Source organism: Marinagarivorans sp., assembly GCF_982758155.1.
On the sequence record NZ_CEXWTU010000015.1, the window covers coordinates 1 to 41,920 of the forward strand.

The 41,920-nt window shown below is 45.3% G+C and carries 32 protein-coding genes; 18 read left to right on the forward strand and 14 right to left on the reverse strand.

Annotated elements, in window-relative coordinates; all coding sequences use genetic code 11:
* Nucleotides 1–625: 625 nt before the first annotated feature.
* Both pbpC and AC3A8L_RS03395 read right to left on the reverse strand, forming a co-directional pair.
* Complete coding sequence (pbpC, locus tag AC3A8L_RS03390) at nucleotides 626–2,998, reverse strand: penicillin-binding protein 1C (protein ID WP_487960820.1); 2,373 nt, start codon at nucleotides 2,996–2,998, stop codon at nucleotides 626–628.
* 9 nt (nucleotides 2,999–3,007) lie between these two features.
* A complete protein-coding gene (locus AC3A8L_RS03395; RefSeq protein WP_487960821.1) occupies nucleotides 3,008–7,972 on the reverse strand; it encodes an alpha-2-macroglobulin family protein in 4,965 nt (1,654 codons plus the stop codon).
* A gap of 260 nt (nucleotides 7,973–8,232) precedes the next feature.
* Between AC3A8L_RS03395 and AC3A8L_RS03400 the strand changes: the two genes are divergently transcribed.
* From AC3A8L_RS03400 to AC3A8L_RS03440, 9 genes are all read left to right on the forward strand, one after another.
* Nucleotides 8,233–9,735, forward strand: coding sequence for a S41 family peptidase (locus AC3A8L_RS03400; RefSeq protein WP_487960822.1), 1,503 nt, complete (start codon nucleotides 8,233–8,235; stop codon nucleotides 9,733–9,735).
* A 353-nt stretch (nucleotides 9,736–10,088) separates the two neighbouring features.
* Nucleotides 10,089–10,985, forward strand: a complete 897-nt coding sequence (locus AC3A8L_RS03405; RefSeq protein ID WP_487960823.1) for a DMT family transporter — start codon at nucleotides 10,089–10,091, stop codon at nucleotides 10,983–10,985.
* A gap of 52 nt (nucleotides 10,986–11,037) precedes the next feature.
* Nucleotides 11,038–11,259 carry a penicillin-binding protein gene (locus AC3A8L_RS03410; protein WP_487960824.1) on the forward strand — a complete coding sequence of 74 codons (222 nt, stop codon included), beginning with the start codon at nucleotides 11,038–11,040 and terminating at the stop codon, nucleotides 11,257–11,259.
* A 158-nt stretch (nucleotides 11,260–11,417) separates the two neighbouring features.
* Nucleotides 11,418–12,263, forward strand: coding sequence for a MipA/OmpV family protein (locus tag AC3A8L_RS03415; protein ID WP_487960825.1), 846 nt, complete (start codon nucleotides 11,418–11,420; stop codon nucleotides 12,261–12,263).
* A gap of 13 nt (nucleotides 12,264–12,276) precedes the next feature.
* The gene (locus tag AC3A8L_RS03420) at nucleotides 12,277–12,657 is read left to right on the forward strand and encodes a DUF3019 domain-containing protein (protein WP_487960826.1); all 381 of its coding nucleotides are present in this window, start codon (nucleotides 12,277–12,279) and stop codon (nucleotides 12,655–12,657) included.
* 9 nt (nucleotides 12,658–12,666) lie between these two features.
* Complete coding sequence (locus AC3A8L_RS03425; RefSeq protein ID WP_487960827.1) at nucleotides 12,667–13,353, forward strand: response regulator transcription factor; 687 nt, start codon at nucleotides 12,667–12,669, stop codon at nucleotides 13,351–13,353.
* Nucleotides 13,353–14,651, forward strand: a complete 1,299-nt coding sequence (locus tag AC3A8L_RS03430) for an ATP-binding protein (protein ID WP_487960828.1) — start codon at nucleotides 13,353–13,355, stop codon at nucleotides 14,649–14,651. Before AC3A8L_RS03425 ends, AC3A8L_RS03430 begins: the two co-directional genes overlap by 1 nt.
* 77 nt (nucleotides 14,652–14,728) lie before the next feature.
* Nucleotides 14,729–16,582: a DUF885 domain-containing protein gene (locus AC3A8L_RS03435; RefSeq protein ID WP_487960829.1), complete on the forward strand. Its 1,854-nt coding sequence runs from the start codon at nucleotides 14,729–14,731 to the stop codon at nucleotides 16,580–16,582.
* 8 nt (nucleotides 16,583–16,590) lie between these two features.
* Nucleotides 16,591–17,127 carry a hypothetical protein gene (locus AC3A8L_RS03440; protein ID WP_487960830.1) on the forward strand — a complete coding sequence of 179 codons (537 nt, stop codon included), beginning with the start codon at nucleotides 16,591–16,593 and terminating at the stop codon, nucleotides 17,125–17,127.
* Nucleotides 17,128–17,245: 118 nt separating this feature from the next.
* Here AC3A8L_RS03440 and AC3A8L_RS03445 read toward each other — a convergent pair whose 3' ends face one another.
* From AC3A8L_RS03445 to AC3A8L_RS03490, 10 genes are all read right to left on the reverse strand, one after another.
* Nucleotides 17,246–17,440: a hypothetical protein gene (locus AC3A8L_RS03445; protein WP_487960831.1), complete on the reverse strand. Its 195-nt coding sequence runs from the start codon at nucleotides 17,438–17,440 to the stop codon at nucleotides 17,246–17,248.
* 194 nt (nucleotides 17,441–17,634) lie between these two features.
* A complete protein-coding gene (locus AC3A8L_RS03450) occupies nucleotides 17,635–18,084 on the reverse strand; it encodes an N-acetyltransferase family protein (RefSeq protein ID WP_487960832.1) in 450 nt (149 codons plus the stop codon).
* A 774-nt stretch (nucleotides 18,085–18,858) separates the two neighbouring features.
* Nucleotides 18,859–19,281, reverse strand: a complete 423-nt coding sequence (locus tag AC3A8L_RS03455; RefSeq protein ID WP_487960833.1) for a cold-shock protein — start codon at nucleotides 19,279–19,281, stop codon at nucleotides 18,859–18,861.
* Between the two features lie 928 nt (nucleotides 19,282–20,209).
* A complete protein-coding gene (locus AC3A8L_RS03460; protein WP_487960834.1) occupies nucleotides 20,210–21,688 on the reverse strand; it encodes a tryptophan halogenase family protein in 1,479 nt (492 codons plus the stop codon).
* Nucleotides 21,689–21,691: 3 nt separating this feature from the next.
* On the reverse strand, nucleotides 21,692–22,738 hold the full coding sequence (locus AC3A8L_RS03465) for a cupin-like domain-containing protein (protein WP_487960835.1): 1,047 nt from the start codon (nucleotides 22,736–22,738) through the stop codon (nucleotides 21,692–21,694).
* Nucleotides 22,739–22,740: 2 nt separating this feature from the next.
* On the reverse strand, nucleotides 22,741–23,472 hold the full coding sequence (locus AC3A8L_RS03470; RefSeq protein ID WP_487960836.1) for a SapC family protein: 732 nt from the start codon (nucleotides 23,470–23,472) through the stop codon (nucleotides 22,741–22,743).
* 144 nt (nucleotides 23,473–23,616) lie between these two features.
* Complete coding sequence (locus AC3A8L_RS03475) at nucleotides 23,617–26,685, reverse strand: TonB-dependent receptor (RefSeq protein ID WP_487960837.1); 3,069 nt, start codon at nucleotides 26,683–26,685, stop codon at nucleotides 23,617–23,619.
* 57 nt (nucleotides 26,686–26,742) lie between these two features.
* Nucleotides 26,743–27,747 (reverse strand): aldose epimerase family protein, encoded by a 1,005-nt coding sequence (locus tag AC3A8L_RS03480; protein ID WP_487960838.1) that lies wholly within the window; start codon nucleotides 27,745–27,747, stop codon nucleotides 26,743–26,745.
* 268 nt (nucleotides 27,748–28,015) lie between these two features.
* On the reverse strand, nucleotides 28,016–29,062 hold the full coding sequence (locus tag AC3A8L_RS03485; RefSeq protein WP_487960839.1) for a glycoside hydrolase family 43 protein: 1,047 nt from the start codon (nucleotides 29,060–29,062) through the stop codon (nucleotides 28,016–28,018).
* A gap of 44 nt (nucleotides 29,063–29,106) precedes the next feature.
* Nucleotides 29,107–30,582 (reverse strand): MFS transporter, encoded by a 1,476-nt coding sequence (locus AC3A8L_RS03490; protein WP_487960840.1) that lies wholly within the window; start codon nucleotides 30,580–30,582, stop codon nucleotides 29,107–29,109.
* Nucleotides 30,583–31,196: 614 nt separating this feature from the next.
* Between AC3A8L_RS03490 and AC3A8L_RS03495 the strand changes: the two genes are divergently transcribed.
* The 7 genes from AC3A8L_RS03495 (at nucleotide 31,197) to AC3A8L_RS03525 (ending at nucleotide 37,303) form a co-directional block, all read left to right on the forward strand.
* The gene (locus AC3A8L_RS03495) at nucleotides 31,197–32,882 is read left to right on the forward strand and encodes a sialate O-acetylesterase (RefSeq protein ID WP_487960841.1); all 1,686 of its coding nucleotides are present in this window, start codon (nucleotides 31,197–31,199) and stop codon (nucleotides 32,880–32,882) included.
* A gap of 155 nt (nucleotides 32,883–33,037) precedes the next feature.
* Nucleotides 33,038–33,418 (forward strand): polysaccharide deacetylase family protein, encoded by a 381-nt coding sequence (locus AC3A8L_RS03500; protein ID WP_487960842.1) that lies wholly within the window; start codon nucleotides 33,038–33,040, stop codon nucleotides 33,416–33,418.
* A gap of 161 nt (nucleotides 33,419–33,579) precedes the next feature.
* The gene (locus tag AC3A8L_RS03505) at nucleotides 33,580–34,116 is read left to right on the forward strand and encodes a polysaccharide deacetylase family protein (RefSeq protein WP_487960843.1); all 537 of its coding nucleotides are present in this window, start codon (nucleotides 33,580–33,582) and stop codon (nucleotides 34,114–34,116) included.
* A gap of 495 nt (nucleotides 34,117–34,611) precedes the next feature.
* Nucleotides 34,612–35,565 (forward strand): ABC transporter ATP-binding protein, encoded by a 954-nt coding sequence (locus AC3A8L_RS03510; RefSeq protein ID WP_487960844.1) that lies wholly within the window; start codon nucleotides 34,612–34,614, stop codon nucleotides 35,563–35,565.
* Nucleotides 35,562–36,311 carry an ABC transporter permease gene (locus AC3A8L_RS03515; RefSeq protein WP_487960845.1) on the forward strand — a complete coding sequence of 250 codons (750 nt, stop codon included), beginning with the start codon at nucleotides 35,562–35,564 and terminating at the stop codon, nucleotides 36,309–36,311. The genes AC3A8L_RS03510 and AC3A8L_RS03515 overlap by 4 nt, the downstream gene beginning before the upstream one ends.
* 107 nt (nucleotides 36,312–36,418) lie before the next feature.
* Nucleotides 36,419–36,769 carry a VOC family protein gene (locus AC3A8L_RS03520; RefSeq protein WP_487960846.1) on the forward strand — a complete coding sequence of 117 codons (351 nt, stop codon included), beginning with the start codon at nucleotides 36,419–36,421 and terminating at the stop codon, nucleotides 36,767–36,769.
* A 234-nt stretch (nucleotides 36,770–37,003) separates the two neighbouring features.
* Nucleotides 37,004–37,303 (forward strand): putative quinol monooxygenase, encoded by a 300-nt coding sequence (locus AC3A8L_RS03525; RefSeq protein ID WP_487960847.1) that lies wholly within the window; start codon nucleotides 37,004–37,006, stop codon nucleotides 37,301–37,303.
* 74 nt (nucleotides 37,304–37,377) lie between these two features.
* Here the strand turns inward: AC3A8L_RS03525 and AC3A8L_RS03530 are convergent, their stop codons facing one another.
* Nucleotides 37,378–39,237 carry an endo-1,4-beta-xylanase gene (locus AC3A8L_RS03530; RefSeq protein ID WP_487960848.1) on the reverse strand — a complete coding sequence of 620 codons (1,860 nt, stop codon included), beginning with the start codon at nucleotides 39,235–39,237 and terminating at the stop codon, nucleotides 37,378–37,380.
* Nucleotides 39,238–39,843: 606 nt separating this feature from the next.
* On the opposite strand from AC3A8L_RS03530, the gene rarD reads away from it, so the two are divergent.
* Complete coding sequence (rarD, locus tag AC3A8L_RS03535) at nucleotides 39,844–40,743, forward strand: EamA family transporter RarD (RefSeq protein WP_487960849.1); 900 nt, start codon at nucleotides 39,844–39,846, stop codon at nucleotides 40,741–40,743.
* On the opposite strand, the gene AC3A8L_RS03540 is transcribed toward rarD, so the two are convergent.
* Nucleotides 40,724–41,596 (reverse strand): TolB family protein, encoded by an 873-nt coding sequence (locus AC3A8L_RS03540; RefSeq protein WP_487960850.1) that lies wholly within the window; start codon nucleotides 41,594–41,596, stop codon nucleotides 40,724–40,726. The two genes, rarD and AC3A8L_RS03540, sit on opposite strands and share 20 nt — an antisense overlap.
* 77 nt (nucleotides 41,597–41,673) lie before the next feature.
* Between AC3A8L_RS03540 and AC3A8L_RS03545 the strand changes: the two genes are divergently transcribed.
* Nucleotides 41,674–41,883, forward strand: a complete 210-nt coding sequence (locus AC3A8L_RS03545) for a hypothetical protein (protein WP_487960851.1) — start codon at nucleotides 41,674–41,676, stop codon at nucleotides 41,881–41,883.
* Nucleotides 41,884–41,920 lie beyond the last annotated feature (37 nt).

Sequence of the window (41,920 nt, forward strand, 5' to 3'; positions counted from 1 at the left end):
TCCCTATATGCCTGCGTTACACTTATCATTGGGCCAAAACTGTCCGAAGTGTTGTGATAAATAGTTGCCTTAAAATGGTTAGGTCATCTTTTTTCGGGGTAATAAATCATCTTAGGTATTATCTCATTATTCAGCCCTGGGGGTTAATGCTGTGATTGTTGATTGTGTCAAATGCGCTAACAAAATTACAGTTCCTTTAATTTTAGGCCCCTCAGACTTGAGTATGAAATGTGAGCATTGTTCTTCGGCGCAATACTTTGTGGGTTGTGGTGGTATCAACTTAGCGCGGTGGTTGATTCAATTTATATTGATACTGACACCCATTTTGCTCACGCGATATTTCACTTTTTCGGATGCAGTGCTTCTTATCGGCTTATTCGTCTTTATGTGCATGGTCGTTTTTGTTAATTATTATGCATATTCGTATGCTTACAAGCATAAAGAGTTTAGATTGAAACGAAGTAGTCGGGGGCATCCATAATAATGCAGGACAGGCACTCTCAAAAAATAAAGGCACCCACAATTCAGTAAAAACACTAGCAGAGGTTTATACCGGGACCGACACAGATCAAAGTGCTGTGTGTTCTGATCAACTAAAACCCAACAAAAAACACCCCCCACCCCATCACTTCTCTACCCTAAAAACAACCTCATCCATTTGCCCTGCGCTATCAATCACACTCAACCGGTGCCGTCCTGCCTTTAAAGCCGTTAAAACAAATACCTGCCCTTCGCTTTGCCATTGGCCATTTAAAAACCAGTGCAACTTTCCATTAAAACCGGTTGCCGTGGTTGTAATTTCTGGCAGGGTAGCGCCGCCATAACTTGGGGTTAGTGTGCTGTTGGGGTTAATGCCGTTGATTTTTAATTTTTGCAATGCAACAGTTTTATGGCAAGGTTTAGCCCAGGGCGGTAATAGGTTGGCCCTGCGCCATTTTTGGGGTAGCCATAATTCTAACGAACTTGGCCATACAGCAAATGTTTTTTGATGATCAACCCTTTGGGAGCATTGGCCATTGGTTTGTTCGCCGTTAATATCTAATTGGGTTTTTATTAGGCTGCCCGTCCAATAGTTATCTAATGGGTCGGCTAGTGTATTGGCTGGGGCTTGCTGGTCGATTAACCATGCATTTTTTTCTCGCATACACCAATGGGGTTCTTGTAAAACTTTTAAAGTGCCCAGCGGCCAGCAGATGGTTTGCCGGCTTACGTTCGCGGGTTTTTTATTAAGCGTTAGTTGCTGCAGTGGTAATTGCCCTAATACGCGCCGTAATAAAGGCACGGCATTTTGGCGGCCGGCGTTATCGGTTAGTGGTGTTCCATCTGGGCGGCCTACCCAAACGCCCAGGGTTAAATCTTTACTGGCGGCTAAAACCCATGCGTCTCTATAACCGTAGCTGGTGCCGGTTTTAAAAGGGATTTTTAGCGTACTGTTAGCAATACTGTGGTTGGTAGCAAAACGGTCTAGCGAGGCACCCGCCATTATATTGGCCGTAATCCATGTGGCTTCTGGCGATAAAAGACGGCGCTCTTGCCATTGCTGTTGAAGCGTTTTATTTTTAGGGTTTAGTTTATCGGGTTGTAAAAACGTGATTGGCCGCGTTAAACCTTCGCGGCCAAAGGCGGCGAAGGTACGCGTTAGGCTTTCTAAATTAGTACCGGCACCCCCTAAAATCAGTGATAAATTCGCGGCGTTATTGTTGGGTGTGTATAACGGCATACCTGACGAGCGTAAATGCGCATAAAAAGTATTAGGCCCCACGGCATCCAATAATTGTACCGCTGGCACATTTAACGAACCCTGCAACGCACGGCGCACAGATACCGGCCCGCTAAAACCCTGATTAAAATTTTGAGGCTTGTATTGAGCAAACTCACTGGGTACATCCAACAATAAAGATTGTTCGTGTATTAAACCTTGGTCCATCGCTAAGCCGTACAAAATTGGTTTTAAGGTTGAACCCGGCGAGCGAATGGCGGTGACCATATCCACATGACCAAAACGCTGGTTGTTATCAAAATCTGCACTGCCCACATAACTTAAAACGCTTAAGTCTTGGTTATTTAAAATAAGTACGGCTGCTGATGTCCCTTGGGGAAATGTTTGAATATAGTTTTTGACCGTGCGTTCCATATTGCGCTGCATATTTCCATCGAGCGTGGTGGGTATATGCTGCAACGTGGGGTAACGATTAATTAACCGCCGCGCTAACAAAGGCGCGATTTTGGGGTACGAGTTATAGCGCGCAACAACCGGCTCGGCTAGGGCCTCTTGCACGGTACTTTGGGGCCACACATTAAATGTTGCCAAGCGATGTAACACTTTATTACGCGCCGCTAGCGCTTTGCCTGGCTGGCGGTCTGGCCGCAAGCGGGTTGGCGATTGGGGTAATACCGCCAGTAGTGCTGCCTCGGCATGGGTTAGGCTTAAAGCCGGTTTACCGAAATAGGTAAAACTTGCGGCTTGCACCCCCTCTATCGGCCCACCAAAAGGCGCGTAATTTAAATAAAGGCCCAATATTTGTTGTTTATCGAACTGCCACTCTAACTGTAAAGCACGGAACATTTGCCAGATTTTACCGTGTAACGTGCGCGAGTGCGGCTCTAATAAGCGCGCGACCTGCATGGTTAAAGTAGAGCCACCCGATACCGCTTTGCCCAAATACAGCCACTGCCCAAACGCCCGCAGTAAGGCCAACGGGTTTACACCGGGGTGAGAATAAAACCAACGGTCTTCGTAATTGATAAGTGCTTGCAGATAAAGCGGTGATACTTCATCTATTTCTACAGGATACCGCCACACGCCGTTGGCATCGGCAAATACGCGCAAGGGCTCGGCGTTTTTATCGGTCACTAGCCGTGCAAAATCGCCCTGCGTGTTGGGCAGCGGCAGGGGAAATAACAGATTCAAAATCCAAAAAATTAAAAATGCAGCGGGTAGTGGCGCTATTAACACCACCGCGCGCTGCAATTTTTTATGCTTTGCGAATAAAAACATGGGCGTGAATTATTTAGCCCGCACTTCGACTTGGCCTTCGCTTTTACCCACGGCGCGCAGCCAAGGGCGGTACATATCTTCGATAAGTGTTGGCGGTACGGTATAGCGGCCTGGCGTTACCGCACGTACAAGATAAAACACTTGGCTAACCTTGCGATCGAGCTGAATAGCGGCCACATAGCGATCGTCGCGGTATTCCTCGTGCACAATGTTCGAATGACTCAACCATTGCGCCACTGTTTTACCTTGAACTTGAATGTCCTGCATCTTTACGGCCGATGCTAAATTTTGATTTTCGAGTTCAAAACCCGCCGGTAATAAATCCACCACCAGAGCATCGGGTATGCGCAGCTTTTGAGTGCTGATATCGAGGCGCACTAAAATTAAGTCCCCACTGGTGATGTTATCCAGCGTTATCGGCTCGCCTTTGATGTTGTAGAAAATACGGTTCACGTTAATGCCTTCGCTTACGGGCTTGGGCGCTTCGGTGGGGTAACCAGAATATTGCAGCGTCGCAAAAAGCGGCTGGCTGTTGGGGTTATTCACCGTTAAAGCGCTGGGCACTTGCTCGCCTTGCCACATCGTACTAAAACCACTGCTGTGATTTTCTGGCGCCAAGGTCTCGCCATTCACCCCGAGTGCTAACTGCCATTGCGGCAGGGCATTGGCTTCTAATGTATGGCCTAAGCGAAATAGCGCCCAACGATCTTGCGTGGATAACCAACGATAACCGTCCAACTCATCGCGCAACTTTATTAACCGCTGCAGGGGGTTTTCGACTAGCTTACTTTGCTGCGCCAAGGTACTAATCCAGGCTAAGTCCCTTACCGGCGTGCCGTAATCGCCGGCGTAACCTTGCGGGCGAGGGGTATCGGCTAGCGCGGTAAGCCACGCTTCTTTTGCGCGGCGTACATCACCGGTTAGCTCTAAGGCTAGGGCTAACTGCGCGATGGGCAGCGGGGTGTTCGCCATTTTGGCGTAGCCGTCGTATAGCGTGCGTAGTTCGCCAAGGGTAATTTGTTGTTTGCGCGCCAACACCAACGCCGCGTAGGCCCGGTAGGCAATATGGTAATGATCTGGCCAACTGCTGTAATGCTGCGCTTCGCTCCACAATTTGCCTTGTGTTGTTACGTAGGTTTTTAAGCGCTGTAGGGCGCGGGCGAGTAAGGCGTCGTCCACGGCGTAGCCCTGCTCTTTGGCCGTTAATAAGGCATCGGTGGCGTAAGCGGTTAACCAGTGCTCTTCGTTAGATTGGTTGTTCCATAAACCAAAGCTGCCATCACCGCGCTCCATACCACTAATACGGCTAACCGCCGCGTTAATCACATCGGCCCGTTTGTTGATCAAATCACTTTTGTGCGGGTTATCCACAGCCCCTAAATAGCGCACCATCTCGGCTTGGGTACTCACTAATAAAGGCCATAACCGGCTGGTGGTTTGCTCTAAACAACCGTACGGGTATTGCATGAGTTGCGCTAAATGCTCAGACAAATTCAACGGCGGCTGCGGCGATACGGTTAAACGCATTTGTTGCTGGGGTATTTCGAACGGGGGGTTGTTATAGGTGGGCGCACTAAAGCGGCCGTTTGCGGGAATCACCTCGTCCGTTTGAATGGCAATGGCGGGGTAAGCTGGGCGCAAGCCAATGCGCCAGCTGCGGTTAAGTTCTAATGAAGACTGGCCTGCTGTTTTATCAGCATCGGCTTGTGTCACCACGATGCTTACCTTGCCCGCGCCACTGCTTTGCGCCGCTTGAATCGGCAGCTGTAGGGTGTGCTTTTGCTGTGGCTGTAAGGTAATGTTTGCAAGCACTTGCTTACTGCCAAATTCCTCACTGGCTTGTGTTTCTATGGCAAGGGTTTGCGCAATATCCGTTAAGTTTTGTACATCGAAGGTGGCGTTGGCGTTATCGTTCAAGGCTAAAAAACGAGGCGTGCTGACTTCGGCAATTAAGGGCGCGGCAACTTTCATGGTGGCCTCTAGCTGGCCAAAACGATTATTGGACCACGCTACCGCCATCAAGCGCAGCTCGCCATTAAAGTAAGGCAGGTCTAGTGGAATATCCGCATTGCCGTTGGCATCGACCATCACTTTGCCAGAATACAATTGCACCACTTGCACATCGGTTTGCGGCGCTTCGCCGCCACGGGCTAACTGATCATCGGCATCGCCACCAAAGCGTTGGCGGGCGCGCACATCACTAAGTTGTTCAATAAAAGAGGCCCAAGTATCGCGTAGCTCGGTATCGTATGCGCGTGGTTCGAAAAACCAATCAAAGGGTTTGGGGGTTTTAAAGTTACTTAGGCTGAGCACCCCGCTATCCACAGCCGATAACGTGAGGTGAATTGCCCCTTCATCGGCGTTTTGGATGGGGGCATTTTTTATCTGAATAACGGCGTGCGCTTGGGTTTCTGGCAACGCTTTTTTAGGGGCTTGCAGGCTAAGTTGTAACTGCTGCGCACTGCGATCCAGCGGTAGGTGAATTAACCCTAGCGCCCGTTTGGGCATCGCTTTTTGCTGATTATTGGCTTCTGAGCGCCGCAGTAAATTCACGGTGGCGTACATATCGTGGCGGTTCCAACTTGCGCCAACCGGAAGGGTTACCGTGTTTGCGCCGGCCTTCGCTTCAACCGTGGTATGCCACAGCAGTTGGTCTGCCTCGACCGTGACCCACGCCGTGCCGGGGTATGGCGCCTCGAAGTTTAGCTGCGCTTGCGCACCGGCAAGGTAAGCCTTGGCACCCCAAGCCAATTCGATTTTATCGGGCCGGCCGGTTTCCCCTTTAGCGGGCTTATCCCAGCTCCAACCGGCATAAAAGCGGTAGCTGGCCAATAGCTCTTGGTTTTTGTTGCGCACCTCCATGCGGTAATGGCCGTACTCCAGTGGTAGCGCGATGGGTGTGCGCTCGTTGGCAGGTAAGTCCACTACACGGTTAAAAACCGGGGTCGCTTCGGTATTTTGGTTGCCGTGCCAGCCGTTGTTCCACTCCCAATAATATTGGCTATCTTCGCGTAAAACTAAAACATCTAGCTGCTGGGCGGCGGTTTGCGCACCACTTTTATTCACTTGAATAAGCTCTAATACGGCTTGTGCGTTGGGGCTGGCATAGTCGCGCGCCCAGGTTGGGCGAATGCCAATGAGGTTCTCTCTTGGCCAAACATATTGCGTAATAGCACGGCTTACGGGGCGGCCACCGGTTTCAAATAGGCTTACCCGTGTCACTAATTTTAAAGGCTGAGTGGCAGCCTTCCATTCGTTGGGTAGCGCCAAAATCGCGTGGCCATTGGCGTCGAGCTGGGTGGTGGGCAGCTCGGTTGTACCGTTAAAACCGCGATAATCTTCGGCGCCAAAAATAAAGCCATCCCATTGCTCAAACAAGCTACGTGCCGCACTGGCTTGCACGTTTGCCTCTACACGGTTACCGGCTGCAGGTGCGCCGTAAAGGTAGTCGCCTTGAATCGCGATGGTAATGTCGCTTTGATGAGCAATATGTTCACCCGCCGGCGCTTGTAATTGCAGCTTCATGCGCTCGGGTAAAAAGTCTTCCACATTAAAGGGGTATTTAAAACGATCACCATTGCCCAACACGGCTTCCAATTGCCATTCACCACGCACGGCATCGTTGGGTATCTGCAAGCTATGGCTGTAAAACGCCTGCGCATCGCCCGTCCATTGAATAGTTTGGTAAACGCGCCCCTCTGGCGTGGTGATGCTGGCATTAATCGGCGGGTTGCCAACTAGGCGGGCATCGTTATCCCGGAGCAAACCATTGATTAGCACGGTTTCGCCGGGGCGGTAAAGGTTACGCGGCGAGTATAAAAACAATTCCAACGGCTTTTGCGCCCGCAAAGGCAAACGGAATTCAGACAAGTCCATCGCCGGGTTTTGCAATTTTAAAACACTAAAATGGTCACCACTTTGGGCAATGGCAAAATAAGGCGCCTTGTTAGCATTGCGCTGGATGCCGTTAAATTGCGCAAAACCGTCGGCATCTGTTTTGCTTGTAGCTAGCGCTTTAGCGTGATCATCAAACAGGGTAATAGTGACATCGCTGGCGGGTTGGGTGGTAATAGCATGGTGGGTAAAAGCAACCAGTTGCTGCTTGAACTCGCGCACCTGCAAGCCAATATCACCTAAGGTGAACCACGTGGTTTGGTATTCGTAATCGTACTTGCCGGCTTCACGCATTACGGCAAAGTATACGCCGGGTTCTTGTAAGGGCTTTAAGCCGGTAATGGGTAAAACACTTTTTAAGCGTTTGTTTTTGGCAAAGTCTAAATCAAAGCGGGCGCTATAAGCGAGGTCGCCATAGTCTTTTAGGCTTTGTAGTTCATAAACACCATTGCCTATCGTACGGGCAAAAAAGTTGCTCAATTGCGCCGGCCTAATTTTAAAGAAATCGACATCCACCGCCTCAACATTAACCGCTTCAACGGTTAAGCCTTCGGCAAGGCTAGGCGAAAGCTGCGTGCCATAACTCACAAATTTAACGCTTTGTTGTTTGTTGCGGGTGGCCAAGGTTTTATTAAACGGCGCCTGCAATGCCCGCCCAACCAAGCTAGCAATACCCGTTTTTACCGCCACGGTGTATTGGGTTTGCGCCTCCACAAACGGGAAGTAAACCGTGGTGAAGGTATCCCCCAGTATCCAATCACCCGGCGGCGAATTTTTACTTGGCTGGGTAATCGTCAAGTAATCACGCCATGATGAGGTGGGATCAATAGGCGAGGAAAACGTCACCGCAATGGCCGGCGCATTATCAAAGCTTAGCTCCGCGATGCTTAACACCTTAAACGGCGTAACGGCATAGTCCTGTTTTAGCTGCGCGCGCTGTTCGGTATTGAGTGTAGGCGCATTGCCGAGGGGGGTTCGCTCAGGCTGCGGGCTATCCTTTTCTGGCTGGCAACCCAGCAGGCCAAAACATAACAACCCAATCGCACAAAAAGTGCTCAAACACTGCTTCCAAACCTTCATATTCGCTCCATTTCAACAGGCGGCTTAAAAGGGGCTAAGGTTAACGCGAAATTTAAGGGCTAGGGTGATCAATTGTGGCGAATTAGGGATGGGGCTAACCGAATACGCCAGCAAGTAGTCTGACGGCGGATTTTTCTATACGCGAAAAAGTAAATGTATCCAGTTAGATACATTCCGATACATCTAGCAACAGCTACAGCAGCTGTTGCACCGTAATATTTACAGACTCAATTGAACTGTTAACATTCAAGGACTATGTAATGAAGCTCTATTTGACAACCGCAGTACTACTCACCCATGTCATATTAAGTGGCTGTAGTGATTCACACGCTAAAAAATCAACAACCCGTCCCGTAGTCAACTCGAGTGCTTCGTCTCAATCAAGCGCTGAGCCTTACCAGGGGGTTTGGCAAGCCGATGCTTACGGTAGAACATTTGAGGTTAAATGGAATGGCAGTGCTTACGATATCAGCACTTATTTATTTACACAGGACTACTGCTTAATTTCGGAGAAAATGAGTAATGTCACAACAGCGGAGGTTGCAGCAATAGCCCATCTTAACGAAGATGGCTCATATTTAGAAATTCGTACATCCGAGCTGATACCCGGACCCATTTTTACGCAGAAAACCGCAATACCCAGCGTGTGCCAAACTGGGCTATCAACAACCTATGGTAACGAAGGCTATCAATTTAACCCCGAGGCCGATTTTCAATTCTTCTGGCAATATTTTAATGAACACTATTTTGATTTTGAATTAAGCGGTACCAATTGGGCAATGCTTTACGAACAATTTTACCCTCAAGCCATAGCGGCAGAAAGTGAAGCCGAGCTATTCGAGATATTCGCTGAAATAATCGAACCACTAGAAGATTCGCACGTTTACGTAAGTTTAAATACCCGAGGCGAAGGCTTTGAAAACGCCGATGCCGTACATAATATTAGTGCTAAACCCACTATTTCCGATCAACTCACTAAAGAATTTTTAACGGAAGAAGCCTTAACACTACCGTTATCCGCAGAGCAAGAGGCAGTATTCGCCGCATATTACGAGCAGCGCATAGACGGTATGATTGCGACTCTTATGCTACCTGCTGAAGACGATACGATCGAGTCGGCTTTAGATAATTTTTTATGGTACATCACCGAAGATAATATAGGTTATTTACTCATTACGAGTATGTCTGAATTTAGCGAAGAAGGGCTAGATGAGCAGACCGACTTTGTACTAGCGACGCAATTGATGCAAACCATCATGGCCGATCTTATTCAAGCGGATGGTCTAGTCATTGATATACGTTTAAATAACGGGGGCTTTGACTTGGTTAGCCATGCAATTGCCAAACATTTTTTCACCGATGAAACGCTCGTATACCGTAAACAAGCCCGCTTAAATAATGCCCGTACACCGCTGCGTGATGTGTACATAAAACCGGCAGATACACTTAATTTTACAGGGCCAATCGCCTTGCTCACTAGCCATAATACCGTGAGTGCCGCCGAAATTTTTACCCTAATCATGCGTGAGCGCCCAAACACTACACTTATTGGTGAATCCACCGCAGGTGCACTCTCTGATATATTAGAAAGCCGCGTCACAAGCCCCATTCATTTTGGTTTATCCAATGAGTGGTATTTCACGCCCGATGGCACTTGGTTTGAAAGACAAGGTATTCCCGCTGATATACATGTGCCCTTCCCTTCAATAGAGGGACACGATGAAGCCTTAACAAGGGCGCTAGAGTACTTAATGCAACAGTAAATACCCAAATGCTTCAAGTTATACGGCTACAACCAGGAGCTTGGAGCATTTCGAAAGATATAATCTATAAATTAATACCATAGCGGGCTGGAGGTTCTAACCCGCCTTTGCACAAACCTTCACATTCACTCCATTTCAACAGGCAGAATAAATTAAAGCAGGTAAGGTGCACGCGACACTTAAGAGCTAGGGTAATCAATTGTGGCGAATTAGGGATGAATGTACCGATTACCCCCCGTTGTTTGAATAGCCGGTTTATAATCACGGTGACTATCCGCTGCGTAACCTTCATGTGCAACTCAACTGCACTCTACTTCGGTTAAGCTGTGCACTAAACAACAAGCAAGTTAAATATGCCCACTCACCCCATTAAGTTATTCACCCTAATTTGCCTTGCACTTGCAGCCTTTGCCGGTAATTCGGTGCTTTGCCGATTAGCCTTGGGGCAGGGGTTAATCGATGCATCCAGCTTTACGTCTATTCGCTTAATGGCTGGCATAATCACATTGACAGCCATTTGCTTGGTGCCAATTCAAGGCCATAGTATTAATGTTCTAAAAACACTTAAACAACACAACACCTTTAAAGCATGGCTTGCCAGTACGATGCTATTTATCTATGCCGCTACCTTTTCATATGCATATATATCGCTCGACACAGGAACGGGCGCGTTAATTTTATTTGGCATCGTACAGCTGAGCATGATAGGAATCGGCGTTTTTTATGGGAACAGGTTGCACTACACGGAATGGCTTGGAATAGGCATTGCCTTTGCGGGTGTGGTCTACTTAGTGAAAGACGATCTCACAACCCCCTCGTTATTCGGCTTTGTATTAATGGCGTTATCTGGGGTTGCATGGGCTATTTATACCTTATTAGGCCGGGGCTCCAAGCAACCCATCGTCGATACTACCGCCAATTTTCTACGTACTTTTCCATTCGTTATAATACTCTTCCTTTTTACCCTTCAAGATATTAGCCTAACTCGCCAAGGCGTTATTTATGCGGCGCTGTCAGGTAGTGCGGCATCTGCAGTGGGTTATTCTATTTGGTATTTGATTCTAAAAGACATCTCAGTAACACAAGCAGCGGTAATTCAATTACTGGTGCCCATATTAGCGGCCGCAGGAGGGATATTCCTTGTTAATGAACTAGTCTCTAGCCGATTAATTATTGCTTCATTATTGGTGTTAGGAGGCATTACCATTGTTATAGTTGGCCGCCGATATTGGATAGCCAAGTCCCTCTAGAAAACCTAGAAAACGATACATTACTGTAATTCAAAACTAAGGTGAAATTACCATGAGTGACAAAATAGACGGTCAGGCATTAAGAGCACTAAAAATAGCGTTTACGTATATGCCGCGCGCCATTGAAGTGACTAAATATGAATATGGTGATCGGCATCAAACCGTGCTCGATCACATTGAAGCAGTAAGGGAAGTTTTACTGTTAAACGATATAGACCCCGATGAGGTTTACGGTGAAATAAATTCAGATATAACACCTAATTCGACTTACTAACGGTAACGAATAATTTCGAAGGAGCCGTGCCCCATACTGGCCCTCCTGACCCAAGAAATAACAATGGATACACCTTGTTACAGACTGACATAGCATTGTTACGTTTTAATACCCCTGAACCTGCTGTAATGATTACATCAGTTCACAGGAGACATCATATGAATAAAATTATCAGCGCTACATTGTCCGGATTTCTATTAATCACCAGCCCATTCAGTTTAGCGGGCGATATCACCAGGGAAGTAAGCGGTGATGGAGGCGATAATTTTTTCGAAATATCGGTAGGGCTTAATACCTGGAAAAACAATCGCATTCAAACGGAAGAAGAAAAAAAAGAAGATAACAGTGGAATCGACCTAGGGTTAGGCTGGGAATATCGCTGGAAAGGTTTTTTTGTTGAGGCCATTCAGAATTCCTATAGCGGCCTAAACTTAGGTTACGAACTATGGCAAGACGGTAATTGGCGGTTAGATATTATTGGCATGAATGTTACTGGTGCCGCAAGTGACAGCGATACAATAACACCAGGAATGAGTGAAGAAGAACGTGATATTCGTTTATTGAAACGCGATACTATTTCCCTAAATGGCGGTATGCGTGCAACCTATTACTGGAAAGATAATATTTTTCAATTACGATTAGGGTCGGATTACAGTCAAAAAAATGCTGGAGCGCAAGGCTCATTCCTTGTAGGCCGAGCATGGCAAATTCGGAATTGGAATATTCATGGCTTAACTGGCGCGCAATGGTATTCACGAAAAAATAGCGAATATTTATGGGGTATTTCATCAGTAGAGGCGACTGAAAGGTTTCCCGAGTATCAAGCCTCCTCTACGGTTAACTATTCTTTTGAAATCGGCGCAACGTATCCTATTAGTGAGCACTTGGTGTCGCGCTCCAAAATTGTAGCTCTTGTTATAGATGATAGCGTGTCAGAAAGCCCGTTGACTAACAGTGATAGTGTGGGTGGCGTAATTAGCACCTCGATAGTTTATGTTTTTTAGGCGGCGACGTAAAATGGAAAGTATTTTCAAAATCATCATCGCCTTTACTTTACTTGCCTACACGTATGGTGATTCGATAGCGGATGTAGTCTTCGACGTAAAACCCTTAAAGTGCGTAGCGTTACATAAAGGCCAAGTATGCTATCAAAAGCTAAATTTTAAATGGCATTCAGAAAATAAAAAGTTGTGCTTATACGCCCTCGAAAATAAGGAGCCATTACACTGCACTGCACAAAATACACCCGTTGCATTTCGTTACAATTTTGCATCTGACCAAAACCAAGCCTTTGAACTTCGTGATGAGGCAGGCAATAGTCTAGCAACCGTTAAAATAGAGGTCGCATCTGTATACAAGGGAAAGCGGCGTGCCACAACAGGCTGGAGAATATTTTAGTGATCACTTATGAGTAAATCTTATCATTTATTAGTTGTTGAGGATGACCCATCACTCGCAGAGTGGGTTAAAGACTACTTAGAAAGTCATCATTACCAGGTCACCCTTTTACTCTCTGGCACAGACGCGATTGATACTATTAGGGATATAAAGCCAGACCTCGTTATTCTCGATATTATGCTGCCGGGAAAAAATGGATTTGAAATTTGCAAGGAAGCTCGTCAGTTCTATCATTGCCCAATTTTAATGATGACAGCATGCAGTGATGAAGTTGACGAAGTGCTTTGCTTGGAGTTGGGCGCCGACGATTACTTAACAAAACCAGTACGCCCGCGCGCAATGCTAGCTAGAATACAGGCTTTACTTCGGCGCTCTAAACCCCCAACAACTGTAAATACTTTGAACTACGGTTTGTTAACCCTGGATAGAACACATAAGTCAGTTTCGATGAAAGGCACAAAACTCGCTATTTCAAATAATGAATTTGATGTGCTTTGGTTGCTGATTATTCACGCCGAAGAAGTTGTTAGCCGTGCCGATTTGGTCAGTGAGCTGAGAGGCTTTGATTATGATGGCTTCGATCGATCTATCGACATCCGTGTTTCACGTTTACGAAAAAAACTAGGGCAGGCTCACGCCGAAATTTCAATTACAACAATTTGGGGCAAAGGGTACTTGCTAACAACGGCACAATAATGCGAATCCTGACACTCACACTTGTTACAACAGTGATCACCACCACCATTGGCCTGGGATTTCTCATCAGCTGGATTTACAGCGAGCGTTACCCAAAATCTGAATTTTCAGAAGAACATAAAGCCTACCAAAATATTAGCCAGCAACTGTCCAGAATTATTCAACACAATTCAGCGAATAAAGCATCACTTGAATTATGGAATGAATCTGGAAATATTAATGCCCAGCTCGAGGATCGCGACAGCCTGATTTTACCTGAAAATCTTGAAGGCCGCTTTGAGCAAGGGGAAACCATTGCTCTAGAATTTGAGGCGGGTGTAAAGTTCTACAGCCTTATTCTCGAAAGTGATGAGATATTAGTTATAACACCGCCAGTAGCTATACCAGAAGAACTGTCTTACGACAAAATAGCCTTAACTTTTATATTTTACATTGGAGTTATTCTTGCCATTGCGATGTGGTTACTTCCACTATTTATACGCCTAAGGTTACTCGATAAAACGGCAAACGATTTTGGACGCGGAGATTTAACTGTACGCCTGCCTGATAGCAAAATGTCATACATCAAAAATATTGAGGCTGCGTTCAATACTATGGCATGGCGAATACAAGCATTGGTTAAAGATAATAAATTACTGAGTCGTGCTGTTTCACACGATTTGAAAACACCCTTAGCTCGCTTACGTTTTGGCCTAGATACCCTAATGGAGGAACCTAACCAAGAAAGGCGGGCTATTTATCATGACCGCATCAATGACGATCTCGATAAAATGGAATCGTTAATTTCCACATTACTCAACTACGCCAAGCTAGACGATGCAAAAATTACGCTAGATAAAAAATCAATCAATTTAGTAGATTTAGTCAGCAGTGAAATAGAGCAGTTAAAGCACACCTCTAACAACGGTATTAGTATTGCCTTATCCATTCCAGATGAAGGTGTAGTGTGTGTATTCGCTGATGATCACTACCTACGTATGATCATTCACAATCTTGCTATTAACGCACTTAATTACACTAAAACATCAATTGAAATCTCTGTTTATAAAAATGAGGATTATGCTTATTTTTTGGTTGAAGATGATGGCCCCGGTGTTAACGATAATGATAGAGCGCGTATTTTTAAACCCTTTCAGCGGGGTATACAGCCGGAGTCGCGCACCGGCGCAACTAAGGGGCACGGAATGGGGCTAGCTATTTGCGAGCGTGCTGCGCAATGGTTTAACGCCGAAATAATATTGGAGTGCTCTACCGTACTCGGCGGTGCACGTTTTATATTGAAGCTACCTCTGCATTAAACCCAATAAATGATAGACTCCACCTGAAACGTGATACCAAAATTACAACTCAGGAAATTATTCGATAGGAGCCTACAATGTATAACTCTCGGTGCAGAGCCCTCGCCACATTGATAATCACAACAAGCCTTGCCACAGCATGCGGCACGCACAATACGGTAGCGCCCCCTACTCCTGCGGTAAGCGAAGTCAACACCCCAAGCCAAAGCCAACACGATGCGAATGCGCTAATATTATTTGAAAGTATTTACGAGGAACGTGTAGCCCTTAGCCCCATATCGCAAACGTACCTTGGCCGCAAAACGAATCAAGATAAATGGAATGACCTTTCGCCCGAGCAGGATGAGCGTTATTTAGCCCTGAATAAGGGCCACTTAAAACAACTGAACGCGATAGACCGGCAGCAGTTAAGCCCGCAAGTGGCGCTGAGTTATACGCTACAAAAAACAGGTATTCAGCAGTGGCTAGATGATTATAAATGGCGTTACCACGGCTACCCGATTAACCAGATGTTTGGCACCCACAGCCATGTGCCTTCACTATTGATTAATCAACACCGTATTACAAACCTACAAGATGCAGAGAACTATATTGCACGCTTGCAAGGTGTGCCTAAATTGTTTGAGCAACTTATTGCTGATTTAAAAATGCGCGCCGACCTTGGCGTAGTACCACCTCAATTTGTGTTTGAGCATGTAATACGCGATTGCAATAACTTGCTAGTTGGGCAACCCTTTACTGACTCGACTGAAAAAAGCACACTACTCACTGACTTCACTCAAAAAATTGATAATACCGATTTAAGCGAAACGCAAAAAAATAAACTGCTAAAGCGCGCCAACAACGCTTTGACTAAAAGTGTAAAGCCGGCCTACCAACACTTAATTGCCTATCTTGAAACATTAGAACAACAAGCGCCAATAGAAAGCGGTGCATGGAAAATGCCAGATGGCGAAGCCTTCTATAATCTTCTATTACAACGCACGACCACAACAGAGCTTACTGCCGAGAAAATACATACTATTGGCTTAACCGAGGTTGAGCGTATTCATCAAGAAATGACTGAGATTAAAAACACCGTTAACTTTAAGGGGGATTTACAGGAATTTTTTACCTTTATGCGTACCAGCCCACAATTTACCTATGAAGAAAGCGAGGCCGGAAAGAACCAATATTTACAAGAAACACAATCACACATCGCAGCCATGAAAGACGCTTTACCCAGCGCATTTAATACACTTCCCAAAGCCGAATTAAAAGTAAAAGCGGTAGAGCCATTTAGAGAGAAGTCCGCTGGTAAAGCCTTTTATCAATCACCAGCACCGGATGGCTCACGCCCAGGAATTTACTACGTTAACCTGTACAGCTTAAAAAACATGCCATGGTACCAAATGGAAGCCTTGGCCTATCACGAAGCGGTACCCGGCCACCATATGCAAATTGCAATCGCGCAAGAGCTAGAAGACATACCTAAATTCCGAAAATTTGGTGGCTACACGGCGTATAGCGAAGGCTGGGGTTTATATGCTGAATATCTAGCGAAAGAAATGGGAGGCTATCAAAACCCCTACTCCGATTTTGGGCGATTAAGCTGGGAATTATGGCGCGCTTGCCGCTTAGTGGTAGATACCGGTTTGCATGCTAAACGCTGGACTCGCCAGCAAAGCATCGACTACTTACAACACAATACGCCTAATCCACTTAACGATATAGAACGAGCGGTAGAACGTTACCTCGTCATGCCTTCACAAGCTACAGCCTATAAAATAGGAATGCTTAAAATACTGGAGCTGCGTGAAAATGCAAAAGTGCAAATGGGTGATAAGTTTGATATTCGCGAATTCCACGATGCGGTGCTGAAAGATGGAGCTTTACCGTTGGATGTACTGGAACAACAGATTGAATTATGGATAACGACAAAGATACAATAAGGTAAGCCATGAGAAATTTTATCTTGATAGCACTAACAGCACTCATATTTTTAGCGATAGGTTCCATTTTAGGATTTAAGCTTGGCACTGAAAAAATGTGGGCGAATGCTAGCATCTATTATGCTTCGCCTGCCATATATGCTCTCGAGAAAAAGCGCTACGGTTATCCTTTAGAGCTGACACTGGAAAGCTGCAAGGAACAATACAGCCAACAAATATCAACCTCCGTTAGATCTTATGCGCGCTACTTGAATCGCTGGGAGAGCAAGTTAACTTTGGGGACAGTGTGGGACCGTTCGACCGAGAGCATGGGGAAAAAATTAATGACTCATTACATCAAAAGCGCTGAGGTTAGCTATTCTGAAATTAGTGAAGATGAGTATTGGACTCACCTCCAAAACAAAAATATTTCATTATATCAAGAGGTGAAAGCTTCTGATCCTGAGCTATATGCGCAATTTGAGCTAGAAGCTTTAGTCGAACTTAGAAATCTTAAAAATGCTCTCGAGCACCACCAGATAATCAGCGAGTCACTTCAATACTAAACAGTGACTCACTGATATGTATCGCCACCACAAAGGTGTTAGCCATTTACAAAAACAGCGAATCCTAAATGAAAAAATCTAATACAGTGGCTTTTAGCGGTTATTTGTTGTCCTTTAGTCACGGCTTTAACTCTCGCACCTCTTGGCGCAACAACTTAAATTCCTCGTGAAGTTCATTGTTGATTACACTTGCGGCATCCATTGCCGCTTGGCGCTCTTGCTCCCTGACGGTTTGCATTGCACTTACAATAATAGGAAGAAAACAAGGCCCGATATATGAAAAGGTTTCCACAATAGGTAAAGCAGTTAACATAAGGGCCGGCCTAAGGCACCGACAACACGGCGCATAGAGCGCACCAGCGCAAGCAACCGAAGAACCCACAAGGTATTGATTTTATCGATGGTGAGCAAGGTGATATTTGGCGCCAGCTTAATTCGCAGTCCAATTATCGCGATAACTTTAGGAGCGATGTAATATTAAAGTATCATAAATATACGGTCGATGGCTCAATCTTCTTTGGCCTGAATATGCTTTGCATAGAAACCCATTTGATCACTGTGATTAAAACCATTCTTTTGATAAAAATCCGAAGCAGGAATGGCTCTATCCGTTATTAAATAAACGTCCTGTACGTCTTGAGCCAATAGCTCACGCTCTAATGCGGCGAGAACTTTATAACCCACCCCAGCTTTCGGCATATTTGTATTTCTACACATTTCACGTAGATAAAATATTGAGCCTGAATAAAAGGGCTCAATATTGCCCAAAGCAAAACTAATAACACCTTCTTGCTCAGCTAATACGCCACAAAAACCTTTGGAGTAATAAAAGTGTAAAAGCCTTTCACGTGCCGCTCCTTCGCTCCACTTCTCATCCCAGGGCTCGGATGAAAAGACTTGGGCATATAAAGCGGCGCACGCCTCGATATCTTTTTCTTGAATACTACGCAGTATCATTGCCGATTACTCTTAACATTTTGCAGCCCGATCATCGCTATACAGTATCTAGGGGAGGCGCATTATTATTGATGCTCAGCAATCTACCCCCCAGCCTTAAGGTCGTCAAGGCTTCAGGACTATAGCTGTTTTTAGAGTGGGGCTTAAAAGTATGGCGATACCGATCAGCCATGTATGCGAATTTTATAGCTTTAATAGAGAATCGTATTGACTGGTGCATCGACAAATTGCAGTGGCGCAGAAATTGCCAAAAAACTCAGGCGCCATTCAGAAAAATAGTTACGCGCTGGCATCGTGCTTACAGGAGTGACTTAGGCAGTAATGACTTAGATTGCGAGAGCTTCGGCGGACTCTGTGCTTTGACCACCACAACAACCACGCACGCAATTCACGCGCAGTCGCCTGAAGAGTGAGGTCATTCTGCTGCTATCGAGATGGAACGAGGCTCTGATACCGGCCGATAGTCTAGAATGCCACGCAGCGAAGAGCCTACAACGTTTGACTCCCTTCGAGTAAACGAGGGTAAATCTACGTCTAGAAAGTACTAGCACCCCAGACTCTCGCCTAGGGTGATCCCCCTTTTTTGGAGGGGGATTAATAGTTTGCCCAAATTAGACGCAGGGTCTTTTTTCTCAGCAAGGCGCTCGAAGAGGCGCATGCCGGGGCATGTAACGTTTTGGGCAACGCAGTTGAGGACGCAGGAGGCAAGTATTATTGGATAAAGTATTTTTTCCTCGGCCCTAAAGTATTACTGCCTCGCCCCTAAGGCAGAACTTAAAGTACGAACTGCACAACAGCCAGTACGATAACAGCTGCCAAAGCCACAAAGCTCACAACCTTCAAAGTACCTACAGCATTTTCTAGAGACGCTAAGCGATCCTCAATTGAAGCAGGCTTAACAACCGGCTTAGCCGCAGGTGTTGGTTTAGCTGTAGGCTTAGTCGTTGCCTTAGCTGCTGGCTTGGAACTTTTCTCCGCTGCCGGTTTTGCGCTGCAACCATCTAACGGAACAACGGTTTCAGCCTGAGGGCCTTTATCGGACTCTTTATCAGCGAAAGTAACAGCTATACCCTGACGAATAGGCCCATCGCCTTGCCATTCACTCTTGTGAAAAAAGAAGGCTTCGCCGCTGTTATCATCGGTAATAAAGCCAAAGCCTTTGCGAAAGTCGTAACGTTTAATAATGCCTTGGGCCATCTGTGTATCCTAGTAATGTGTTATGAGTAGTGCTGACGAATGTGGATTTTGATGCGATCTATAGGTAATTGTCAATTATACCGCCTGAATCGAAGGAGCGAGGACAAATATTGAAATAGGGAAAGCGGCGTAGGCCAAACTCTAGAACACTTCACCTTGCATCACAACGATAGCCAACAAATAAACAATAGCAGAATAACCGGCATACCTTCGTTTATACACCTAAAATCCCACTCAGCCCTCAAACCACACTGTATTATTTGATATATTGGGCGAGGCAATAATAGTTTATCCAAATTAGACGCAGGGTCCTGATTTCTCAGCAAGGCGCTCGAAGAGGCGCATGCCGGGGCCTATACGGATATAGGTTATTAGGGTAACGCATGGAGCAGTTACCGAGGCATGTAACTCTTCGAGCAACGCAGCTGAGGAAGCAGGAAACCAGTATTATTGGATAAAGTATTACTGCCTCGTCCCTATAACGATTCAGATGAAACGGAAGCTAACCTTCAAATTGTCACTACGTATGCAGTATTTACTTAAGGGACGAGGCAACAATAACTCGTAAGGCCCCCATATGGGCAACAACACCCGGTGAAGCCCAAGCCTTACAATCCCTCCCCCACTCCTGCCCGGCACACACGGTATAATCAAGGGCTGATCATCAATCTCACGCTTTAAAGTCGCTACCGCAACCTCCGGGCAACACGCTTCATCGAAATGCAGGAGCACGCCCTAACCGTCATGATCTATCTCAACTTTAAACACCGGAAAAGCATTACCAATTGTGTTATCACCACGAGATCAACAATTATTAAGAATGTTGATGAGAGCGAGGTGGTATTGGCGTAATCTAAGCAATAATCGATAAGTGATAGAGAAAGGCCGGTGAAAAGTACTGTAGTACTTTTTAGGTATTACACTCACATTATTGTAAGTAACTTTTAAGAAAACTATCATGCGAAGGCATCGTTGACGCTTTATTTTTCATTGTATTTCTAATGCCAGACAATAAATTACGCAGCTCTTTATTGGATAGACTTTTGGCTAAGGGGTGACACTGCATTGGGGTAACGCCCTGCCCCAGCAATACCTGCAGCCAAGACTCAACTCGAAAGAGCTCATCTTTGTGTTGAAAGGCATGACCCGTTTCCTTAAACATGTCAATGCGATGGCTTAGAGAGTCAGGTATGTCCATTTGCTTACAGTAGCGCCAGAAATTACTGTCACTGCGTTGGGTTTGGTTATAATGTAGTATAAGAAAATCTCGTATCCGTATTATCTCCTGCTCTGTACGTTGATTATACTCCTCGATGACTTTCGGACTAATTTCGCCAGAAGGTATTAATTGCATCAAACGAGTAATGCCCGCGATAAATAGATGAATGCTCGTTGATTCCAACGGCTCTAAAAAACCACTAGACAAGCCCAAAGCAACGCAATTTTTCTTCCAAAACTGGCGACGCTTTCCGGCTTTATAGTGAATAACCTTAATATCATTAATTGGCTTACCACTCAAACCGGCTAATAACGTACTTGAAGCTTCATCGACAGAGATTTCTGAATCACTAAAGACAATGCCGTTACCGCACCGGTGCTGCAATGGGATTTTCCATTGCCACCCCGCGGTATGCGCTATTGCTCGAGTTAAAGGTATTGTAGGCTCATTATTTTCAGATTGAACAGCAATTGCTCGATTACAGGGAAACCAGTGACTCCAATCATCAAACCCTGCGCGTAACGTTTTTTCAATTAATAATCCTTCAAAGCCAGTACAGTCAATAAATAGATCGCCTTGAATCGATTGTTCATTATCTAATTTAAGTGACAATATATCCCCCGTTGTATGATCTTGAATCACCTCTTTAACGGTTGCAGATATATGACTAACACCTTGTTTTAATGAACGCTTTCGCAAGAAATTGATATAACATCCTGCATCTAAATGGTAGGCATAGTTTAATTCCGTGTGCTGTCCACCGCTAAACTTCCCCTCTAATGCTGCAAAATATTCTAATTGATATTCATTAATGGAGTGGTCAATGCCAATTGATTTTCCTTGCAGCCAAAAGTGGTGAAACTCCGCGAGCCAAGTAGGCTGCCCAATTCGTCCAAAGCCATGAAGATATTTATCATTACCATTCAACCAATTTTCAAATTGAATACCTAGCTTAAAAGTAGCTTGCGTTTCCCGCATAAACTCTCGCTCATCAATATGGAGTAATTGATGGAATCGCTTGAGCGTTGGAATCGTCGCCTCTCCAACGCCAATGGTACTTACCGTTGGGGATTCAACAATACTGATATCCAATACTTTTCCGAGCTGATGACTCAGTGCTGTAGCGGCAATCCAGCCCGCAGTACCTCCTCCGACAATAACAATACGCTGGACGTTTTTAATATTCATAACTTACCTATTTAAAAATCGTAATAACTTAGCGCGTAAGCGCCTTGCGTCCACTTCCGTTAATGCGCCTAATATCCCGCGAGATTTTTTTGGTAAGTGTTCCTCAGCGGTCGCATTATCGGAGAAAACATAATGATTAAATAACACTTCCCAAGCCTTTTTTTGTTCCTTGGGTAGGTGTCGTATCGACATTATCGCATGCTCTAAGGCAGGCTTTCCTTGACCGAGATAACGCGGGCTAGTATTCCACCAATAATTGATCATAGCGTTAAGAGGCGATAATGCCTCTACTTGATGCCACCACATACTGGGTATGAATAATGTATCGCCAGCATTTAACTCTGCTATTTGAATATGTTCCTGAGCATTTTTAAAGTTAGGGTGCTGAGAAAAATCAGGCTGATCAAAATTGACCATACTGATAACCTGCCCTCCAGGGTTAAAGTCGTAAGGTCCAGGGTATATATTTGACACTTGGGATGGAGGCAATAAGGTGAATCGGCGCTCACCCAAAACGCAGCAAGCCAAATTATTAGGGACGTCAAAATGGCAAGCAGAACGGCTTTTATTGCCGAGCCATAAATTCACTAAAGGGTTGCCGTTTATTGAAAATCCACTTGAAAAGTCTGAGCTAAAAGACAATGAATTGTCTTTTAATAAGCCTGGAAAATATTCATCAATAGGGCAGGAGGCTATGTAATATGGAGTAGGGTTAGTCTTTTCGTACTGCAATATCAGATTTTCAAGTACGTCTTTAATCGACAAGCTTAAAGTATCAAAGTTAAATTCAGTTGCGCTATTCCCGTAAAAATAATTACCTCCGTCAGCCACCTTCCCTTGAAAAACACTCGTAGGCTTATCATTATAAAATTCGTTAAAGTAGCTCGCCAAGTCCAATGGTGAATTTTCACCAGCTATAACAATAGGCCATCGCGACACTAAGTTCCGCAATATAATCGGTGTTGTTGCGTCATATACAAAACTAGGTATTACGCCAGACTGGCAGTCATAGCTTCTAGTGCGGAGTAAGGGTATTCTTGAAGGCGTCATGATCAAATCAAGCTGTTCTTTCGCGAGATTAACGCTTTAATATTTCGCATTGATGTCACGATCTGAAAAGCCGCCGCAAGAAACCCTTTATTATTCAATTCAAAAAGAGACTCACTCGTTAATGATGCTAACTTTTCAGCATCTAAGGTAAAATACCCATTAATGATATGTTGCTCGTTATTATTAAATACAATATCCAGATTCAGGGGTTGTATTAATTCTAACTTATCAAAATATTTAACCATAGCTTCTGTAACTTTAAAACCATCATTAATAATCTTTAAACTATTGGTGATTTTATTTAGGTAAGTCGAGTGGCCTCCAAGCTCTAAAAACAGGGGCTCACCACGGTCCTTTTGTATACGAGGGCTTGTGGCGTTGATGTGAATTACAGGCTCGTGATCGCCTCCGCCTTCTGCTCGCTGATCTTGATAGCCGATAAGAAAGGGGCCCCTTTGTAGTAGCGCGGGAATATAGTTACCTGCCCAGCCGCAAGGTTTTTCCGTGTCAAGAAACAAGTTTTCATTATTTTTGAAGCCCAGCATGGCACACATTGAAAAGGCGCCAGTGTTGGAGTCTTTTTGAAAAAGCACAGGATATTCTGCTTGAATATCTGAGAGCTCTGTAAGGTAAATACAAATACTCGCGACATTATCCCCATAGTCATCAGATAATGTTGAGTCCACCTTTAGTGATTGGTGAGTGATATTATCAAGTACAGCATGGCTAGTCATATATAAATACCCGTCTCTTAAGGTTATTAACTTCAGATGTTAATCCAAGGCCCTAAAACGTAAAAAGGCCGCATATTAATGCAGCCGCGTGGAATGCAAATGGCCCATAATGCTTTTGCATTATAGGCCATAAAGGCATCGCTTTTAGAAAGTATAGCGAGCGCCTAACTGATAACGAGCACCGAGGTCGAATAGATCCCACATCTGGGCTTTGCTTCGGCCATGGCTTCGTGAATTCTCACCTGTAACATTTATACCTTCAAATGACATTGAGATATTATCGGTAATACTATAGGAAATATTCATGTCTAATTGGTAATAAGCCTCAACATAGCGTGGGTTATTAGATGACCCACGGTTTGCGTCATCTAAATACTCATCGCGCCAGTTGTAAGCTACACGTGCCTGCACGTCATAATTTTCATACATTAAAACGAGGTTAGCAGAGTCACTAAGACCCAATACGGCAAATTGTGATTCACCTGGTGCGGCACCATTGTCAAAAGCAACATCACTATTAACGGTTGTGTAGTTAGCCATCACGCCAAAGCCTGTATCAGCAAAGAAATGCTGAACAGCTAATTCGAAACCGTTAATGTGTGCATCATCATTATTGATGGGGGTTCGCGTTGCAAAGCTATAAAGCGGATCCGTTTCGTTAGGGACGATGTCATAGGCGCCGCCGACTGTATCCCAAAAAGCTTGGTTATTCTGGAAAGAGTCTGCCGGATTGTAGTCAGCTGGAGCATCATCTGGAGTAAAGTCGGCTGGGTTATCCAAAATAGCCGTCATTACAAATAATTGAGTTTCACCTGCTTGATAACCACGGTCGATTAGGGCCGTTCGTGCATCCAAGATACGCTGTCCGTTTGTCGCATCACGTAGCCCAAATTGCGGCTCATCAAAATTCTCGTAACCAATAAAGTTTTTAACACGCTTATCGTAATAACCTACAGAGACATAACTTGTGTCATCAAAATACCATTCTACGGATAGATCCGAGTTTGTGGACTCCAGCGGAAGAAGCTCGGGGTTTGAAGCTGTTGCCGTTGCATCAATGCCCGTTAACGTTGGCCCGTTAGGATTTGAAATGGAGACTGATGAGCGAATGTCGCTGTACTGAGGCCGTGAAATTGTTTGACCAAAGGAGTAGCGGGCCTTCAAACCTTCACGCAAAGTAATATCAAAGTCAAAGTTTGGAAGCAAATGGCTATAGCTATTGTTTTCACTTAGCGCGAGGGTGGCACTTTGATCACGAATAATATTAAAATCGTTGTTGTCTAACCAGTGAATACTGGACGGAGGAACAACAATCGAGGTCGATGTTAAATCTGTACTTTCGTAGCGCATACCTGCAAGCATATTGGCTTCCATGCCGCCAATTTCACCATTCATTTCCACTTGAAAATACAGCGCACGCGTATCTTCTTTGACGATATGATTTTCGCTGAAGTTAGGATCATAATTATAAGCGGCACCGCTACCATACTCACTAACAGCCCACTCGGCCATGGTTCTGGCATCGCCTTTAAAGCCTACCTGGTCAATATTGGAAGTATTGTAATCTTCGAACTCTCCAACAATATTGAAGGGTTCAACTAGGCCAGCAGGAATGTTGTTTGCTTGATTTAAGCCCCAATCACCTAAGCTTGAATAATTTTCAGAGAAATTTTGAGTCATCTCTAAAGAACTTGTCTCTATCCCAAAATCGATTTTTCCGTTCTCGAGTTCCAAGACACCGTCGAACTTGAATTGATCGATCTCTGTTTCTTGCCCGCTATACCAAACGCGCATAGGCTGAGAGCCTAGGTCGCCAGCATCATGTATATTGTTATTGTTACCTTTTACACTGTCATCAAATTCAATTTGAAGCTCTGGAAGGTCGCCAGAAAAATTATAGGTTTGAGCAAGGCCTACACCTGTAGCCATACTAACATTAAGGCGACTACCAAAATCTTCACCAGGCAAGCTTTTCATTGAAGACGAGTGCGCATCAAAATCAAACGTTAGTAAATCATTAACGGCCCACTCAATATTTAAGCCGGCAGATCGCAAAGTATTATCTTGAGCCATATAAGACTGCTCAAAACCAAAATCTTTTGTACCGCCTAGACGCTCACTAATTACCATCGGTGTCGCTACAGTGGCTCCAGTATCAAATACTACATAATCAGCAGAGCGATTCATCCATGCCGTTTTATCACCAAAGTGTTCTTGTAATTGGTTGTTTGCATAGGTGAAATCCGCTGTAGCAGTCACGCTTTCAACGGGACGATATTGGAATGTCAGCTGAGCATTTGTGCGCTCGCGGTGAATATCTGAAAAGTGATATCGCACATCGTTTGGTAGACCGTAGAGCTGACCAGGCTGAGGGGCGTTAGTGATACGGCTATCGTAATACTCTTTGTCGTTTTCGCCATTGACACCGTTGGCAATATTCATTGCACCGTTAGCGGCTTGCTCATCACTTTGTGGAACCCACTCGCTAATGCGCCAGTCATTTACGGTAGCAGAAGAAGAGCCGCTATCACGCTCTTGAAAACTACCGGATAAGCCAATACCAAAGACTTCGCTATCATCTGTCCAGCTGAAAATACCAGAGAGTTCCGGTGTAACATCGCTGCCAGTGCGATTCGTTGTATCCATCACCGCTTTCGCGCCCACACTTATTTTTAAGCCAGGATTATCTAGGGGGCGCGCTGTTTTAATGTTAACCGTTGCGCCTACACCGCCAGTTGCGATATTCGCCTTGCTTGTTTTATAGACTTCCACAGCACTGACGCTTTCGGAGGCTAAGTTAGCAAAATCAAATGCACGTGAGTTACCTTGATCGGAACCGTAAGCGCTGGCGCCGGGCATAGTTCTACCGTTTAAGGTTACCATGTTGTACTCAGCACCAAATCCGCGAACAGTAATTTCTGAACCTTCGCCATTGGTTCGGCTAATAGAAACACCAGTAATACGCTGTAAAGACTCAGCTAAGTTAGTGTCTGGAAACTTACCAATATCTTCAGCGGAAATGGCATCGACAACACCTGACGAATCACGCTTGATATCCATTGCATTTTGAAGCGCTGCCCGAATTCCCGTCACCAATACCTCTTCAACAGGTGCCGCATCTTGAGCTAACAATGATTGACTAGAGAGTGCGAGCACCGATGCTGCGATAGCAACACTGAGTGGCTTGCACTTGAAACGATTTGAATTTTGCATACTTTCCCCGAAAAAATGATATTTTTAGATTTTATTGAATGGTTGTGAATGTTGTTATTAATTTGGCTTACTGGTTATTAGTCGAACCCCGCATTTTTGCGTAAAAACTTTATTGGGCTCTAGATGGGTTAAGCCTTCCCCACTATTAAAAGCATTAATGTTTGCGCTAACCGGCTCGATTGCTATGGCATCTCGAGCTGGAGGAATACAAACCTGGAGGTAATTGAATGCATGACTCCCGACTTGCTGCCAAACATCTAAACCGTATTGGTATTCTTCTGACCAAAGATAGCTTGAACATGTCGCCGCTGGCATTTCATTATTGGGGTCAATTTGAAAGCAATGGTCCAGCTGAACGTCATCAATGGCACTTAGCTTTTTAAAGTGGCCATATTCGTATTTATGTCCAGTAGGTAACAAGCGTTTGTCGACTGAAATATGTCGAACAGTAGGCAATTGCATACGCCAATTGGCCATATCGCCACGTAAATTAAAATACGGATGCCAGCCGACAGCTAGAGGCACAGGTGATGAGTGACGATTAATGATATTAAAGGTTACGGTTAAGCCCTCAATATCGTGCAAACGATACTCAATAGTAATTTCCATTGGGAATGGATAGGCTGGGATTTCGCCTAAGTAGGAGAACTGAACAGTAATACGTGCTTCGTTTTGAGCCGGGTGAGCCGCACTGACAGATGCTTGAGAGTTAAATAAAAACCCATGCAAGCTATTATTAAGGCCTGCTTCATTCACTTCGAATTGGTAGCTTTTCCCGGCATAAGTATATTTCCCATCCTCTAAACGATTGACGAAGGGGAACAATAGAACCCCCTTATAAGCGGGATTTCCAGCGGCGTATTCTTCTTGTGTTATCGAGCTTACGATACTCTCGGGTGTATTGACCCCTGTAGACTTGCTCGTATTTTGAAACTGTAAGCGATTAATAGCCCCGCCAAGAGATGGGATAACTTCAATGAGGCTTTTACCAGTGCCGGTAGTAAACAATAATGTCTGATAGCCATCCTGTACCACAGGATGGCTTAGTGCGTCACGATCCATCTATTAAAGCCTCTAAAACTATTGATTTTGAAGGCGCTTTACTTACCGTATAAATACATTGCAGGAAAATAGACTTGAATGGATAACAGAAGTAAAACATTAACTCTAGTGTTTACCGACTTGAATTAAACAACACTCATGCCGGCAATTGATAACCTAGATTCATAGCCTAGACTATCAATCTAGGCTATGAACTGTCTTAACTTACTGTAACAAGATAGTAGTACTTATTTAACAACTAGAAAAAGTCATCGAGTATTAAAATAATTTAAACGTTATAAGGCTTGATGGTAATGATTTTTCCATCGGCGTCATATGAGATAGGCGTCGCTTTTATGGACCTTAAATGCGTAACACCTTCGGATAATGTGCTGTCGTGATAAAAAAGGTAAGACTGCCCATTCATCTCACAAATAGAATGATGAGTCGTCCAGCCAAGGACAGGCTCTAAAATGCAGCCGCCATAGGTAAAAGGGCCGTAAGGGGAATCGCTGGTTGCGTAGCAAATCGTGTGGTGATTACCCGTTGAGTACGAGAAATAATAAATTCCATTGTGCCTGTGCATCCAGGCGGCTTCAAAAAAGCGCCCTTCATCATCCGCTTTAAAGGCCTCACCATTACTATCAAGAATGAGTAGCTCTTTGGGCTCTTCGGCAAAACTTTTCATGTCATCGGAAAGTTTTGCCATTATCGGATTGAGTGCAGTCTCTCCAGCTGCAGGCTCACTGTAGCTTTCATCGAATTTATTGTTTCTATATTCTTGCAGCTGCCCACCCCAAAGGCCTCCGAAGTAGATGTAGTAGTCGTCACCGTCTTGAAAAACAGCGGGGTCGATGGAGTAGGAATTTTCAATGGGTAGTGGCTCGGCAGTAAAAGGGCCGTGCGGTGTTGCGGCTGTAGCAACGCCTATTTGAAATTTTCCTTCATAGTTTCTCGCTGGAAAATAAAAATAATAGGTGCCGTCTTTATGGGCAGCATCAGGTGCCCACATTTGGCGTTCAGCCCAGGGGACGTCATCAACATGCAGCGCCATGCCGTGATCAACAACAGCGCTTTGAACGTCCGTGCTGGATAGCTGATTTAAAGCGGCTTCATCCATGGAAAAAACATGGTAATCACACATCGCAAAGTGATCGCCGTTATCATTGAACGGAATACCCGCATCAATATCGTGTGATGGGTAAATATATACCCGCCCCTCAAAAACATGCGCAGAAGGATCAGCACTGTACTGGTGCTTAACCAGTGGTTGAGAAACAGGATCAGCATTTTCGGGCAGAACCTGCCAGCATTCTTGTTCAGTAGAGTGACTCATAAATATCTTGTAACCCGCTAGTATCGATAAAATATCAGTAAAAATTAGGCCGCTGCTGTCAAGCGACGCTCGGCAAGTGATTTTTCGATGTCGTCTTCCATCTTTTTATTAATGCAGTAAAACAACATCAAACCACTGGCGATAAAGAACGGGATACCCGCAAAGAAGCTCATGGCGAGCTTTATACCTTCTTGTGTTGCCACGGTTTGCACAACTAAGCTGACATCGTAGTTGAAGTTGTCAAGCATAAGTCCGACCAGTGAACCGCCTATACTTAAACCCACTTTCAAACCAAAAATCATTGCGGCAAAAGTAATAGCCGTGGCCCGGCGATGCGTTTTCCATTCTGAAAAATCAGCAACATCGGCAATCATTGTCCAGAGTAAAGGTATCGTGATGCCGTAAAGGAAGCCGTGTAATATCTGGGTGATATACACAGGAGCAATACTGTTATTTGGAATGAAGAAAAAGAAACACTGCGCGGCCGTGGCCAAGAAAAGTGCGACACCAAAGACGTTACGCTTACCAAACTTATCGGCAAAGAATTTAGAAAAGGTGATGCCGACAATCATGAGGATAATACCGCATGCATTAAAGACGCTAAAGCCTGATGTGGCTACGTCTTTGGGCCATGCGAACTCGGTCAGCCCCATGGATGCCAGCCCACGGTTCAGTGCCGCCATCGAACCGTTAAAACCAGAACTGTCTAAAAATCCAGCAAGAGCTTCTAAATCTAAATAGTTTTCAAAGTAGTAAATATACAAGCCGCCTTTCAAAGCAAGCCCCACAAAAACGGCCGTTGTAACGCATAAAATGATTAGCCAAGGCACGTTGGTAACAAGATCTTTAATGTCATCCGCAATTTTAGATTGCTGAGCTGCGACTGTTGTGATGCGCTCTTTTGTTGTTATAAATGTAATTAAGAAGAAAACGACGCCAACGATAGAGAACATGGTCATTGCGCGACTGAAGCCAACAGCTTTATCGCCATCTCCCATAATCAATACAATCGGTAAAAGTAGCGCCTGAATAATAAACTGCGCAACCATAACCGCCACAAAGCGGTAAGACGATACGCTATTGCGCTCTTGCATATTACCGGTAAGTACACCACTCAGTGCGGCATAGGGTAGATTGTTAGCTGAGTAAATAAATAGCAGCAACACATAGGTGATAAAAGCGTAAATGATTTTACCTTGCTCACTGAAATCGGGAGTACTGAAGGCCATTAGTGCAATCACGCCAAAAGGTACGGACGTGAATAAAATCCAAGGTCTAAATTTCCCCCAGCGGGTATTCGTCCTATCGGCTAAAAGGCCGACAATTGGGTTAAATAACGCACCAATCATACCGCCGGTAAAAATAATTACCGCCGCTTTAGCGGGGGGAATGTTGTAAACATCGGTATAGAAAAAGGTGATGAAGGTCATCAAGGTTTGAAAGATAAGGTTGGCGGCTAAATCACCAAGGCTATAGCCGACCTTTTCAATAACGGATAATTTTTCTGTTGGCTGTTGCATTATTATTCTAGTGACCTATTTTTATGGCAGTTATGGGCAGCATTGATACTCACAATGTACTGCATAGAAGACGAGTGCTAGGCTTCAGGGGGGTACTGTACATCGGGGGGTGTAATTATTCCCCACAATAGCACCGCTTAGTTTTGAGGCCATATACCGTTTGTAACCAATACCTAATATATATTTCTCACTCTCCCCCTTGGGGCTAGAAGACTGTGTTTAGAACATTACTATTTTGTTGATATATGCGTTGGTTCACAAAATGCTCAAACCACCTGCAGCTAGCAAGCTTAATGCTGTTTGGATAGCAATATTGGGCGAGAATTTGTGACGTAGCCAGTTACTTTTGGGCACCCAATAAGCCCTTAAGACACCTAAATTTTCATATGTAAATATTTTCTCCTTTTAGTCTTAAACACCTTATGAGATAGCTCAAAGTATAGGTATAAATATACTAACTATGGGTTTAATTTTACGGTGCCGCCAGTATCGCTAGCAGCATAGAATCGTCTCAACCCTGCAATTGCGACTTATTATCGATAGAAATCCCTTCCGAGGCTCTACCGTGAATCGCAACGTGTATATCAACCTTACAATGAAGGTAGTGCGAAGCGATGAAAAATAAAATGATAACGAAGCTTCTGCTGCTGGCCGGTATATCCGCCTTACCGCTAGCCGCGCAAGCCGCACCAGATCCCAATTTCCATATATATCTGCTGTTAGGACAGTCAAATATGCAGGGTTCTGCGCCGATTCAATCGCAGGATCGAAATATTAATAACCCACGTGTGCGCACACTACAAAGTGAAAATGGCTGCTCTGGGCAAAACTGGACTTACGGCCAATGGCGCACCGCTGAGCCACCGCAAGTACGCTGCAATCAAGAAGGCGGTCTTGGCCCCGGCGATACCTTTGGCCACACCATGGCCGCAAATACAGATGAAAGCATTACCATCGGTTTGGTGGGTGGTGCTTTCGGCGGCGCTAAAATTGAATATTTTCTACCCAACTGTGGCGGAAATTGCACGCCGCCCTTTGGCGGTAGTATTAGTGGCGCACCTGATAACGGCACTGGCGGTTATAAATGGGTACTCGACCTTGCACAAAAAGCGCAAACTGCCGGTGTAATTAAAGGCATTATTTTTCACCAAGGTGAAAGTAATTCGGGCCAAGCAAATTGGCCTAGCTTAGTGAATCAGTACGTTACCGCATTGCGTACCGATTTGAAATTAAGCGCAGACGAGCTTCCGTTTATTGCCGGCGAGCTGCCTTACACCGGTTGCTGTAGTGGCCACAATAGCTTGGTTCGCCAAATACCGAACGCCGTACAAAATGGCCATGTTGTGACTGCCGAGGGTGGCCTTAATGATAAGGGCGATGGCTTGCACTGGGATTCTGCGGCTGTGCGTGAGATGGGTAGGCGCTATGCCAATAAAATGCTCACACTGGTTGATACCAATAGCGGCCCTGTTGATTGTGGCACCCAAGATGGCAGCCCCATTTGCTGCAATATAAGCTCAGACCCCGATGGCGACGGCTGGGGTACACAGAATGATAACCAAACATGCTTAGTCACCCCCGAAACAACAGGTTACATTCCACCTAATCCTGCTGATGTTGTTGCGGCAATTAACGTTGGCGGCCAAGGCGTTTCTTATGACGGTGTTTATTACGAAGCCGATACAGGCTTTGCCGGTGGCATGGCGAATAGCACTTCAAACCCTATTGCTGGTAGTGACGACAGCGCGCTTTTTCAAACAGAACGCTATGGCGATTTCACCTATGCAATTGCTGTTGCTAATGGCACCTACGATGTCACGCTTGATCTGGCCGAACTGTATTGGGATGCGGCTGGCAGTCGTGTGTTTAGCGTCTCGATTGAAGGTACTACGGTCGTTAATAATGTCGATTTGGTGGCGCAGGTTGGCAGTAATGTCGCCTGGGCCGCTGGCCCATTTACCGCCCAGGTACAAGATGGCAACTTAAACATAGCCGTCACATTTACCGAAGATAACGGCACTTTAAGTGGCATTCTCGTGCGTACCGGTACCGCGCCACCCGCCAGCTCTTCCTCAGTAAGCTCTCAAGCACAAAGCTCTTCTGTCGCGCCAATTTCAAGTTCATCTTCCACTGTTGCGGTTAGCTCTACGCCGCAAGCGTCTTCTTCTAGCGCAGCGGTAAGTTCGGCCGCCAGTACGCCCGTAACAGTAGGCAGTGCCGATTGGTATTTACTCATGCTAATGGGCTTCTTCGTTGCTGTGCGGCAAACGTTGCGTAGAAACACGAACACATCAATTTAAGCCTCCCTTGACCATTTAACGATGGTTTTTGCCCCTAACGTGCTTCCATCAGCGCATTAGGGGCTTTTTTTTAACCTTAAAAAAGCTCGGCTGTTTATGGCCGCACTGAAGTGTGGTTTGATCTTGGTTTGATTAATCTTAGCTAAGACCGCCTAATGAAAGCTTTTTTTGTACTCTGCTTAACCGTTATGCCTCTGCACTTGATGGCTGGCCAAATTGCCCTTACCTTTGATGATGCCCCAACAGGTGATAGCGCCGTTATGTCCGGCCAGCAGCGCACCACTATGCTGATTAATGCCATTCAATCAGCCGCTATCCCCGATGCCTTATTCTTTGTGAAAGCGGATGCCATTGATGCCGCTGGTGATAAACGCCTAAAGCAGTATGTTGCGGCGGGGCTTCACCTTGCCAATCATACCTACCAGCACAATTCAGCGAATAAGATTCCGGTGAATCAATTTTTGCTCGATGTCTACCAAGCGCACCTTGCACTCAAAAACTACAGCAATGTTCTTCCCTACTTTCGCTTCCCTTAGGGACGAGGAAACAATATTTCATCCACTAATGCTCGATCTCGACACCCTTACCTTCGTTGCTCAAAGCGTTACATGCCAAGGCATGCGCCCCTTTAAGCGCCTCGATAAGAAAGCCGATATCTTCGCCTAATTGGACAAACTATTATTGCCTCGTCCCTTATTTGCACTACGGTAAAGATCCAGCCGATATTCACGCCTTACAGGTAGGGCTAACAGAGCTGGGGTACTCCAATGGCTATGTCACTGTGGATAACTTTGATTGGTATCTCAATGCTTTACTGAATGGAGCAAAGAAGGAAGGTAAGCTCATTGATTACGAAAAGTTGGGCCATCTGTATGTCGCGCTAATATGGGAGGCCATTACTTTTTATGATGCTATTGCCGTAAAAACATTGGGACGTTCGCCCAAGCATGTATTGCTGCTACACGAGAATGACACATCAGCACTTTTTGTAGAGCAGTTAGCCGAGCATGTTCGCAAACAGGGCTGGGAAATCATCACCCCCCAGCAAGCTTATAACGACCCAATAGCCCAAGCACTCCCGACCACCACTTTCCACAAACAAGGCCGTATTGCCGCCATGGCTAAGGTTAAAGGCGTGGATGAAAAAACACTACGGCACCCCGCCGAAAACCAAGCTTACTTAGATAAGCTGTTTCAAGAACAACACGTATTTGAAGAACCGCCACCAAAATAGGACAGCCAGAATGCAAGCAAGCGATATCAGGGTTTTTATTGCTATCAAACTGCCGTAAAAATCAAATTTTCTCTCGATACGGTATACCCATAGATCTTCACCCCCGCCTGCACCCTCTTTTACCTCTCGCCAATAAGGGCACTCGAATGGCCCCTCACTCCTTAGGGGCGCGCATGAAATAACTTCCCGTTTTTGAATTCCTGGGGGCACGCTTGCCTTCGTTAAAAATATTTGCAATAGCCGGCTATTACGCCATATTTTCGCCTCGCCAAGCAAGCACCCACAAACCCAAACTCCAGCAACTTATTCGTGCACGCCCCTTATGCAACAAAAATAGAAAATTCTAGGCGTGTCCTATAATTGATTGAATTCAACCTTGATTGGGTGTGAATGGGTGACATTTGTCATGCCATTTCATGACGTTTGCCTCTAATGATCCCGTTGAATTCACCGCATACTGATTCAATGACTTAGATCGAGAAAGGGAACAAAGCTATGCACAAGAATACGAGAGATTCGGCCCTAAAACGGGATGATGTTACACCACCGGTGGTCGCTTCAATTCGAGGCGTCTGTAAAACATTTGCCGACAAGCCTGCGCTCAAGAATGTTAACTTAGACATAAGAGCGGGTCAGGTTCTAGCAATATTAGGGGCTAATGGTGCAGGGAAAACGACGTTAATCAATACGATGCTGGGCCGATTAAAGGTTGATGCAGGCACAGTAACAATTTTTGGCCAGCCGCCTGGTTCAGTACCCGTAAAAAGGCAAACCGGCGCTTTGCTACAAGTGGCATCTCTCCCAGAAACACTTAAAGTGAAGGAGCACATAGAACTCTTTCGCAGCTATTACCCTGCCCCGATGCCATTTAAGAATATTATCGCTTATGCCGGTTTAGAGGCTCTTCAAAATCGTTTTTCCAAAAAGCTATCTGGCGGTGAAAAGCAACGATTACTCTTTGCTTTGAGTATTTGCGGCGATCCAAAACTTCTGTTTTTAGATGAACCCAGTGTTGGGATGGACATATCGGCTAGGCAAAGTTTATGGGGCGCAATCAGGGACTTAAAAGAGCAAGGCACAGCTATCGTTTTAACCACGCACTATCTCGAAGAAGCCGATAACTTGGCTGACATGATGGTCATGCTAAAAGGCGGAGAAATCATCCAGCAAGGCACTGCCGATTACATTAAATCTTGTGTAAGTTCGACAATTATCCGCTTTATGACTACCGCCAACACGACAGACTATTCGGCAGTGCCCGGCGTAGTGGATATTGCCCATAGCGGAAAATTTACCACTCTTCAATCCACCAGTGTCAACCAGACGCTATTAGCGTTACTCACCCAACAGCCGGAGCTTCAAGACTTGTCTGTTTCTCCTGCTGGGCTCGAGCAAGCATTTTTACACCTCAATCAGACTCAGCAAATCACGGGAGAATCGTACCCATGAACGCTCTTCAAATACTGAATATCTATCGGCTTGAAACAAAATTCGAGTGGTTAAAAACCATTAGAAATCCTGCTTTCTCTCTTCCTGTAATTTTAATTCCTGCCATTTTTTACCTCTTTTTTGGGGTCTTTATGAATGGCGATAACGTAGAGGCGGCTGGTTACCTTTTGAGCACTTACGGAACGTTCGGTGTGATGGGGCCAGCTTTGTTTTCGTTTGGTGCGGGATTGGCCGTAGAAAGGAGTAAGGGCTGGCTAGATATTAAAGAAGCCTCCCCCATGCCAGCATCAGCTCAAATTGTGAGTCGAATACTGGTTTCAATGGTTTTCTCAGTCATCATTATCTGTATTTTAGGGGTCCTTGCAGCCCTCTTTGCAGGTGTACATTTAGCATTTGGCCAATACCTTCTGCTGGTCCTGATTTTAGTCTTAGGCAGCCTTCCTTTTTGCCTGCTGGGTATTGTCTTGGGGTTAACGCTCAAAGCTGAAAGTTCAGCAGCGATCGTTAACTTAATTTACCTACCCATGGCGTTTCTATCGGGCTTATGGCTGCCTATCAGTATGCTTCCGAACTTCCTTCAGCCTGTCGCAAACCTACTACCCTCTTACCACTTAGCTCAACTGGCTTTAAATGTTACCGGGCAAGATGCCGGGGGCTCACCTACTGTACACCTGTTGGCCCTAATGTTATTTTCAGCTTTATTTTTTATCCTAGCGCTACTCGCTTACAACAAGAAGCATCAATAATTATAACTATTCAGCCATGCACAAATAGCCCGGCCAAGCCTACTTAGATAAGTTGTTTCAAGAACAACACGTATTTTCAGAGCCGCCACCAAAATAGGATAACCAGAATGCAAGCAAGCGATATCAGGGTTTTTATCCCAAGTAAAAATTACCCCGCGTCACAGGCGTTTTATCAGGCGCTGGGTTTTGTGATGGACGTTGCCAACGATAAACTCTCGATTTTTTCGCTAGGCGAATGTACGTTCTTTCTGCAGGACTACTTTGACGAAGCGTTGGCGTCTAACCTTATGCTCCAGTTAATTGTGCCAAATATAGACGATGCATTTAAACAAATACAAAGTATAGAAACCCCAAAGGTGAAATACGAACCCATCAAGCAAGAGCCCTGGGGCAAGGTGATTTACCTGTGGGGCCCAGCGGGGGAGCTTTGGCATATTACTGAATTGAAGCGGCCGTAAAAGTTTATCCAAGAGAAATGCTGCAGCGCAAAAACGTAACTACTCAGACATGCACAAATATGCCGGCAAATTGATCATTTTCTGGGCCGTTCAAACCATCCTTGGGCACTATGCAAGCGTTCCTGACGCTTGATGCCCAGAAAACAATCAATTCGACTTTTAGGTGAGCGTCATACCGATCCCACCTGATGTAGTTACGCAAAAACTGAACGTTAGATTCCTAAGGAGAATAATATGAAATTTGGAATGCAGGCCGTACTTACAGCAGCACCCAACAAAGGGAATGCATTAGCGCAAATAATGCTGGAGGCATCGGCAATTGTCGCTTCGCTGCAAGGTTGCGAGCTTTATGTGGTGCAACAAGCTTTAAGGGATGAAACCAAAGTGCTCATTACTGAAATATGGGCAAGCCAAGCGGATCACCAGGCATCTTTATCTAATGAGCTGGTGTTGGCTTTAATTGGACGGGCCAAGCCTATTATTGCAGGTATGGAGCATCATCCTGCTCAGTTTCTGGGTGGCCATGGTATATGAGTGGCGCACTCGGTTAGTCATGAGCGAACAAAAAAAGGGGCCTTGCGGCCCCTTTCGTTTCATAAAGTCAGTGATTAATTCGCTTCGTTTAACGCCTCTTTAACTCCGTCGTAAGCTGGTTTTTCTTGCAGGTTATCGTTGAACAATAACGGGCAACCTACGATGTCATCATGGCCACCACCAGAGATGGTTTTAAACCAGCTGTCTGAATCTGAAATGCCCCATACCGTAATACCGCCGCGTAATTCAGCAGGAACAACCTCAAAGTAAGCTTTTACAATAGCTTTGTAGCGTGCTTTTTGTTGTTGCAGTGCTTGGGTATCGTTACAGCTTTTAACAGCATTAGCCTCGTAACTCCAACCTGCTGCATAGGGGTTATTCACCCGAACATCCATCTCGGTAATTTTGATTTTCAGGCCGTAGTTAAGATCCAGAACTTTCTTCCACGATGCTTTAATGTTGGCTAGCGAAGCATAATCAGGCAATACGTGCATTTGGAAACCCACGCCGTCGATAGGCACATCCTTACTGCGCAAGTCTTTAATTAACGCGACGAGGCTATCGGTTTTTGCGCCGTTCTCTTCTGTATTGAAGTCGTTATAGTAGAGGTCGGCATCGGTGACCTTATCGGCTTCTCTAAAGGCGAGAGCAATATAGTCTGCGCCCATACCCTCGTAGTGCGCCGAGCGACGGTAGTTAACGCCGTTGATAACTTGCCCACCGGTTTCATAACGGCAACCACTATAAGAGCCTTCGTCGTTGGTATCAAAAAGAGCTTCGTTGACCACATCCCAGCTCACGATGGTATCCGTATGCTGGCTGGCAACACCGCGAATATGGTTAGTTAACGATTGTTGGTAAGCGGTGCCAGTTTGATTACTAGCCCAGCTAGGCAATTGGTAACACGGATGCCAGACTAAAGCATGCCCGTGAATGGTCGTATTGTTATTTTTCGCCCAAGCCGCGAGCCGATCAGCGTTTGGATTACTGTAATTAGAGTCAGACCAATAGCTCATCTTCATGTTGTTTTCGGCAGTTACGTGATTAAAGTTATTGCGTACAATTTGCACCCGCGCGGCTGAATTCAATGTATCTTTGCTGCCGCCTTCTAAATTCACCTCAACACCAATCGGTATACTGGCTAAGTCTTTCAAGCCACTACCAGCGGGTGGCGGTGTAATAATCGGCGCGTCTTCCACCTCACCAGCAACGACAAAGTTGTCAACGTAAAAACTCACGTTATCCGTGCCATCATCGGCTTCAATAATAAACGATTCGAAATCAGTGGCGCCATCTGGAACATAGTCACCCACCAGCAAAGTCCAGCCGTTGGCGGTTACGGTCTCGCTAGCAACGCCGGTATATTCTAGGTAGGTGTCAGCGTCATCATCATCAACACGCTTACCAGTAATTTTCACAAGGGTATCAGGCTCGCCAGCAGCCAATTTCACCCATACAGCCACTTCGTACATGTTGCCTGCGGTTAGCCTGCCCACATTAAAGGTGGCGCCGTGCCAGTAGTCTGCACGGTTGCTCACGAGTAAAGAGGCCGCTCCCGCATACTTCTCGGCTGTTACACGCTCGACATCCGCATCACCCCTGCCACCCCAATTAGTGGTACCGTTTTCAACATCACCGTTGACGGCAAAGTTGTTACTGGGGATCTCGTAGACAGGCACGCTAGAAGCAACGGATGATAGACTTGAAGAGCTGGGCGCTATCGAGGATATACTAACGCTAGATGAGCTGACGGGAGCAATAGACGTGCTCGAGGAAGATACGACAACCGGTGCGCTGCTCGACGATGGGGTAGGCATAACGCTCGACGAAGCCCCCCCTCCACCAGTACAAGCGGCTAAACTGCCAGCCATCACGGCCAAGCTGCTGTAGCGCTTTATCGCTTGCGGAATAGCTGGGGTATGATTCTTAAACATAGGTCATCTCTCTACTTTAAATTTTGGGACTGTTACATCAAGGCGCGTAAGGGCCGAGGAAAAAACACTTGGCACCAGAGGGGGAAGTATTCTTTTTTCGAGGTGTATATAGGGGTGCGCAAAGGCAATCCATGTACAAAGCGTTAAGAACAACAACACCTAAGGGACAAGGAAACAATATTTCATCCACTAATGCTTGATATCGACATCCTTACCTTCGTTGCTCAAAGCGTTACATGCCCCGGCATGCGCCCCTTTCAGCGCCTTGATAAAAATGCCGATCTCTTCGCCTAATTGGATAAACTATTATTACCTCGCCCCTAACATTGAATTTGGACAGCCCAATTAAAAGGGAAAAGAAGAACAAATGGTATTAATAAAACGCCCAAGGCTTAACAAAAGCGTGAGATTCATCATACTTCTCACAAATAATGAAACACCCTGTTAAGGGTCAAAAAGACATTAATACAAAGATGCTTAATTGATTCTCTTTTTTTAACACAAACTAAACTGTCTATTTTTAGCGAACCTTTTTTACCGAAAAATAACACCGCACCTCCAACGGAAATGATCTTCCCTCATCTCCCCCAAAATTGAATACAAAACATGACAAAACCATTCAAGCACGGCATCTTGCTAGCCCTTTTCACTTATGCAACGTGGGGCTTATTTCCGCTGTATTTTAAATTACTCGCCGGTATGGCCGCAGACGAAATTGTTGTGCACCGCATAATATGGTCGGCGCTTTTTACCTTGGTTTTGCTACTAGCGGTAAAACGGGTAAGAACGGTGTGGCATTCACTGTGCGATATTCGTTTATTAAGCCGGCTAGCACTCAGTGCATTGCTACTGGCCGTAAACTGGTTGATTTTTATCTATGCGACACTAGGCGATAATGTGCTGCAATTAAGTTTGGGCTATTACATTAACCCCTTATTTAATATGTTATTTGGCCTGCTTTTGTTTAAAGAGCGAACACATCGTATGGGGGTTATCGCGATTGGCTTGGCGCTAACCGGGCTAGCCGTGCAGTTTGGTGAAGTTGAGGAATTTCCGATTCTAGCCGTTTCGGTGGCATTGGTCTTTAGTTTATATGGCGTTGTGCGTAAGGGGCTTAAAATTGATGCATTAACGGGGCTATTTATTGAAACGTTAATTTTGTTAATTCCCGGCTTAATTTACGTTTTCTTTTTTACCTCGTTACAAAGCGTTACCGCAATGCAGCACAGCTATTACTGGTTTTTTGTGTTGGTTTTGGCAGGGCCCATTACCAGTATTCCATTAATAACCTTCAGTGCGGCCGTTACCCGAATCCCTTATTACATGATGGGCTTTTGCCAATATATAACTCCCACCATGATGTTCGCTTTTGCCATATTTCTTTATCACGAAACCTGGAATTACCTTGATGTTGTGACATTCTCTTTTGTTTGGGCAGGCATTATTTTTATGGTCCTAGGAACATGGCGCGCGAACAAAAAAAGCGCTATGCCTGATGGTAAGTAACAAAAGAAAATTCACTGCCATCCGGTGACCAAGACGGCACGTTAATCGTGCCCTGGCCGCCAAAAAAAGGCTCGCTAATAGGACTTACCACTTTACTAGCAATATCCATTCTAAAGAGTTGAACCTCGCGCCCAAAAGGGTGGCCTTGTATTTGATCTTCAAGGTAACGTAAGAATACGAGAGTGCTGCCATCGGGTGATGGATGCGGAAACCAATCCGAACCGGTCGATTCTACGATTTGTTCATGCTGCGTGCCATTGGCTAGCATACGCCAAATTTGCATACGGCCAGAGGCAAACGAGTTGTAATAAATAAAACGCCCATCGTGACTATAGTCCGGCCCATCGTCCAAGCCAGCCCCAAACGTAAGCTGCGTTTCTTCACCACCATAAACTGATATTGCGTAAATCTTGAAATCCTGCCCGTCTCTTCCAGCAACATAGGCTAATTGATTCCCATCCGGCGACCAACCATGCCAGTAAGACGGATAATTCTGTGTCACTTGAAATGGCGTGCCGCCATTCATTGGCAAGGTATAAATAACGGACTGACCCTCGCACGTTTCGGCATGGTGGCTAATCACAATGCGTTTGCCATCAGGCGATATGCCGTGATCATTATTGCAGCGGTTACCAAATTCGGTATTAATGATGGGCAGCGAGGAGTTATTATCTGCCCCTTCAACCGCTAAGCGATGCAATAAGCCATCCTTATTAACGACTAAAAATTTCCCGTCGCGGCTCCAGTTGGGCGCTTCATAAATACCCTGGGCCTCATAAATAGTACGCCTCTTACCCGTTGCTAATGTGAGGATCTCCACAAAACTGGTAATCGCTGAAGTGTTATTTGTCATAGTGGGACCTAAGGTATTAATGTTGTGGGAACCAAAAAAGTTTGTAACAGACATAGAAGCACACTAAAGGAGCGCGCATGAAAATTAAACCTCTAATTATCTCATTAGTACTACTCATTAGCTGGGTGGCCCTTCAAGCATTCGCTAAAAGTCAGACTAACCCAGCATCACAATTTCACCCAGACATGGCTTTAGCCAAGCAAGGTGCGCCAAAACGTGTTTCAGCAGAAGCCACCATTATGGTGTGGCAAGGCGATAAGTTCACAACTCCAGCCCTTTCAAGGTGAAATAAAAACCATCGTGGATTAATTTTCAGCAAAAAGG

Bases quoted from the DNA above. Each gene is read 5' to 3' on its own strand.
- AC3A8L_RS03455 (WP_487960833.1), bottom strand. From the start codon at position 19,281: ATGGCCCAAGGCATTATTAAACGTTACGACTTTCGCAAAGGCTTTGGC.
- AC3A8L_RS03485 (WP_487960839.1), bottom strand. From the start codon at position 29,062: ATGAGTCACTCTACTGAACAAGAATGCTGGCAGGTTCTGCCCGAAAAT.
- AC3A8L_RS03470 (WP_487960836.1), bottom strand. From the start codon at position 23,472: ATGACTAGCCATGCTGTACTTGATAATATCACTCACCAATCACTAAAG.
- AC3A8L_RS03530 (WP_487960848.1), bottom strand. From the start codon at position 39,237: ATGTTTAAGAATCATACCCCAGCTATTCCGCAAGCGATAAAGCGCTAC.
- AC3A8L_RS03460 (WP_487960834.1), bottom strand. From the start codon at position 21,688: ATGAATATTAAAAACGTCCAGCGTATTGTTATTGTCGGAGGAGGTACT.
- AC3A8L_RS03405 (WP_487960823.1), top strand. From the start codon at position 10,089: ATGCCCACTCACCCCATTAAGTTATTCACCCTAATTTGCCTTGCACTT.
- AC3A8L_RS03540 (WP_487960850.1), bottom strand. From the start codon at position 41,596: ATGACAAATAACACTTCAGCGATTACCAGTTTTGTGGAGATCCTCACA.
- pbpC (WP_487960820.1), bottom strand. From the start codon at position 2,998: ATGTTTTTATTCGCAAAGCATAAAAAATTGCAGCGCGCGGTGGTGTTA.
- AC3A8L_RS03450 (WP_487960832.1), bottom strand. From the start codon at position 18,084: ATGATACTGCGTAGTATTCAAGAAAAAGATATCGAGGCGTGCGCCGCT.
- AC3A8L_RS03510 (WP_487960844.1), top strand. From the start codon at position 34,612: ATGCACAAGAATACGAGAGATTCGGCCCTAAAACGGGATGATGTTACA.
- AC3A8L_RS03520 (WP_487960846.1), top strand. From the start codon at position 36,419: ATGCAAGCAAGCGATATCAGGGTTTTTATCCCAAGTAAAAATTACCCC.
- AC3A8L_RS03500 (WP_487960842.1), top strand. From the start codon at position 33,038: ATGAAAGCTTTTTTTGTACTCTGCTTAACCGTTATGCCTCTGCACTTG.
- AC3A8L_RS03420 (WP_487960826.1), top strand. From the start codon at position 12,277: ATGGAAAGTATTTTCAAAATCATCATCGCCTTTACTTTACTTGCCTAC.
- AC3A8L_RS03515 (WP_487960845.1), top strand. From the start codon at position 35,562: ATGAACGCTCTTCAAATACTGAATATCTATCGGCTTGAAACAAAATTC.
- AC3A8L_RS03410 (WP_487960824.1), top strand. From the start codon at position 11,038: ATGAGTGACAAAATAGACGGTCAGGCATTAAGAGCACTAAAAATAGCG.
- rarD (WP_487960849.1), top strand. From the start codon at position 39,844: ATGACAAAACCATTCAAGCACGGCATCTTGCTAGCCCTTTTCACTTAT.
- AC3A8L_RS03395 (WP_487960821.1), bottom strand. From the start codon at position 7,972: ATGAAGGTTTGGAAGCAGTGTTTGAGCACTTTTTGTGCGATTGGGTTG.
- AC3A8L_RS03475 (WP_487960837.1), bottom strand. From the start codon at position 26,685: ATGCAAAATTCAAATCGTTTCAAGTGCAAGCCACTCAGTGTTGCTATC.
- AC3A8L_RS03465 (WP_487960835.1), bottom strand. From the start codon at position 22,738: ATGACGCCTTCAAGAATACCCTTACTCCGCACTAGAAGCTATGACTGC.
- AC3A8L_RS03435 (WP_487960829.1), top strand. From the start codon at position 14,729: ATGTATAACTCTCGGTGCAGAGCCCTCGCCACATTGATAATCACAACA.
- AC3A8L_RS03525 (WP_487960847.1), top strand. From the start codon at position 37,004: ATGAAATTTGGAATGCAGGCCGTACTTACAGCAGCACCCAACAAAGGG.
- AC3A8L_RS03415 (WP_487960825.1), top strand. From the start codon at position 11,418: ATGAATAAAATTATCAGCGCTACATTGTCCGGATTTCTATTAATCACC.
- AC3A8L_RS03495 (WP_487960841.1), top strand. From the start codon at position 31,197: ATGAAAAATAAAATGATAACGAAGCTTCTGCTGCTGGCCGGTATATCC.
- AC3A8L_RS03490 (WP_487960840.1), bottom strand. From the start codon at position 30,582: ATGCAACAGCCAACAGAAAAATTATCCGTTATTGAAAAGGTCGGCTAT.
- AC3A8L_RS03425 (WP_487960827.1), top strand. From the start codon at position 12,667: ATGAGTAAATCTTATCATTTATTAGTTGTTGAGGATGACCCATCACTC.
- AC3A8L_RS03400 (WP_487960822.1), top strand. From the start codon at position 8,233: ATGAAGCTCTATTTGACAACCGCAGTACTACTCACCCATGTCATATTA.
- AC3A8L_RS03480 (WP_487960838.1), bottom strand. From the start codon at position 27,747: ATGGATCGTGACGCACTAAGCCATCCTGTGGTACAGGATGGCTATCAG.
- AC3A8L_RS03440 (WP_487960830.1), top strand. From the start codon at position 16,591: ATGAGAAATTTTATCTTGATAGCACTAACAGCACTCATATTTTTAGCG.
- AC3A8L_RS03430 (WP_487960828.1), top strand. From the start codon at position 13,353: ATGCGAATCCTGACACTCACACTTGTTACAACAGTGATCACCACCACC.
- AC3A8L_RS03545 (WP_487960851.1), top strand. From the start codon at position 41,674: ATGAAAATTAAACCTCTAATTATCTCATTAGTACTACTCATTAGCTGG.
- AC3A8L_RS03445 (WP_487960831.1), bottom strand. From the start codon at position 17,440: ATGTTAACTGCTTTACCTATTGTGGAAACCTTTTCATATATCGGGCCT.